We start from the raw sequence: 55802 nt of genomic DNA on the forward strand, positions 1-55802 counted from the left end.
ACCGGCCGCGACAGCCCCAACACGCGCCGCCTGGTGGTGGAGCACGGCGGCCTCCTGTACGACTCGGACTACTACGGCGACGACCTGCCCTTCTGGACCGAGGTGGAAGTCACCGGCGGCGAGAAGAAGCCGCACCTGGTGGTGCCGTACACGCTCGACTCCAACGACATGCGCTTTGCCACGCCGCAGGGCTTCAATACCGGCGAACAGTTCTTCCAGTACCTGAAGGATGCGTTCGACGTCTTGTATGAGGAAGGCGACCCGAGCGGCCAGGACAGCCCCAAGATGCTGTCGATCGGCATGCACTGCCGCCTGCTCGGCCGCCCGGGCCGCTTCCGCGCGCTGCAGCGCTTCCTCGACTATGTGCAGGGACACGACAAGGTGTGGATCTGCCGCCGTGTCGACATCGCCCGCCACTGGGCCGATACCCACCCCTACACCCCCCGGAACCAAGCATGAGCCAGACCTGCACCATCGCCCAACTCAACACCATGCCTGTCGCGGAGTTCGTGCAGGTGCTGGGCGGCATCTACGAACACTCGCCGTGGTTTGCCGAGACCGCAGCCGCGCAGCGGCCCTTCGCCGACGGCGCAGCGCTGGCGCAGGCACTGCGCAAGGCGGTCGATGAAGCGGGCGAGGCGGCCCAGCTCAAGCTGGTGCGCGCCCACCCGGAGCTGGCCGGCAAGGCCGCCGTGCGCGGCGAGCTGACCGCCGAATCCACGCGCGAACAAAGCGGCGCCGGCCTGAACCTGTGCACGCCCGAGGAGTTCGACCGCCTGCAGTCGCTCAACGCGGCCTACAACCAGAAGTTCGGCTTCCCGTTCATCCTGGCCGTGCGCGGCTACGACCGCCACGGGATCATCGCGGAGTTCGCGCGCCGACTGGAAAACACGCCGCAGCAAGAGTTGCAAACTTGCATCAACCAGATCCATCGCATTGCGCAGTTCCGGCTTGACGACTTAGTATCCGCCTGAGCAAAAAAGCGTCACCTGTATAACAAAAAACGCTGTACCCGATGCCGCCGGCACCCATGCACCACCCCTCATCGAGCCAAGCCAGGCGGCACGAATAAAAGCACCAAGACATTAGAAGAACCCGACAGGGACCCAGTACACAACGTTCCAAGCAGGATCAAAAACCACGGAGGTCTAACAATGCAGAAGCAGTACAAGCCGGCACTAAAGCTGGCGGCAGTAGCGGCTACCCTTTTTTCCGGTGCGGCCATGGCCCAGTCCAGCGTCACGCTGTACGGCCAGGCTGACATGTTCATCGGCGGCGTCAAGAGCCCGGGTTCGGGCGAGCGCGCATGGGTGGCCAACTCGGGCGGTATGCAGACGTCCTACTGGGGCATCAAGGGCACCGAAGACCTGGGCGGCGGCACCAAGGCCATCTTCGACCTGAACGGGTTCTTCCGCACGGACAGCGGCAACAGCGGCCGCTTCACCGGCGACTCGATGTTCAGCCGCAACGCGTACGTCGGCCTGCAGAATGACAAGCTGGGTACGTTGAAGCTGGGCCGCAACACCACCCCGTACTTCATCTCGACCATCCTGTTCAACCCGCTGGTCGACTCGTACGTGTTCTCGCCGACCATCTTCCACACCTACTTCGGTGCGGCCAGCAACGGCGTGGTGGATCCGGGCATCATCGGCGACTCGGGCTGGAGCAACTCGGTGCTGTACTCCACCCCGAACTTCGGCGGCCTGAGCGCGAACCTGATCTACTCGGCAGGCGAGAAGGCAGGTGCCGCGGGCCAGAACAAATGGGGCGGCAACCTGATGTACTTCAACGGGCCGTTCGCCGCGACCGTCGCGTTCCAGCAGGTCCGCTTCAACGCGGTTCCGGACGACCTGTCGGTAGCAGGCCTGAGCCGCCAGGACGCTGTGCTGGGCGGCATCACGTACGACTTCAAGGTGGTCAAGCTGTTCGCCCAGGGCCAGTACATCAAGACCAAGGCCAGCACGGCCGCCAGCGGCGACATCAAGCACACCAACGGTCAGGTCGGGGCCTCGGTGCCGGTCGGTGCCGGCAGCGTACTGGCGTCCTACGCCTATGGCAAGACCGAGAACGCGATCGGTGACTTCAAGCGCAACACGTTTGCCGTCGCCTACGACTACAACCTGTCCAAGCGCACCGACGTCTACGCCGCCTACTACTACGACAAGATCACCGGCATCGAGCACGGCGATACCTTCGGCGTGGGCATGCGTCACAAGTTCTGATGACGTAACCGCCTCACCGGCAGTCCTGGAGCCCGCCCTTCCGGCGGGCTTTTTCATTGCCGCGTTGACATCACACTGCGTCGAAATTAGGCGCCAGAATGCTGCGCCGCGCCATCCCATGCCGTCGGGCAGTATGGATCGGAAGCCGGTATTTCATAGGTGGATTCAATTGGAAGCGCTCTTTGACGCTTCCTAGATTGGTGATCCGGACCTCAAAAACGACATTGAGAGAGGTGATTCATGCGGCGATACCCGAAGACCCGTTCCGAACTGATGGCCATCCTGAACCAGTGCCTCGACAACAACCCCGAGTGCGGCGAATGCGAACTGCACGCGGTGCGAATGCACCAGCCTGACCATACCGGATGCAACTGGAGCGCCGAGGTCGATTTCCCGCAAGAATCCGTCGACAACCTGGGCACGCAGCTCGCCGCGGCCAAGTCGATCATTGTCGTGATGCGCGAGCAGTACAACGTGCTGCAATAGCCACCGATCCCGCAACGCGCCGTGCGCGCTTGCCGCGGGGCAGCATCAAAGAAAAAGCCGGGTCACCAGACCCGGCTTTTTGCATTGGCTCACGCCCGTCGGGACATCAGCGCACCGCGTTGCTCTCCGCCACGGCCACGGCCGTCATGTTGACGATGCGGCGCGTAGTGGCTTGCGGGTTCAGGATGTGCACCGGCTTGGCCGCGCCCAGCAGGATCGGGCCCACCGTGACGCCCTGACCGCCCGTGATCTTGAGCAGGTTGAAGGCGATATTGGCGGCGTCCAGCGTCGGCATCACCAGCAGGTTGGCGCTGCCGGCCAGCTTGGTCGACGGCAGGAAGTGGCGGCGCACGTCTTCGTCCAGGGCAGCGTCGCCCTGCATCTCGCCTTCCACTTCCAGGTGCGGAGCCACCTTGGCAAGGATCCCCGCGGCCTCGCGCATCTTGCGCGCCGACGGACGGGTAGAGGAGCCGAACATCGAGTGCGACATCAGCGCGACCTTGGGAACGAGGCCGAAACGCGCGATTTCCTCAGCGGCCAGTTGCGTGATCGCGGCCAGTTCATCGGCGGTGGGATCGTCGTTGACGAAGGTGTCGGTGATGAACAGCGTATGCTTTTCCAGCATCAGCGCGTTCATCGCGGCGAACACCTTGGCGCCCGGCGCCAGGCCGATCACGTCGCGCACGTGCTCGAGGTGTGCCTCGAAGCGGCCCACCGTGCCGCACAGCAGCGCATCGGCATCGCCCATATGCATCAGCATGGCGCCGATCAGCGTGTTGGAGCGGCGCAGTGCCACCTTGGCCATGTCCGGCGTCACGCCGTCGCGGCCGCGCAGCGCGTGGTAGGCCTCGTGGTAGGCGCGATAGCGCGGGTCTTCTTCCGGATTGACCAGATCGAAGTCCACCCCGGCCTTGAGGCGCAGGCCGGCCTTCTCGATGCGCATCTGGATCACGTGCGGGCGGCCGATCAGGGTGGGGCGGGCCAGCCCTTCGTCGACCACGGTCTGCACGGCACGCAGCACGCGCTCTTCCTCGCCCTCGGCGTAGGCAACGCGCTTGGGCGCAGCCTTGGCGGCCGAGAATACCGGCTTCATGATCAGGCCGGTGTGATAGACATAGGTGGACAGCTGCTGGCGATACGCCTCGAGATCCTTGATCGGGCGCGTGGCCACGCCGGATTCTTCCGCGGCCTTGGCCACCGCCGGCGCGATCTTCTCGATCAGGCGCTGGTCGAACGGCGTCGGGATGATGTAGTCCGGGCCGAACTTCAGCTCGCGGCCGCCGTAGGCGGCGGCAACGGCGTCGTTGAGTTCGGCCTCGGCCAGTTCGGCGATGGCCTTGACGCAGGCCAGCTTCATCGCTTCCGTGATCTTGGTCGCGCCGCAATCCAGCGCGCCGCGGAAGATGTACGGGAAGCACAGCACGTTGTTGACCTGGTTCGGGTAGTCCGAACGGCCAGTGGCGATGATGCAGTCCGGGCGCGCGGCCTTGGCCACTTCCGGGCGGATTTCCGGCTCGGGGTTGGCCAGCGCCAGGATGATGGGCTTGTCGGCCATGGTCTTGACCATCTCGGCGGTCAGCACGCCGGCGGTCGAGCAACCCAGGAAGACGTCGGCGTCCTTGACGATGTCAGCCAGCGTGCGCGCCGAGGTGTCCTGCGCGTAGCGCGCCTTGTTGGCTTCCATGTTGGCGTCGCGGCCAACATAGATCACGCCCTTGGAGTCCACCACCGAGATGTTCTCGCGCTTCACGCCGAGGCTGACCATGGTGTCCAGGCAGGCAATGGCAGCCGCGCCGGCGCCGGACACGGCCAGCTTCACCTTGGCCACGTCCTTGCCGACCACCTTCAGGCCATTGAGCAGCGCCGCGGTGGAAATGATGGCGGTGCCGTGCTGGTCGTCGTGGAAGACGGGGATGTTCATGCGCTCGCGCAGCTTCTGCTCGATGTAGAAGCACTCCGGCGCCTTGATGTCTTCCAGGTTCACGCCGCCCAGCGTGGGCTCGAGCGCGGCAACGATCTCGACGATCTTGTCCGGGTCGCGCGCGTCGAGCTCGATGTCGAACACATCGATGCCGGCGAACTTCTTGAACAGGCAGCCCTTGCCCTCCATCACCGGCTTGCCGGCCAGCGGGCCGATATCGCCCAGGCCCAGCACGGCGGTGCCGTTGGTGACCACGGCCACCAGGTTGGCGCGCGAGGTGTACTCGGCGGCAGTGGCGGGATCCTTGGCGATTTCCTCGCAGGCATAGGCCACGCCCGGCGAATAGGCCAGCGACAGGTCGCGCTGGTTGGACAGCGCCTTGGTCGCGGTTACCTGGATCTTTCCCTTGGTGGGGCTGCGGTGGTATTCCAGCGCGGCGAGGCGCAATTGCGCTTCAGGACTGTTCGGGGCATGTTGCGGTGCATCACCGCTATTCTTGCTGCTCATTGGCTCGTCCGGAAAATGGCCCGGACCGGAAGCGCCCCTCTCCCCGCCAAGATCCGGCTCAGCCCCGATCGAGAAATCTCAGGATACGGGCCGGCAGCGAAGGACAACGCCTGGCAGCGATACTGGCGATCCCGGCAGACAGGCCGGAAAAATCGAGCAACCATTCTAGCCCACGTGTCCGCGCAAAGTACCACCAGAGCCCGCCTGCAGGCCGCTTTTTGGGTGGATTATTCCAGTTAAACAGCTTTTACCATTGCGTATGCAATACAGGTGCAGACGCATGCCCGTGCATGCATCCGCACGCATCGCCTGGCCGGGACCGCGCGGCCGGCCCCGGCGGCCCTACTTTGCGTTCTTCTCGACCTCGAGCGTCACCCGGCGCGGACGGCCGCTCTCGGCCGGGAAGTCGGTAAAGGCGCTGCGGATCAGGTAGGGCATGACCGCAGGCAGGCTGCCGTTCTCGGTCTGGTTCTGCGCGGTGACCTGGTAGACCCGCTTGCCGCTGGCCGCATCCCTGAAATACACCCGCAGGCTGGAGAACGTCACCGAAATGTCGCGCACCACGGTCTGCGGCGGCCAGTAGCCCGGGCCCCATGGGCCCCACGGACCCCAGGGCCCGTACGGGCGGTAGTAGCCAGGCCCCCAGTACGGGCCCCACGGGCCGTACCACGGGTCCGGGTAGACGGTCTCGGCCACGCGCACGATGCCGGGCGCGGCATCGAAATCCATGCTGACGCGATAGCGCGCCTGTTTCGCCGGCACCTGCTCGAAGCCGATCCCCGCCAGCGCCGTGGCCAGCCACTGCTCATAGGTCTGGCGGTCCAGCTGCGCCGCCTGCTCGGCGCTGCGCTCGAAGCTGTAGGTGCGCGGCGCATCGTTCTGCCAGCCGGGCTGGCGGAACGCCGTGACATCGGTCACCACGGTGCTGGCGCACCCCGACAGCAGCAGCGCCGCCAGCAACGCCATCGCCCCCCAACACCCGCGCGGCCCCGGCCACGCGCCTGCCGCTCCTGCATTGCCGACACCGCCTGCGCGCTGCCACATAGTGCTACCTCGCTTTCCTCTGAATACCCACGTGTCTCTGAGACCACGCCGCCGGCGCGGAATTCCCCGCAGCATGCCGATGCCGTGCCGCGCCGGGCCGCGCCCCGACCCCTTGGCTACAATGAGGACTTCAGCGCCATGCTTCGCTGCCGCGCGCATGGCCCGCCCCCTTTCCTAACGGTCTTCCGAAGACAGGATCTTTCCATGCTGCGCACCGACACGCCCGTTACCGTCTATCGCAAAGACTATACCCCGCCGCCGTTCGCCATCGACCACGCCGAACTGGTGCTGGACCTCGATCCCCAGCGCACCTTGGTCACCAGCACGCTGCGCTTCGCGCGCCAGGCCGGCGCGCCCGACGCACCGCTGGTGCTGGCCGGCGAGGAACTCGAACTGATCGGCGTCAGCCTGGACGGCAAGCCGGTCGCCAACGCGACCCAGGATGCCGGCACGCTGACCATCCCCGGCCTGCCGGCGCAGGGCACGCTGGAGATCACCACCGCTTGCCAGCCCGCGGCCAATACCACGCTGTCGGGCCTGTATGTGTCCAACGGCAACTTCTTCACCCAGTGCGAAGCCGAGGGCTTCCGCCGCATCACCTACTTCCTGGACCGCCCCGACGTGATGGCGACCTACCGCGTCACGCTGCGCGCCGACCGCGCCGCCTATCCGGTGCTGCTGTCCAACGGCAACCTGGTGGGCCAGCGCGAACTGCCCGACGGCCGCCATGAAGCCGTATGGGAAGACCCGTTCCGCAAGCCGGCCTACCTGTTCGCGCTGGTCGCGGGCAAGCTCGAATGCATCGAGGAACGGATCCAGTCCGCCTCCGGCAAGGACAAGCTGCTGCAGGTCTGGGTCGAGGCGCGCGACCTCGACAAGACCCGCCACGCCATGGATTCGCTGATCCATTCGATCCGCTGGGACGAGCGCCGCTTCGGGCTGGAACTGGACCTGGACCGCTTCATGATCGTCGCCGTGGGCGACTTCAACATGGGCGCGATGGAGAACAAGGGCCTGAACATCTTCAACACCAAGTACGTGCTGGCCAACGCGCAGACCGCCACCGACACCGACTTCGCCAATATCGAGGCGGTGGTCGGCCACGAGTACTTCCACAACTGGACCGGCAACCGCGTGACCTGCCGCGACTGGTTCCAGCTTTCGCTCAAGGAAGGCCTGACGGTGTTCCGCGACCAGGAGTTCTCGGCCGACATGATGGGCTCGGAATCCGGCCGCGCGGTCAAGCGCATCGAGGACGTGCGCGTGCTGCGCCAGGTGCAGTTCCCCGAGGACGCCGGCCCGATGGCGCACCCGGTGCGCCCCGACAGCTACGAAGAGATCAACAACTTCTACACGGTCACCGTGTACGAGAAAGGCGCCGAAGTCGTGCGCATGTACCAGACCCTGCTCGGCCGCGACGGCTTCCGCAAGGGCATGGACCTGTACTTCCAGCGCCATGACGGCCAGGCTGTCACCTGCGACGACTTTCGCGCGGCCATGGCCGATGCCAACGGCCGCGACCTGACGCAGTTCGGCCTGTGGTACAGCCAGGCCGGCACCCCGGTGGTGACGGCGCGCACGGACTGGAACGGCGACGACGGCAGCCTGACCCTGACGCTGTCGCAGCGCTGCCCCAAGGTCGGCATCGAGACCCGCGCCGGCACGCCCGAGAAGCAGCCCTTCCATATCCCGTTCGCGCTCGGACTGCTTGGCGCAGACGGCAAGGACCTGCCGCTGCAGCTCGAAGGCGAAAGCACGCCCGGGGCGACCACGCGCGTGCTCGACTTCACGCAGGCCGAGCAGAGCTTCCGCTTCATCAACCTGCCGCGCGGCGCCAGTGCCCCGCTGCCCTCGCTGCTGCGCAACTTCTCGGCGCCGGTGATCGTCGATGCCGAGTACACCGACGCGCAGCTGACCTTCCAGCTGTCGCACGACAGCGATGCCTTCAACCGCTGGGAAGCCGGCCAGCGCCTGGCCACGCGCGCGCTGCTGCAGCTGGTGGCCGAGGTCCAGGCCGGGCGCGAGCTCAAGCTCGATCCCGCGCTGGTGCAGGCCATGCGCGCCGTGCTCACCGACGACACGCTCAACCCCGCCTTCCGCGAACAGGCGCTGGTGCTGCCCGCCGAGGCCTACCTGGCCGAGCGCATGGGCGTGGCCGATCCCGCCGCCATCCACCGCGCCCGCCAGTTCATGCGCGAAGGCCTGGCGCGCGCGCTGCAGGCCGACTGGCTCGCCGCCTACGAGGGCAACGCCACGCCGGGCGCCTACTCGCCCGATGCCACCTCCGCCGCCAGGCGCGCACTGCGCAACCTGGCGCTCGGCTACCTGGCCGACGGCGGCGATGCCGCAATGCAGGCGCTGGCCGAGCAGCAGTACCAGAACGCCGACAACATGACCGACCGCTTCGCCGCGCTGTCGGCGCTGGTCAACAGCTTCGCCCCCGGCCGCGAGCACGCGCTGGCGGACTTCTACGAGCGCTTCGAGGACGACCCGCTGGTGATCGACAAATGGTTCTCGCTGCAAGGCATGCAGCGCGGTGAAGTCGGCCCGCACGCCGGCAAGCGCACCATCGACACCGTGCTCGCGCTGATGGAGCACCCCGCCTTCAACCTGCGCAACCCCAACCGCGCGCGTTCGCTGATCTTCAGCTTCTGCTCCGGCAACCCGGCCCAGTTCCACGCCCAGGACGGCTCAGGCTACCGCTTCTGGGCCGACCAGGTGCTGGCGCTCGACGCCATCAACCCGCAAGTGGCGGCGCGCCTGGCGCGGGTGATGGACCGCTGGCAGAAGTACGAACTGGCGCTGCGCGACCGCATGCGCGCCGAACTGGAACGCGTCGCCGCCAGCAGCACGCTGTCGCGCGACGTGCGCGAGATCGTGGGCAAGGCGCTGGCCGCCTGAGCGGCGGGAACGACACAAGGAGGCCCGCCAACGCCCCCTTTGCCCGGCCAAGCGCGGCCGGGCATGTAGAATTGCGGCCATCCAAGGAGAACCAACCATGACTCGCATCAGCCTCACCCGCTACCTGGTCGAGGAGCAGCGCAAGCACAACACGATCCAGCCCGAACTGCGGCTGCTGATCGAAGTGGTCGCGCGCGCCTGCAAGGCCATTTCCAACGCTGTCAGCAAGGGCGCCCTCGCCGGCGTGCTGGGCTCGGCCGGCACCGGCAATGTCCAGGGCGAAACCCAGCAGAAGCTGGACGTGATCGCCAATGAAGTGCTGCTCGACGCCAACGAATGGGGCGGCCACCTCGCCGCGATGGCGTCGGAAGAAATGGAATCGTTCTACGAGATTCCCAACCGCTACCCGAAGGGCGAATACCTGCTGATGTTCGACCCGCTGGACGGCTCGTCGAACATTGACGTCAACGTCTCGATCGGCACCATCTTCTCGGTGCTGCACATGCCCAAGCCGGGCCAGACCGTGACCGAGGCCGACTTCATGCAGCCCGGCACCCACCAGGTCGCCGCCGGCTACGCTGTCTACGGCCCGCAGACCACCCTGGTGCTGACCGTCGGCAACGGCGTGCACATGTTCACGCTCGACCGCGAGGCAGGCAGCTTCGTGCTGACGCACTCCAATGTGACGATCCCGGACGACACCAAGGAATTCGCCATCAACATGTCGAACATGCGCCACTGGGCCCCGCCCGTGCGCCGCTATATCGACGAATGCCTGGCCGGCGAAGAAGGCCCGCGCGGCAAGAACTTCAACATGCGCTGGGTCGCCTCGATGGTCGCCGACGTGCACCGCATCCTGACCCGCGGCGGCGTCTTCATGTACCCGTGGGACAAGCGCGAGCCGGAAAAACCCGGCAAGCTGCGCCTGATGTACGAAGCCAACCCGATGGCCATGCTGGTTGAACAGGCCGGCGGCGCCGCCACCAACGGCCACCAGCGCATCATGGACGTGCAGCCCGAAAAACTGCACCAGCGCGTCTCCGTGATCCTGGGCTCCAAGAACGAAGTGGAACGCGTCACCCGCTACCACCTGGAAGCCGAAGACAAGGCCTGATTCCGGCCGAGCGGCAACAGGACGGGGCGCCCAGGTGGCGCCCCGTTTTCTTTTGGCCCCGGCCGGATGGCACGGGCGACACACAAGGGGTTCACAAGGCGGAAAAACGCTGCTACTATTGCGGGCTGTTCCAGTTCACCGGAACATGTTGCCGAAGTAGCTCAGTCGGTAGAGCAGCTCATTCGTAATGAGAAGGTCGGGGGTTCGATTCCTCTCTTCGGCACCACAGAATTCCAGGGCATCGCCCACACAAGCAAACCCGGACAGCATCACGCTCTCCGGGTTTTTTGTTGCCTGTGATCGGGCAAAGTCGGCGGTGGCAGCGGGCGCCCCAGCCGATGCGCCCACCAGTAACGGAAAGGATGGTCGAAATCGGGATAAAGCACCGGCTGGCTGAAGCAGCCGGCACGCTTCATCAGGAGGTAGGCAGCAACCATGGCCGCCCAAAAAACTAGCAGTTCCACGATAACGGCCACCCTTGGATTTACAGGTGGCTGTTTTCATTATAGGTAGCCGCCTACCCCAGGGGGACGATGGCGCACCCGTGCAAACCCTAGGGCTGTTCCCTCAATACACATCCGGAACGATCATCTCCATCGGCACCGGTTGCCGCACATAGTCCTCATGCCGTTCGCGCCCCGGCAGCACCACGCTGGGCGCCTCCACTTCCGCATAGGGCACCTGGCTCAGCAGGTGATGGATGCAGTTCAGCCGTGCGCGCTTCTTGTCGTCGGCCTGCACCACCCACCACGGCGCCTCGGCAATATGCGTGCGCTCGAGCATGATTTCCTTGGCCTTGGTGTAGTCCTCCCAGCGGCGCTGCGATTCCAGGTCCATCGGGCTCAGCTTCCACTGCTTGAGCGGATCGTGGATGCGGCTGAGGAAGCGCAGGCGCTGTTCGTCGTGCGTGATCGAGAACCAGTACTTGATCACCCGGATGCCGGAGCGCACCAGCATCCTTTCGAACTCGGGCACTGAGCGGAAGAACTCCTCGTACTGGTCGTCGGAGCAGAAGCCCATCACGCGCTCGACGCCGGCGCGGTTGTACCAGCTGCGGTCGAACAGCACGATCTCGCCGGCGGCGGGCAAGTGTGCCACGTAGCGCTGGAAGTACCACTGGGTGCGTTCGCGGTCGTTGGGCGCTGGCAGCGCCGCCACGCGGCAGACGCGCGGGTTCAGGCGCTGCGTGATGCGCTTGATCACGCCGCCCTTGCCGGCGGCGTCGCGTCCTTCGAAGATGATGACGATCTTGTGTCCGGTGGCTGCCACCCAGCTCTGCAGCCGCACCAGTTCGCCCTGCAGGCGGAACAGCTCGCGGAAATAGTGGCGGCGGCTGTCCTGCTCGGCCTCGTCGTCCAGGTGCACCGGATCGCCGAAGGCCTCGCTGGCTTCGCGGTCGTCCAGTTCCAGTTCGATCTCTTCGTCGTAGTAGTCGGCCACCTCGTTGTGGATGCGCCGCACCAACTCTGCTTCGCCCGGTCTCATCTGATCTGCTCTCCCTGTGGATACAACGCGGTCGCGCCGATACTCGCATGCCGGTATTGCAGCCGCGTGAAAGCGGGGCAGGCCACCCGCCCTGCCCCGCCTTCCTGCCTGTCCCTGCAGATTACGCCAGTTACGCCGCCGGATTGATGTTGTGGTTGTGGCGGAACAGGTTGCCCGGGTCATAGCGCCGCTTCACCTCGACCAGCCGGTCGTAGTTGGGCCCGTAGGCCGCGCCGATGCGGTCGGTTTCTTCCTGCGTCAGGAAGTTCACATAGACGCTGCCCAGCGCGAAGGGCGCTGCCGCGCGGAACACTTCACGGGCCCAGCTGATGCACTTGTCGTCGTCAGCGGGCGCGTCCCAGCGCCCGTGCAGGTTCATGATGAAGTTGGCATCGCGGCTGGCATAGGCGGTCGCATCGGGCGCGACGCGGTTGGTCTGCCCGCCCATGGCGCCGATAAAGACCTCGCATTGCGGCGAGGGCAGCTTGCCGATCTGTTCGATCAGCATCGTGATCAGGCCGTCGTCCAGCCCGGCGAAGTTGTGCGATTTCCAGTAGTTGCGAGCGCCCGGTGTCAGCAATGGATCGAAGGCCTGCTGCCATGCCGTGAGCGGCATCGGGCCGAGATGCTCGCCATAGGGCGTGCCGAGCTTGCGCAACGGCTCGACCAGTTCGGGGCCTTTGTCAGGCGGGCCGATATAGCAGATCGCCAGTGCCGCGACCGGCTTGCCGTGCGTCTCGGGCGGCAGGAACGGCAGCGGCGGCGCCTGGCGCAGCACCACCCAGACGGTCAGCTCGTCAGGCATCGACTTGAACAGTTCACGGTAGGCCGGCAACACCGCGGCGGCCTGTTCCAGCGGATAGACGATCAGCCCGCCATAGATCTCGGGGCCGACCGGGTGCAGCCGGAACTCGAACATCGTCACCACGCCGAAGTTGCCGCCGCCGCCGCGCAGCGCCCAGAACAGGTCGGCGTTCTCGTCGGCGCTGGCGCGCACCAGCTTGCCGTCGGCGGTCACGACCTGTGCCGATACCAGGTTGTCGACGGTGGTACCGAACTTGCGGCTGAGCCAGCCGAAGCCGCCGCCGAGCGTCAGCCCGGCCACGCCGGTGGTGGAGTTGATGCCCAGTGGCGTGGCGAGGCCAAAGGCCTGCGCCTCATGGTCGAAATCGCGCAGCGTGGCGCCGGGCTCCACATAGCCGCGTTGCGCGTGGGGATCGATGCGCACGGATTTCATCTGCGACAGATCCAGCACCATGCCGTCCTCGCAGATCGCCAGCCCGCCGATATTGTGGCCGCCGCCGCGTATCGACAGCAGCACGCCATGGTCGCGCGCGAAGTTGACCGCGGCGATCACGTCGGCAGCGCCCGCGGCCTGCACGATCAGTGGCGGACGGCGGTCGATCATCGCGTTCCAGATGCGGCGCGCTTCGTCGTAGCCGCTGTCGTCCGGCTGCAGCAGGCGCCCGCGCAGCTGCGCCTTGAGTGCCTCAATGTGTTCCTGCGATGGCTGGGCCATAGTGTGCCTCCCGATGCTGGTTGGAAACATCGGACGGCGCGCGGCGTCTGGGTGCAGGGAAATGGCCACGAGGACCGATGACTACATCATTTAAGGCAGTCACCGCTTGAATGTAAATGGGGCTCTGGCCCCACGCGCACAATCCCCATGGCAAGTGCCGCAACGCGTTCATGCCGCCCCGCCACCCTGCCGGCCTATCATGAATGAACAGCCGGGACGGCGCCCTCGCGCCGTCCGTCCGCACCATGAACACAGCCAGCCACCCTCCCCTGTTCCTGTGCGGCGACGTGATGACCGGGCGCGGCATCGACCAGATCCTCGCGCATCCGAGCCAGCCGCTGCTGCATGAATCGTATGTACATTCAGCGCTCGACTACGTGCGCCTGGCCGAGCATAAGGCCGGCCCGATCGCACGCCCCGCCGCGCCGGAATACCCCTGGGGCGATGCCCTGGCGGAACTGGAAAGCCGCGCTGCGCGGCCGCGCATCGTCAACCTGGAAACCGCCATCACCACCAGCGACGATGTCTGGCCCGGCAAGGCGGTGCACTATCGCATGCATCCGGGCAATGTCGCCTGCCTGCAGGCCGCCGGCATCGACTGCGCGGTGCTGGCCAACAACCATGTGATGGACTGGGGACGCGCGGGCCTGACGGATACGCTGGCAGCGCTGGACGGCGCGCATATCGCCCATGCCGGCGCCGGCCCCGACGAGGCAAGCGCGGCGCACGCCGCACTGCTGCCGCGGCCCGGCGGCGGCCGCGTGCTGGTGCTGGCCCTCGCCATGGAAAATGCCGGCACCCCCGCGGCCTGGCGCGCCAGCGCCGGACATTCCGGCGTGAACCTGCTGGAAGACTGGTCGGTGGCATCGCGCGAACGCATTGCCGCGCAGGTGCGCAAGTTCAGGCGTGCCGGCGACATCGTGGTGGTATCGATCCACTGGGGCCCGAACTGGGGCTACCACATCGACCCCGCGCAACGCTCCTTCGCCCGCGCGCTGGTAGAGGGCGGCGAAATCGACATCGTGCACGGGCATTCCTCGCATCATCCGCTCGGGATTGAGCTGCATGCCGGCAAGCCGATCCTGTACGGCTGCGGCGATTTCATCAACGACTACGAAGGCATCGGTGGCTACGACGAATACCGGCCGGACCTGGCGCTGATGGCCTTTGTCAGCTTCGATGCCGGCGGCAGCGCCGACCTGCGGCTGGTGCCGTTGCGGCGCAGCCATTTCCGTCTGGCCTACGCGCGCGAAGTGGATATGGCGTGGCTGCAGGCCATGTTTGAAGACGAGGGACGGGCACTCGGCACCCGGGTGGAGCGCAGCGGCTTGCATGAACTGCGTTTGCGGGCGGCATAAACCCCAGCCCATGAAAAAGCCCGCCGTTGCGGCGGGCTGCACGAAAGCCAATCGCCAGGCGTCAGTGGCGATGGATCATGTGATCAAACCATGTGCGCACTGACTGCTCCTGCTGCTGCAGCAGCGTCGGGTTCTTTTCCCGCAACATCCAGATGGCAAATGCGGCGCACGCAACGAGGGCGATCAGGACCAGCGCGGTAATCAAGGTCGCGGCCATAGCAACCTCCTTTGGGTAATGGTTGCACCTTCAGTGTAGTTCGCCTGGCAGCTGTCACGGAAAGCAGAAAGGCCAGCCTTGCTGGCTGGCCTTCCGGTTATTCCAGTGCCACGTGAGTTGGTTCCGTGTAACGCTTCCGCAGAGTGCTGATCCGCTTCTTCATTCACTGCCCGACTCTAGCTCTCTCGCCCATCCTGCGGCACCCCAGGACATAACTGCAGCATAGTACAAATCCCCGCGGATAACAGCGCGCGTTCAGTTGACGGCGATGCGGTCGTCGACCAGGCGGATCTGGCCGCCAGGCTTGTCTTCCATCACTTTGAGCACGCGGCTGCCTACCTGCAGCGTGACGCCGCCATGGATGCGGCGCGCGGCGTCGATCACGGCCTCGGCGGCCGGCTGCATCTGCTGCCCCAGTTCGGTCAAGCGTGCCTCCAGCTCGAACAGGTCACGCGACAGCTTGAACAGTGTCGCGCGCGCCTTCTCGCGCAGGTCGCCAACGGCCTTCTCGGGATGCTTGGCAAAGAAGTCCACCAGCTGTTTGACCTTGTTCTGCTCTGCCAGCATGCCGCGGCGCTCGGCTTCCAGCGCGGCGCGCTGTGCGTCGGCAAATGGATTCAGGCCGACCTGGATGCTGGTGGCGGTGCCGGCCGGTGCGCCCAGCACCGCGGCGCGCACCGCCAGCAAGGCACGGCTGCGGCCGCCGCTGATGCTGCCCTGCGCGCCGGTGCCGCCCACCACGATGCGCTCGCCGGCAGCAACATCGCTCTGCCGGATGCCGCTTTCGACGTTGACCTCGGTGCCGGCCTCGACCACGGCGTTTTCGATAAAGCGCGCCTTCACCGCGCCCTTGCAGCGCACGCTGGCGCGGCTGATGCCGCCTTCGGTGCGGCCGGTGTCGGCCTTGCCGATGATGCCGCCCTTGACGATGACATTGCCGCCGGCCTCGACATTGGCGGCTTCGATGGTGCCCTCGACCACCACGTCGCCGCTGACGTTGACCGACATACCGGTGCGGATGTCGCCCGACACGCGCAGCGTGCCGTCGAACGCCACGTTGCCTGAGTGCAGGTCGACCGATTCCACCTGCACCACGGGGCTGACCGAGATGCCGTGCACGCCCACCACCGGCGATCCTGCGATCACCGCGCGCAGCAGCTCCGCATCGTCGGCATCGGCGGCAGCGCCGGTCAGGCCTTCGGCAAAGGGCGGGTCATCGACCGGATCGGCGGCGACGGGCTTGCCAAATACGTCGACGCCGTCATTGCCGCGCACCGCCGGAACGCGCCGCATCAGCGGCGTGCCGGGGCTGACCAGCAGCAGGTTGCCCAGGTCGCGCAGGTCGACCTTGCCGGCCTCGTCGTCAGGCTGCGCCGGCTTGCGCGGTTCGAGCAGGTTGATGAAGCGCGCCGGCTCACCCTGGCGCGGCGCGACGCCGGCGGCAATGGTGCGCAGCTCGCAACGGCCTTCGGCCAGCGCGGCGTCCAGTGCCAGGGTCTGGATCGGCGCCACCACGCCGCGCGCCGCCGCGGCGCAGCGGATGTCCTCCGCGCCGACCGGACGGCCGCCTTCGGCTGGCAGCAGCGTCAGCCGCACGGCCAGGCCGTCGGCGGTGATGTCGAGCTCGAACGCGCCGTCGATCAGCGCACCGATGGTGGCATCGATCTCATGCTCGGCGCGCTGGCATTGCGCCAGGAACTGCGCCACCGCGCGCGCATCCAGCCGCGCCCCGGCCCAGCCCAGGCTGTCCAGGCATTGGCGCAGGCTGGCCTGGTCCGGCGGCAGCCTGCCTGGCTGCGGCGTGTAGCGCGCATGCACCTGCTCGCCTGGCTCGGCAAGCTCCAGGCGCAAACCCGACTCATGCGTCATGCGTCCCCTGAATCGTCTTGTGCAGCCGCGCGGCGGGTGCCGGCGCTCCGCTTGTTATCGATCCATAAACCAACGGCAGCAGCGCGGAGAACTTTAGCGCACACCTTGCCGCGTCGGCCGGGCTGCCATCGCCTTCGTGGAGAAGCCTGGGGGACGATCCGGACGATGTCCGGGCTATTTGACCGAGACCACCTCGATGGTGCCGGTCTGGCCGTTCTGCACGACCTCCTGCTTCATGACCAGGCCCATGTCGGGGCAGTACCAGTCCGTAACGCTGGCGCTCGCCGGCGGCACCGACACGGTGTGGCCCGCCACCGTGACCGGCGCCATGGTCGTGCTGCGCTCGTAGCGGACCGGCCAGCAGGATTTCTGGCCGAGGCGGGTGGGGATGGTCGCGCGCTTGCCGACGACCTTGCCGCCGATGGTGACCTTGGCGGACGGGATCCTGGCCTGGCCGGCGCTCTGGCCGGCGGCGGTCATCTGCAGGTCCATGCGCACCGTCTGCGATTCGCCCGGCAGCCGCTGTCCTTCCGCTTCAATGACGCCGCCATAGGCCAGGGTCCCGACCGCGCTGCTGTCGAGCATGCCCGATGCCGTGCCGGCGGCGCTCTTGCCCTCGACCTTGCCCGGCGCGCCGCCGCGCGAGATGGACAGGCGGTCTTCGATCACCGCCATGGTGTAGTCCAGCCGCGTCTCGTTGCCCGAGCCGGCCGCGGCCACATTCGACACGACGCTGATATTGGCATTGCACTGGCCCTTGCCCGACTTGCGCACGCCGGACACGGACATGGTCGCCGTGCCCGGCGCACCGCCCTGCATGGTCATGCGGATCTCGCCGCCGTCATGCATCCACGGCGCATCGCAAACGCCGGCCGCTGCGGCTGCCGGCAGCAGCAGCGCAGCGAAGGCCACGCTTGCGCCAAGCGCCGTGCGGCGGTCCAGGGATTGCCGCGCGCTAGCGCGGTCGGAATTCTTCGGCATCTGTCGCCTCTCCATTGGTCAGTTCAGCAAAGCACCGGCAGTCAGTCCTTGCATTGCGGCATGTCGCGGAAGCTGTCGCGCACCGTCGCACAGGACTGCGCCAGGCCATCCTTGTCGGAGACGCCGGCCCAGCGCGTGCGGATCGATTCCAGCTCGCCGGGCAGCCCGTCGCGCAGGGTCTGGGCGGCCGCGGCCTGCCCCGACTTGTCGAGCTTGGCCGCCATGTTCTCGGTGCAGGCGCGCTGCGCGGCCTCGGCTTCCTGGCAGGCCTTCGGCAAGGCATCGCTGGCCGCTACGGAACGCCCTTCTTCCTTGCCACAGCCGGCAACGGCCAGCGCCAGCATGACCGGCAGGCAGGCACGCGGAATCCAGTACGACATCATGACTTCTCCTTTTTCTTCACCGCGGAGGCGGGGGGTTCTGATACGAGACAATGGCAAGGCCGCCGTGCTGCGCCGGCGACGCCGGCTGGCGCAAGGGCGCCGCGGCGCTGCCGTCCTGGCCGCCGCGCAAGCGCGCATAGCGGCCCAGCACCTGCGGCACGTAGGCCTGGGTCTCGGCAAACGGAGGGATGCGCGACCCGTGGCGCAGCACCGCGCCTTCGCCCGCGTTGTAGGCGGCCAGGGCCAGGCTGGTGTCGCCGTTGAAGCGCGACAGCAGGCCGCCCAGGTAGGACGCACCGGCCTGCAGGTTCTGGGCCGGGTCATAGGCATCTGTCACGCCCAGCATGCGAGCCGTGGCCGGCATCAGCTGCGTCAGGCCGATGGCGCCCTTGTCGGAGGTGGCTTGCGGGTTCCAGCCCGACTCCACCTCCACCATGGCCATCAGCAGATGCGGGTCCACCGCCGCGGCCTGCGCCGCGCGGTGCGCGAGGGCAACCAGCTCAGAGGGTGGGGACTTGGCGCTGACGACCGCGGCCTTTGCCGCCGCCAGCGTTGGCAGCCCGATAAACGCCCGCGCTGGCAATGCCGCGGGCGCCGCGGTGGACGCCAGCCGTGCCGGCGCGGCGCTGCGCGACGTGAGGAAGGTCACGCCGCTGCCGCGGTCGGCATGCATCACGATCTCGGCGCCGGCCGGCACCGCGCCCGCCACCAGCATTGCCGCCACCACACCGCGCGCCGGCGCGGCCACGAGCGCAGGCATCACTGCTTGGCCAGCTCCACGCGGCGGTTCTGCGCGCGGCCGAACGGCGTGTCGTTGGGCATCAGCGGATGGGTGGCGCCATAGCCCTTGGCATCGAGCCGGTCGGCGGGCACGCCGGCGCTTTCCAGATAGCGCCTGACGGCGGCGGCGCGGCGCTCGGACAGCGGCTGGTTGCGCGCGTCGCCGCCGGTGCTGTCGGTATGCCCCTCGACGCGCAGGCGCCAGTCGGGGTGCGCCAGCACCGCCTTGGCGGCACGGTCCAGCAGCGGCCGGGCCGCCGCGCTCAGCACGTCGGAATCGGTTTCGAAGTTGACGCCGTAGAGCTGCACGCGGCCCGCGCCTTCCAGCGCCTGGCCGATGGGATCGGGGGCGGCCTCGGCCTTCGGGAAGCACGGCGGCGCCTTGTCCGCCAGGCGCCAGCCGCCGGCCTCGCGCACGCTGTCGAAGGTGCGGGCATCGCCCTTCACCAGCGCCGCGTAGGCATGGCTGCCGTCGGGGCTGAAGGCCATGGCGCCCTTCTCAGGCGCGCCCTCGGTGGTGCGCCGGAAGGCCAGCAGGGCGCCGTTTTCCAGCCCGCCGGAAATCGTTCCCAGCACCTGCGTGATCTTCATCTGCTTGTTGCTGTAGTCGCCTTCCACGTAACAGCCTTCCACCGCGGCGCCGTCCTGGTGCAGCAGCACGTAGCCGGACGAACCGAATTCCACCGGAAACTGGTAGATGCCGCCCACCTGGCGCACCTTGTCGGCCGCGGCCTCGGGCTTGCCGTAGGCCATGAACTGCTGCAGGCCGATCTGGCCCTCGTCCTGGTCGCCCGGCCAGCGGTTGCCGGTAAGCGTCAGGCGCAGGGCCCCGGCCTTGACGGGCTGGGCCAGCGGCACGCGGGTATCGTAGCCGTCCTGCCCCGGCAGGTCCGCATCGTAGATCACGGTCCAGGGGCCTTGCGTGCCGCCGGCCGAGGCTTCGACGCGGGCATGGCGCGCATTGCTGCGCGCCCCGGCATCGGACAGGCCGCGGAAGCGCAGCACGTCGACGGACGAGGCCTGCGCCAGCGCAATCACCAGCTCCTGCCGGCTGCCGTTGCGCATAAAGCCGGCATGGTCCGGAATCTCATTGAGCAGCGGATACCACGAGCGGTCTTCCTTGTCGCGGTTGACCACGAACGCGCCCGACCACAGCCCGGCAACGTTGGTTTGCGCGGGCGTTGCCGGCGCCGATGCCACGGGCTGCGCCGATGCCGCTGCAGGCGCGGGCTGCGCATCGCCTTGCGCAGCGGCGCTGTCAGCAGGCTTCTTCTTGCAGCCCGCCAAGGCCAGCAGGGCCACGACGCCCAGGCCAATGGCGGCCTTGCGGGTCGTCAGTCCAAACGTCATTCCCTTCAAGGTACTTCCCCTTCTTCTTTTTGTGATGCCGGCCTGTCCGGTACGCGCCTCAATGCGGGGCGCGCATCAGCATGTCGATCTTCTGCAGCCGCACGCGGACTTCGCGCTCCAGCGGCACCAGTGTTTCCGGGCTGGCTCCGGCCTTGCTGGCGCGCGCGTAGTTCGCGATCGCCTCGTTCATGCCGCGCTGCTCTTCGGCCAGCGCACGCTTGACCAGCTCGCGCTCATCGCTGGCCGCCACGCTCGGAATCGCCGCCTGCGCGGCCCCCGCGACGGCGGCCTGCGCCAGGTCGGGCGCGTTGCCGCGTGCGGACGGTGCCGCTGCCTGGGGCGCGGAAGCCGCCGGAGCCCGCGCTGCCGACGCCGGCACGGCGCCGCTCACCGCCGGCGGCGCACGCCGCGTGGTGATGATCTGCACGCCTTCGGAGCGAGAAACCTCCATCGCCGCCAGCGCCGGTTGCGGCACGAACCCGAGGTTACACAACAACAGCAACGCCAAACAACCCCGCTTCGGCAATTTTGTCGACCTTGTCGATTCTGGCATCGGTGTCTTCGGGCATATCCCGGCAAATTTTCACAAATACTTACAAAAACGGCGACTGCAGATGCGTCAGTTGCCGCGATACGGCGATTGCATCCGCACGATCGCCTCGGACTCGAGCGGGATGCGCCATTCCGACGCCAGCGTGGCCCGTCCGGTGCAGAAATTGGGCGTGGTCGGGACCTCCATGCCGCGGTACGAACCGGTCGCAACAAAATTCCGGATGCCGTTGACCAGCGAGTAGATGGTGCGGTCGGCAAACGGCACGAACATTTCGTAGCAGTACGTGACCCGGATCTTCAGCAGGTTGGCGTCCTGGATATTGACGCCAGAGGACGGCCCCGCGCTGGTGGCGCGGTACATCAGGCTGTCGTTGGGGATCTCCCGCGTGGTCTTGCCGGCGTAGTAGCCGCTTCGCCCGAAATCCTGCAGCGCCGCCGGCGTCGGGTTCAGCACGTCGATCCTGGCCTGGGTGCGGGCCTCGAACTGGGCCTTGGCATAGCCGGTGGCATGCGCGGTACGGTCGGCGGAGCGCACGAACAGCGGCGTCAGCCCCAGCGCCAGCCCCTTGCGCATGCTGGCCAGCCGGCCGTGGTCGACGGCGCCTTCGCGCGCGGCCTGCAAGGCGGCGTGGTCTAGCGTGGCCTTGGCCTGGTACAGCAGCCCGAACTGGATCACGCCCAGGCACAGCAGCAGCAGCGCCGGCGCGATGATCAGGAATTCCACCGCGGACTGTCCCCGTGCCCCGCGCCGCGCCGCGTGCTTTTGCTGGTGCGTCATGGCCCCTCCTCCCGCAGTTCCAGGTTCTGGCCCGGCGCAATCCCCAATGCCGCCGCGCGCCCCGCGCCGAGCTCAAGCGTCTGGCGCGCGCGCCAGTGGGCACGCACGCGCAGGCGTCCCACGCACGGGTGCACCGCCAGCACGCGCTGCCGCTTGTCGAGAAACACCACGTCGATCGCCATGCGCATGCCAAAGGTGTGGACTGCGCCGCAGGGGGACAGCAGCAAGGCTTCGTCCGGTGCCATCGAATCGCGGCTGAGCAGCCCCGTCATGCGTTCGCGCGCAGTGGCCGCCACCGACACGCGCACGCCGGTGTCGAGCGTGCTGTGGCCGGCCCGCAGGTAGAGGCGCGCCTGCCTCACAGCAGCCCTTCCTGCATAAACTTCATCACGATCGGGAAGCCAAGCACGATAAAGGTGACCGGGAAGATAAACACCACCAGCGGAAAGATCAGCTTGACCGGCGCTTCCATGGCCTGCTTCTCCGCGCGCTGGAAGCGCTCGGTGCGCCGCTGCTCCGACTGGAAGCGCAGCGTGGCGGCCAGCCCCGAGCCCATGCGCTCCGCCTGGATCACGGCACCGACGAAATTGGTGACCTCCTTCACGCGCAGGCGGTCATCCATGCGGCGCAGCGCATCGGCGCGGCTCAGGCCCGACTTCAGGTCGCGCAGCACGTGCTCGAACTCGCGCCGCAGCGGGCCCTCAGGCCCCTTCTCCACCGCCTGCAGCAGGGCGCCGTTGATGTTCAGGCCGGCCTCTACGCTCAGTGTCAGGAAATCCAGAAACACCGGCAGGTGGCGCGTGACCTGCAGCAGGTTGCGCTTGCGCACGTCGCGTAGCCAGATGCGCGGATAGAAGAAGCCCAGCGCGCTGGCGGCAAGCAACAGCAGCGGCGAGAACACGCCCAGCCCCAGCATGGCTATGCCCGCCAGCAGGCAGAACGCCAGCGCCGAAACGATCGACAGCGACAGGAACTGGCGCGCCGTCATCAGGAACGACATGCCCGTCAGGCGCAGTTGCTCGTCCACCGCGGCGCGCAGCGACTTCGGCGTGATCCAGACGAGATGGTGGTCGAAGAAGCGCACCACCGGCCAGACCGCGCGCAGCGACGGCGGCAACGGGTCGAGGTAGTCGCGCGCCTCGTCGGGAACGGCCACGGTGAGGCGGCGCATGGCCATGGTGGTGGCGGCGAGCACGCCGACCAGGCCGGCGGCAAGGGCGAAGGCAACAACAAGCATCATGGTCGGCCCCGGTCAGACATCGATATGGGTGATCTTGCTGATCGCCTTGTAGCCAAGCAGCTCCATCACCGCGATCACGGACAGCGTGCCCCAGCCGATCGGCGAACTGAACAGCGGTGCCATCGCCACCGGCTCCATGTGGTTCAGCACCACGATCAGGAACAGCGGCAAGCCCGTCATCACCAGGCCCTGCATCTTGCCCTGCGCGGTCAGCGCGCGGATCTTGCCTTCCATCTGATGCTTCTCGCGCAGCGTGCGCGCCACCGACTCCAGCGTCTCGGCCAGGTTGCCGCCCACCTCGCGCGAGATCGTGATGGCCGCGGTCACCATCAGGAAGTCGGGCACTGGAATGCGTTTTTCCATATTGCGCAGCGCGTCCATCAGGTCCACGCCAAGCCGGACTTCGCGCATCAGCAGGTCGAACTCCTGCGAGATCGGCGGGCGCGACTCCGCCACCACGCTTTCCAGCGCCATCGGGAAGCTGGCGCCGGCGCGCAGCGCGCTCGACATCATCAGCAGCGCGTCGGGCATCTGGTCTTCGATGGCCATCAGGCGCTTGCGCTGCATCTTCTTCACCAGCGCGCGCGGCAGCAGCAGGCTCACCGGAATGCTGAGCATCGCGAAGAACACGTTCTGCGATACCAGCCAGGTCAGCAGCGGCAGCGCGAACACCGCCACCACCGAGATGCCGGCCACCTGCCGCATATTGATGAAGATAAAGAGATCGGCCAGCGAGGCCTCGACCTCGGTCGCCAGCGTCTGCGTATGCCGCACGAACCAGCGCTTGCCCTGCGACAGCACGGCCCACGCAATCAGCACGGTCATCAGGAAGGCGCCGCACAGCACCAGGGCAAGGTTCATATTGCCTCCTTACTCGTCGCGGGCGGTGAAGATGCCCGTATTGACCTGGATGCCGCGCCGGATCAGATCCTGGTAGAAATCCGGGATATACGAGGTCGCGACATAGCGCCCCTTGACCTTGCCGTCGGCACCGTAGCCTTCCTCGCGGAACATGAACACGTCCTGCAGCTGCACCACGCCCGTTTCCATGCCGCTGACCTCGGTGATATGCGTCACGCGCCGCGAACCGCAGGAGAAGCGCGTCTGCTGCACGATCACGTCGACCGCCGAGCAGACCTGTTCGCGAATGGCCTGCACCGGCAGGTCCAGCCCCGCCATCAGCGTCATCACCTCAAGACGCGACAGGCAGTCCCGCGGCGAGTTGGCGTGGGCCGTGGTCAGCGAGCCGTCATGGCCGGTATTCATGGCCTGCAGCATGTCCAGCGCTTCCCCGCCCCGACATTCGCCGACGACGATGCGGTCCGGGCGCATGCGCAGGCAGTTCTTGACCAGGTCGCGGATCGTCACCGCGCCCTTGCCTTCCATATTGGGCGGCCGCGCCTCCAGCGACACCAGGTTGGGCTGCGACAGCTGCAGCTCGGCCGCATCCTCGACCGTGACGATGCGTTCGTCATCCGGGATGAAGCTGGACAGCACGTTCAGCAGCGTGGTCTTGCCTGAGCCCGTGCCGCCGGAGATCACGATATTGGCGCGCCGCTCCACGGCGGTGCGCAGGAACTCCAGCATCTCGGGCGACAGCGAGCCGAAGCCGACCAGGTCTTCGCCCCTGAGCTTCTTGCGCGAGAACTTCCGGATGGTGATGTTCGGCCCCTTGAGGGCGAGCGGCGGGATCACCGCGTTCACGCGCGAGCCATCGGGCAGGCGCGCATCGACCATCGGCGAGCTTTCATCGATGCGCCGTCCCAGCGGCGCGACGATGCGCTCGATGGCGCCCAGCACGGCGCGGTCGTCGGTAAAGATCACCGGCGAACGCGTCAGCCTGCCGGCGCGCTCGACAAAGATCTCGTCATGGCAGTTGACCATGATTTCCGAGACCGCGTCATCGTCCAGCAGCTCTTCGAGCGGACCCAGCCCGATCACTTCGTCAAAGACGCTCTGCTTGAGCGCGTCCAGCGGGATCTCCTGGCTGCGGAACACGCTCTCCTTGAGGATGTCGTCGAGCAGCGAGCCGACCAGTTCGCATAGCTCGTCCTCGGCCATGCGCGCGACGTTGACGCGGCGCAGGTCGAGCGCAGCGATCAGGCGCTGGTGCGCCTGCTTGCGCAGTTCCACGCCGCGCGGCGAGTTGATGGGTGCGCGCAAGGCCTCGTCGAGCGGCGCCACCGGCGCAGGTTTGGCGGCCACCGGCGCTGGCTTCGGCGCAGGTGCCGGCGGCCTGGGTGCGGGCACCGCTTCGCGCGGCACCGGCACGCTTGCCTGGGGCGATGGCGACAGGGTCACCGCCTCCCGCGGCGGCGACGGAGGCGGCACAGGCATGGGCACCGGCACCACCGGTTGAGGCGCCGCGGCATCCTGTGGTGGTTGGGCGTGGTGCTGCTGCGGCGATGGCTGCGCCGCCACGCCCGCTCCCGCTCGCCCCGGCTCGGCCACGACGGACAGCACGAAGCCGCCGATCTCGATCTGGTCGGCCGCCGCCAGCGGGCCATAGCGCGTGACCGGGTCGCCATTGATCAGCGTCGAGGCAATGCCGCCCTGATCCTCGATATACCAGCCGCCGTTGTGTCCTTCGATGCGGGCGTGGACCTTGCCGATCAGCAGGCCCTTGAGGACGATGTCGCAGCCGGGATCCTTGCCGATGGTACAGCCCGGCCCCTTCACATGGATCACCTCGGCGCTGCCATTGCGCTGCTGCAGGCGGATATTGAGCATGGCCGGATCAGCCTCCGTTCATCGGATCGACGCCGGGCGGGGGCAGCGGCGGCCGCTTCTGCTCCATCACTTCCTGCTCACGCACGGCATTCGCAGCGGGCAGCGGGCTTGGCTCGCCGAAGCGGTGGCGGTAGTTGGCATCGACATCCGCGCCACGCTGCAGCAGCGCGGCGTTCTCCGGGCTGGCCGGGTCATAGACGACCGGGGTGACAAAGATCACCAGGTCGCTCTTGTTGTTGCGGAATTCGTCGGAACGGAACAATCGCCCGAGGATAGGGATGCTGCCCAGCAGCGGCACCTTGTCGACGGCCTTGGATGCGTCGGCATTGACCAGCCCCGAGATCGCCAGCGTTTCGCCCGCGCGGATCGAGGTCTCGGAGGTGGTGCGGCGCGTCAGGAAGGCCGGGAAGCCGCCGAACGATACCGACGGGTCGATCTGGCTGATCTCGGTTTCCAGCGTGGTCGAGATGACATTGTCGACGTTCACCGCCGGGCGGATGTTGAGCTTGATGCCGTACGGCTTGTAGTCGACGTCGGTGGTGCCGAACGCGCCGGCCTTGGGAATCGGCACTTCGCCGCCGGCCAGGAAGGTGGCCAGCCCGCCGCTCTTGCTGTTGAGCTCCGGCGCGGCGAGCACGTAGGCATCGCCATCGGAAATGGCCAGGTTGATGCGCGAGAAGATGGTCGTGGCAATGCCGAGATAGAAGCCGCTGGCGGCGCCGGCCACCTGGCTCGGGGTATCGGTGAAGGTGGCCGCATCGGTGGACGGCAGCGTGCGATAGCGCCCGGTGTGCACCGGATTGCCCGCGAACGCGATCTGCGGGCCGTTGAAGCTCTGCTGCCAGGCAATGCCAAGCTTCTCCATGCCGCGCCGGGTGATCTCCATGATGTGCACCTTGAAGTGCACGGTCTTCTTCAGCGCATCGCCCTCGTCGGCGCGCACCAGGTTGACCACGCTGTCCAGGCCCGAGGTGGCGGTCTTGATCAGCGGCACCATCTGCGGATCGACGATGCCCGACAGCACCACGCTGGGACCGACCACCTCGATCTTCAGGCCGCGCACGCTGCCCAGCGACGCCCGCAGGCGCTGGGCCACGTCGGCGGTATCGGCCGGCGCCACGCGCAGCTTGCCCTGCAGCGCCACGCCGCGCTCGTTCCAGACGATCAGGCTGGTGGTGCCGATCTCCTCGGCCAGCAGCAGCAGGCGGCCGTCGACCACGGTGCTGCTGACCAGCGCGCCATTGCCGATGGCCACGCGCTTGATGGTGCCCGGCACCTCGAGCGCGCGCACCTCGCCCTTGAACAGCTCGATCGCACCAAAGCGCGCCGGCAGCTCGTACGACGGCGGCTGCGCGCCTGTGCGGGCCGCGGTGGTCACGGGCTCGGCGGCCCAGGCTCCCGAGGCCAACGCTGCTGCCGCCAGTGCTGCCATACCCCCGCGCACCGCATGGCGCGCCCCCTTACCCGTTTTCCCGTCCGGTGCTCCGTGTACCGTGACCGCCTGCAGGCGCCCGGCGATGCCGCCGCGCTGCGCGAAAGACCCATCCATTGCGTGTTCCGTCAGTTGGTGTTCTGGATAATCCGATGTCGTGCACCGCCGCGCTCAACGCGAGGCCGGCCGGCCCGCCATGGCGTTGGCGGCATTGGCAACGGCGCCCTGCTGGGCCTGGGCGATGCCGCCCGCGGAACCGCCCATGGACCCGCCATTGGCCAGCGCCGAAGAAATGGCGTTGCCGATGTCCTGCGCGGTAGGCAGCTTGGAGATCATGTTGGCGCCCGCGGAACGGCCACCGACGATGTATTCGATGGCCGCTTCGTCGCCACCGGCGAAGAGCGCGTGCTCGCTGACCGCGATCTGCGGGGTCGCGGTCTTGTCGGCCGCATTGCGCAGCACCGCGCGCAGGCTGCCGACCTTCTGCGCCAGCGCCAGCCGCGCCGCCTGTTCGGGCGACACCATCAGCGTGAGGCTGTCGTAATCCGGGTTGGTGTCCACGCCCTCCGCGCCTTCCGCGGCCTGCGCCGCCATGGCTTCGCCATAGTCGCGCGGGCGCACGTCCTGGCCGGTGGCCAGCACCAGCATGTCCGACATCAGCAGCCGCGCGGTCTGCTTGTCGGTGCCTGCCGCAGTGGGCGAGGTGGAGCTGATCAGGAACAGGTCGACATGGTTGCCAGGCTTGAGCATCTTGGCCGTCGAGTTGACCATGTCGACCTCGATGGTGAAGGCGCGCTTGCCGGGCTTGAGCAGGTCGGAGAAATCGCGCGACTGCAGCGCTTCAACGTCGGCACGCCGCACCGGCTGGCCCTGCCGCACCTGGCGCACCAGGCGCAGGTTCGCCACCTTGTCGAAGCTGCTCGCCAGGATCATGTCTTCGTAGACCAGGTCGGCCGGAATCTCCCGTGCCGCGAAGCCATTGCCGTCGATCACCGTGCCCGGCGCGGCGTTGCGCACCGGCACCATGACAGCCACGCGGCGGCCCTCGTTCAGTTGCGCGGCCAGCTGCTCTTTCAGTGCCGCTTCGCGCCCGCTCAGGAAGCGGTAGATCCACAGTGTCAGCAGGCCGGCGACCAGCACGGCGATGACGAGGACGACCCAGGGATTCCCGATGATTGAATGAATCTTGATTTTCTTCAGCATGAATGTGCTTGCAGTAGCCAGACGCCGCCCGCTGGCGGTGCGTCAGGGAAGTGACAGGGAAAAGCTGTATGCCTGAAAGAAGGACCTGAACGCCGCGGCCAGCATGCTGATGACCGAGTTGTCGCCGCCGGCGACCAGCACGGCAACGACCAGCAGCGTGATGACGATGTATTCGAACGCGGCCTGCCCGCGCTGGCGCCTGCTACGGATTGCCATCGCGCTACTCCGGCCGCGCCACGGTGATCACCGCGTCGGTCTGGCCGGCGCGGTCGACAAAGGTGGCATCCATGCGTTCCTGCTGCCGCTGCATGGCCAGCGTGAGGCCCTCGATGCGGCCCGAACCGTCGGCCACGGGCGCGGGCATCTGCACCACCGAACTCCAGCCCTGCGCCGCCAGCCGCTCGGCGGCGCGCTGCCGCGCCGCCTGCGCGTTGCCGGGCAGCCGGACCACCAGGGTGCGCCCGCGCTGGCCGCGGTCCGTGCTCTGGACATCCGACAGGACCTTGGCGCCGGGCGGCAGGCCCAGGTCGCCCAGCCCGGTGCCGGACGCCACCGGCGCCAGCTTGCTGACCGAGAAGATGCCCGCCACATGCCCGCCCGGCGCGGGCCTGGGCTCCAGCGACAGCACATAGTGGCAAAGCCCGTCGATCGCGCTCAGCACGTACTGGCCGCCGGCCCGCTGCCCGCGCGCCGGCACGCCTTCGCGCGTCCAGTACTGGCGCCACGCGTCCGAGACCGCTTCGGCGGTGCCGGCGAACTCCATCGTCAGCACCCGCGTGGGCAGGCCGTTGACCACCATGTCGGTGCCGACCGCATGCGCCCTGGCAGGCGCAACCGGCTGCCGCGTGCAGTCCGTCGCGGTCGCTGCCGCCGCGGACCAGGCGAGCGCGGCCGGCAGCAGCGCGGCCAGGCAGCGCATCAGCACGCCATGCATGCAGGCTTTCATCTCAGCGGCTCCCCAGGCGGTCGGCGGGGACCACGTCGGGCTGGATGCGGCCCAGGTCCAGTTTCAGGATTTCCGGCCCGAAGGCGGCCAGCCCGACGGTCAGCGCGGTGTCGATCACGCCGCCCTTGCTGGTGGGCACCGCTTCCTTGATCACGGCGAGCGTGCCGTTGCGCCCCTCGGGCGTCCAGGCGTTGGTCAGCAGCACGGTGTGGTCCTGCATGCCGAAGCCGGTCCAGCCCGGCCACAGCGCGCGCAGGGCCGCGTTGTCGCCGGCGACGGACAACCCCACCTCGGCCCGGTAGAGGTTGCGCGTGGCCAGGTCGAAGCCGGCACTGACCGCGTTGGCCGCACCCATGGCAGCCGTGATCGGCTTGAGCGTGGCTGCCGGGGTTTCGTCGACGCCGCTGCCCAGGGTCACGTCGGCATAGTTGCGCAGCATGTCGACGCCGGCATGGTCCTTCCACATCGGCGCCATGCCGCCGGGCAGGCGGCGCGCGGTGCGGTCGCTCGACGCCAGCGCGGCCTGGTCGTGCCCCAGCACGCGCTGCACGAATTCGCTGCGGATCTCTTCGTCGCCCTTGCTGGCGAAGCTGCCGTGCGACGCGCGCCAGCCCGGGTCGACGGTCCAGACCGTGCGCTCCCAGCCGGCATAGCGCGAGGCCATCAGCGCCTTGTTGCGCACGTCGCTGAACTTGCCCAGCATCGCCATGCCGAGAAACAGCACGCCGAGCACCGTCATCGCGGCGATCACGAATTCGATCATTGCCTGTCCGGCTGCCCGGTTCGGCCTGGCTGGCCTGCGCATGCGCATGTCCGCTCCCTCAGTTGCCCTGTGCCGCGATCGCGGCAACGCGTTCGAGATCGCTGGTCTGCGTCAGCGATGCCTGCCAGTACGGATTGAAGAGGCTCGGGTATTCGATGCGCGAATCGGCGCGCCGCCACCCCGCCGCGCTGCGCAGCGCACCCGCCATGCCGCCGCTGTCGGTCGGGCGGATAAAGTACGCGCTGCCGCTGGCCAGCGCGCGCATCATGCCGCCGGCCATGCGCCCGTCCAGCGTCAGGCGATCTCCGCCCGGCAGCACGCGCGAACTGGTGACGACTGAAGTGTCCTGGCGCTGCGCCTCGATCGTGATCGAGGGCGCGCGGTTGAAATCGTCCACGGGCCCGGTGCCAGGCTTGGGCTGGTTGCTCAGGTCGGCGTACTCCTGCAGCCCCGCGGGCTTGTTGTGCAGGGTCTTGCCCGGGCCCGACGAGTACTGCATCTGCGCGGCGATCAGCGTCAGCGGGTTCAGCAGCGAACCGCCGAAGTTGCTGTAGCCGCCATAGCCGGAGCGGCCCGAATAGCGCCCGCCCGGGCCATTGGCCGCGCCGCCGCGCCCGACACTGGACACCGTGGGAATCGCAAACCCGACCGGGCCGGCCGGCGTGGCCCAGACACAGGCAAGCGTGCCGTTGGCCTGCGAGGCATCGAGTGCTTCCCAGCCCTTCTTGTCGCGGCGCAGATGCGTGCCGCCATCATGCGTGACGACGGTCACCATGATGGCCACCACCGCGCCCTTGCAGCCCTTGTAGGCAGTGGGGACCGCCGTCGGCGAGCGCGGCGAGCCGCGGTCCTTCAAAAAGCCGTCGAGCGTGGTGCCGTCGGTGGTGACGTCGGCAAAGCGGTCCTTGCCGGTGGCCGAACCCTGCTTGGGATTCTGCGGATCAGTCACGGTGGTGAACTTGGTCCAGCGGGCCAGCTGAACGCCATAGCGCGGGCCAAAGAAGTAGCCGGAACTGACCGTCGAATCCGGCTGGTTGCGCTTGGCGACTTCGTCGGTCACCAGCGGTACCGCGGCGATGGTGCCCGCGTGGTAGGCGCGCTGCGCCATGCTGAGCGCGGCGATGATGTCATCAAGCCCGGTCACCAGCGGCGGCAGCAGCGTGTTCAGGGCGGATCGCACCGGCGTGATCGCGGCCTTGCCCAGTTGCTTGGGCGTGGTCCACAGCAACTGCCCGTCGGAGAAGATCTTGACCAGCGTGTCGATCCAGGTGTTTTCCGTGTAGGTGCCCTTCAGCTCGTCGATCCACGACTTAAGGCTCACGGCCTGGGCCACGGCCACCTGGTTGGCCACCATCGCGCGGTTCGCGTAGGCGGCAAAGTTGTAGTCGCGCGCCTGCAGCACCGCGGCGCTATAGGCCGCTGCGTCCGCCGTGTTCTGCAGCTTGGTCTTGGCGCTGGTCAGCTGGCTCGCGTTGAAGGCGAGATACAGGGCCAGCCCGCCGATGGCGAGGAACACCAGCGCGAAGGCGAGTGCCTGACCGCGCTGGCCGGGACGGCTGCGTCGATGCGCAAGACCTGTTTTGCCCATGTTCCGGGATCGCGAGTGCTGGAGCGCAGCGAGCAACTGGCGGCGATGCCGCTTAGTTGTTCTTGCCCGTGTCGTTGCCGACGTTGTAGTTGTTCAGCCCCTTGCCCTGGTTGGCCTTGGAGCTGGCATCGTCCGCGGCGCTGCCGGCTTGCTTGATGGCCTGCTTGGATGCCGAGTTCTTGCCGGCCATTTCCTGGGCGAGGCCCGCGGTCTGGTTGCGGATGGTCTGGCCGAACATGGCATAGACGCCGATCGCGGACACGGCGATCAGTGCCACGATGATGATGTATTCGGTCATGCCCTGACCTTGCTGACGCGCCTTGCGGCGCAGATTTGCGAATGTCATAACGACTCCTTCCATCGGAATGCACAGAAACGGTTGCGCCATATGAAAGGCGCCTCATATGGAAGCCATATGTAAAGGAAAACACTGATGCGAACGGTTATCCGGCAGCAGCGGCGTGCATGCTATCAAAAGGTTCCTTAGGGCCGAAGAGGAATAATTTCAATATTTTTAATAGCGTTGAAATAACCCTACCAGGGACTCCCCCGAATGTAACAAAAAGTAATCCTTCACAATGGGCGGAGGTTATACGAACTATTCTCGGAACCGGCACATTGCCAGCAATGGGGTGCTGTTGAGCGTTGATTTACGGATGACAAGCCGCGCCACGGGCGGCAGGCCGCATGCGGCCTGCCTGCTGGACTTCAAGGCGAACCGGGGCAGTCATACCGCCCCTGCCAGCTGCCCGCGGCATAAAATAAAGAAGCAAAAAAATGGCAGAACTGGATATAAAGAATGCAGTGGAAATACTGGGGGCGTTAGCACAGGAAAATCGGCTCAGGATATTTTTACTGCTCGCCGATTCCGGACCGGAAGGAATACCGGCAGGTATTATCTCCGCATCTTCCGATTTAACTCCCTCTTCCGTAACATTCCATTTGAAGGAATTGGTCAGGACGGGGTTGGTTAAAAGCCGCCAGCAAGGGCGGTTCATGATTTACTCCGCCACCACCGACGGCATTTCCTCAGTCCTCGCATTTCTTGGCGGGAAATGCGCTTCCCTGCAGTAGAGGGCACTGTTCCGGCGGCGCGCCGCGCCGCCGGACGTCCCGCCGCGCGGGCCTGCGCCGCCAGCCCGGCACCTCATCCCGACAATCCCGTCTGCCAAATTTGCGTATTTCGAATTCATGACACAAATCGTGTCAATTATGTTGTTTCAGGATCATTGCCGATTTCGGAATTCAGCCTTGATCCAGATGCGACACGCCGCCGCTGGTGGCCAAGGCAGGCGGTTTCTGACCATTTGCCGCGCTTTCGCCGGAGCCGAGCGGCAGACGCCCGGAGAAACGCAGGCATCCCGTGACGGTAACAATGCAGCATTTTTAATACTTTTACCATTTATCCGACAGCAGCTCGCAAGCTCGATCGAGCCCGCCGAGAGTCCGTGCCGGCGATGCGAAAGCGCCAACCACACCGCGCCCCGCACCGGTGAGGCCAGCGTCACTCGGGGACCAAGCGGGACTTTTCGGTAAACTGTCGGCATTCCGGGACGCGCCGCGTCCCGCAGCCTGCGCAGTCCCCCTCATGTCAAATACCCACGAAATCCGCCCCGGCCAGTCCATCGAACTGCTCAAGGAACTCCATATCCTGACGCGCGACGGCAAGATGAATCAGGACAGCCGGCGCAAGCTCAAGCAGGTCTACCACCTGTTCCAGTTCATCGAACCGCTGCTGCAGGAGGTCAAGGCCGAGCGCGGCCGCGTCACGCTGGTGGACCACGGCGCCGGCAAGTCGTACCTGGGCTTTATCCTCTACGACCTGTTCTTCAAGGCGCTGCAGGACGACTCACACATCTTCGGCATCGAAACCCGTGAAGAACTGGTGAAGACCTCGCAGGCGCTGGCTGCGCGGCTGGGCTTTGCTGGGATGTCGTTCCTGAACCTGTCGGTGGCGGATTCGATCACCTCGCCGCAGCTGCCGCCCACCGTCGACGTCGTCACCGCGCTGCATGCGTGCAATACCGCGACCGACGACGCGATCCGCTTTGCGCTGGCCAAGCAGGCCCGCCATATCGTGCTGGTGCCGTGCTGCCAGGCCGAGGTGGCCAGCGTGCTGCGCAAGCACAAGGGCAAGCTGCTGGCGGGTAATCCGCTGACGGAAATCTGGCGCCACCCGCTGCACACGCGCGAGTTCGGCAGCCAGGTGACCAATGTGCTGCGCTGCCTGCAGCTGGAGGCGCATGGCTACCAGGTCAGCGTGACCGAGCTGGTGGGCTGGGAACACTCGATGAAGAACGAGCTGATCATCGCGCAGTACAAGGACCTGCCGCGCCGCCGCCCGGCCGAGCGGCTGGAAGAGGTGCTGGAAAGACTGGGGCTGGAAGAGATGCGCGAGCGCTTCTTCACCGCGCCGGTGTCGGCTGCGTAATCAGCCTTTGCCGGGCTCGTCCTCGCCCGCCATCCAGCGCTGCCAGCCCTCGTGGCCCAGGCGGCGCATGGTGGCCTGGTTGCGCTCGTAGATATCCGCCGCATCCGGGAACGCCGCCGCCGCGCGGGCGATGGAGTCCTCGCGCAGCAGGTGCAGGATCGGATACGGGGCGCGGTTGGTGTAGTTCTCGATATCGTCCGGCTCGGTCCCGGCAAACTGGTACTGCGGATGGAAGCTGGCGATCTGCAGCGTGCCTTCCAGCCCGAGGCTGCCGAGCAGGCGCTCGGCAAAATACAGCAGGTCGTTGAAGTCGAGAAAATCGGCCACGGCATCCGGCAGGATCAGCAGCGTGGTGTCGATCTGGTCGGGGTCGGCGTCTGCCAGCAGGCGCAGTTCGCGCTCCAGGTCGTCCATCACGTCCGGCGCTTCGGTGACGGTGCTGACCGCGTAGCGCACCTGCTCCTTCACATACACGCTCTTGGCGAACGGGCACAGGTTGAGCCCGATCACGGCGCGCTCCAGCCAGTGGCGGGTGGCGGCGATGACGGTGTCTGCGGAGTGAGTGGCGGAGGTCATGATGGCGATGCGCGGCAAAGCGTCATTCTAGCGCTGCCGCAGGCTCTATAATCCGCGGCGGAAACACCCCGCCCCCTGCCGAGCCTCCTGATGCCCTCTTCCGCCACTTCCTCCCCTTCCCAAGCCAGCGTCGACGTTGCCGTCATCGGCGGCGGTCCGGCCGGCCTGATGGCGGCCGAAGTGCTGGCGGCGCAAGGTGCCAGCGTGGCCGTCTACGACGCGATGCCGTCGGTCGGGCGCAAGTTTTTGATGGCCGGCAAGGGCGGCATGAACCTGACCCACGCGGAGCCGGAGCCGGCCTTCCTCGGCCGCTATGGCGCCCGCACCGCACAGATCGCGCCGATGCTGGCGGGCTTCGGCCCGCAGGCCCTGCGCGACTGGGTGCACGGGCTTGGCATCGAGACCTTCGTCGGCAGTTCCGGCCGCGTCTTTCCGACCGACATGAAGGCCGCGCCGATGCTGCGCGCGTGGCTGCACCGCCTGCGCGAGTCCGGCGTGCAGTTCCATATGCGTCACCGCTGGCTGGGCTGGGACGAGGGCGCGCAGCATGCGCTGCGCTTTGCCACGCCGCACGGTGAAACGGTCGTGCAGGCACGCGCGGTGGTGCTGGCGCTGGGCGGTGCCAGCTGGGCAAGGCTGGGATCGGATGGTGCGTGGGTGCCGCGGCTGGCCGAGCGCGGCGTCGGGATTGCGCCGCTGCGGCCTGCCAACTGCGGTTTCGATGTGGCGTGGAGCGAAGCGTTTGCGGCGCGCTTTGCCGGCGAGCCGGTCAAGCCAGTAGCCATCGCCCTGACCGACCGCGACGGGCAAGCGCACTACCGCCAGGGCGAGTTCGTCATCAGCGCGACCGGCATCGAAGGCAGCCTGGTCTACGCGCTGTCCGCGCCGATCCGCGACCGCATCGAGGCCGATGGCGGCGCCACCATCCACCTGGACCTGCTGCCGGCGCATAGCGCCGAACATGTCAGCGCGCAGGTAACGCATCCGCGCGGCGCGCGCTCGCTGTCGAGCCACCTGCAAAGCCGGCTCGGCCTCACCGGCGTCAAGGCCGGACTGCTGCGCGAATGCCTGTCGAAGGAAGCGATGCACGATGCCGGCACGCTGGCCGCATCGATCAAGGCGCTGCCGCTGCGGCTGCTGCGCCCGCGGCCCATCGACGAAGTGATCAGCAGCGCCGGTGGCGTGCGCTTCGAGGCGATGGATGAAGGGTTGATGCTGCGCGCGCTGCCGGGCGTGTTCTGCGCCGGCGAGATGCTGGACTGGGAGGCACCCACCGGCGGCTACCTGCTGACGGCGTGCTTTGCCAGCGGGCGCACCGCGGCGCTCGGCGCCGCGGCTTACCTGCAGCAGGCTTAGGCGGCCTTGCCGCCGACGATGCTGAGCGCCACCGCCTCGGCCACTTCGATGCCGTCGATCGCCGCGGAGTAGATGCCGCCGGCATAACCCGCGCCTTCGCCCGCCGGGTACAGGCCCTTCACATTGATGCTCTGGTAGTCATCGTTGTTGCGGCGGATGCGCAGCGGCGACGAGGTGCGCGTCTCCACCCCGGTCAGCACGGCATCATGCAGGGCAAAGCCAGGCAGCTTCTTGTCGATCTCGGGAATGCCCTCGCGGATCGCCGCGATCACGTAGTCAGGCAGCGACGTGCTCAGGTCGGTCGGCGTCACGCCGGGCTTGTACGAGGGCTCGACCGAACCCAGCGACGTCGACGGCCGTCCCGCGATGAAATCGCCCACCAGCTGGCCCGGCGCGCAGTAGTTGCTGCCGCCCAGCTCGAACGCGCGCTCTTCCCACTTGCGCTGGAATTCGATGCCGGCGAGCGGGCCGCCGGGATAGTCCTCGGGCGTGATGCCGACCACGATGCCGGCATTGGCGTTGCGCTCGGCGCGCTTGTACTGGCTCATGCCGTTGGTCACCACTCGGCCCGGCTCTGACGCAGCCGCCACCACCGTGCCGCCCGGGCACATGCAGAAGCTGTACACCGACCGCCCGTTGCTGCAGTGATGCACGACCTTGTAATCGGCCGCGCCCAGCAGCTTGTTGCCGGCGAACTTGCCGAAGCGGCTGCGGTTGATCAGCCCCTGCGGATGCTCGATGCGGAAACCCAGCGAGAACGGCTTGGCCTCCATGAACACGCCGCGCCTGTGCAGCATCTCGAAGGTGTCGCGCGCGCTGTGGCCGACCGCCATGATGACGTGGTCGGCTTCCAGGTATTCGCCGCTGGACAGCTTCAGGCCGCGCACCTGGCCGTTGTCGATGTCGATATCGTCGACGCGCGTCTCGAAGCGGATCTCGCCGCCCAGTTCGATGATCTCGGCGCGCATCTTCTCGACCATGCTGACCAGCCGGAAGGTACCGATGTGCGGGCGCGCCTTGTACAGGATGTCCTCCGGCGCGCCGGCGCGCACGAACTCGTTGAGCACCTTGCGGCCATAGTGCTTGGGGTCCTTGATCTGGCTGTACAGCTTGCCGTCCGAGAACGTGCCCGCGCCGCCTTCCCCGAACTGCACGTTCGATTCCGGATTGAGCACGCTTTTGCGCCACAGGCCGAAGGTGTCCCTGGTGCGCTCGCGCACTTCCTTGCCGCGCTCCAGGATGATCGGGCGGAAGCCCGACTGCGCCAGGATCAGGCCGGCCAGCAGGCCGCACGGGCCCATGCCGATCACCACCGGGCGCGGATGCGAGCTGCCCGCCTGCGCGCGCGCGACGAAGTGGTACGCCATGTCGGGCGTCACGCTCCAGTTCGGCTTGCCGGCCATGCGTTTGATTGCCGCGGCCTCGTCGCCGACCTCGATATCGATGATGTAGGTGAGCTTGATATCCGAGCGCTTGCGCGCATCGTGGGCACGGCGGAACACGGTATAGCCGATCAGGGCGTCTCCCTTGACGCCGATCTGCGCGGCGCTGGTGCGCACGGCGGCGTCCAGGTCGCTTTCGGTATGGTCGAGCGGGAGTTTGACTTCACTTAGACGTAGCATGGGGAACCCGAGAACTGCGGCCGGGGGGTTGGGCACACCAATGTGCCAGGCCGGCCGGAGCGCAATTTTATAGGCTTTCGGGCGCGGAGTCGGGAATCTGGCGGGATTCGGGCTGGCGGGCCGGGCCGGTGCGGCGCCAGGACAACGCCAGCCAGGCTTGCAGCCGGGGCAGCCAGCCCGGCGGGTCAGTGATCGACAATGCGCCGGCGCGGCTTGCCGACAGCGTCAGCCAGCCGCGCGCGGGCACGGTCCACGTATCGCCCGCGCGCAGGCGCCGCCGCGGTACGTAGCAGGTCTCGGCCAGCCATTGGGGCGGCCCGGCCAGCTCCAGTTCACCCGCGCCGGCATGCAGCACGGTGCCCGCCGCCACGCGCAGGCGCAGGCACTGGCCGGCCAGAAGCGGCACCACGGTTGATGTGTCGTTGAGATCGCTTTGCATGGCAGGACTCCGGTAACAGGCACAGGACTCCAGCCTATCGACCTGATCTCAGCCGCGGCAGGCACACCGCGGAACCGCCTGGACCGGAACAGCCATGCGAATCCAGCCCTGTTACGATACAGTCGCCCCGCTTCTGTATCTGTACTGATGCGGCCAACCGCGCCACGATGGCCCCAATGGAATCCGCCCCGCTCTACCGCCAGGTTGCCGGCCACTACCGCCGCGCCATCGAATCCGGAACGCTCGCCGCCGGTGACCGCATGCCGTCGGTGCGCGCGCTGATGGCGCTGCACAGTGTGAGCCTGTCCACCGCGCTGCAGGCATGCAGGCAGCTCGAGAGCGACGGCTTGCTGGAAGCGCGGCCGCGCTCGGGTTATTTCGTCGCGGCACCGCTGCGTTCGCCGCTGGCGGCGCTGGCCGAGCCGGCCGCGGCCTTGCCTGATCCGGCGCAGTATGTCGGCATCCACCAGCGCATTTCCGGCTTGCTGGCGCGTGGCCAGCACCAGCATGTGCATACCAACCTGGGCGGCGCCTATTGCGCGCCGTCACTGTATCCGACCGAGGCGCTGCGCAGCGCCGCGACCCGTGCGCTGCGCCGGCATCCGATGCTGTTCGGCGAAGCGGTCGAGCCCGAGGGCTACCAGCCGCTGCGCTCCGCGCTGGCGCGCCAGGCGTTGCGGGCGCGCGTGCAGCTCGCGCCGGAAGAAATCGTCATCACCAACGGCTGCACCGAGGCGCTCAACCTCGCGCTGCGCGCGGTGGCGGGGCCGGGCGACGTGATCGCGGTGGAATCGCCGACCTACTACGGCCTGCTGCAGATCCTGGAAAGCCTGGGCATGCGCGCGCTGGAGATCCCGTGCAGCCCCCAGACCGGCATCTCGCTGGAGGCGCTGGAGCTGGCCGCGCAGCACTACGACAACATCCGTGCGGTGGCGGTGGTGCCCAACCTGCAGAACCCGCTCGGCTGCATCATGCCGGACGCGCACAAGGCGCGGCTGGTGCAGTGGTGCGAAGCGCGCGGCATCGCGCTGATCGAGGACGACTGCTTCTCGGCCACCGCCGACAGCGATGCGCCGCCGGCCGCGGCCAAGGCCTGGGATGGCAGCGGCAACGTGATCCACTGCGCTTCGCTGCACAAGGTGCTGGCGCCCGGCATGCGCCTGGGCTGGATCGCCGCCGGCAAATGGCAGGCGCGCGTGGAAATGCTCAAGTTCGGCCTGTCGCGGCCCAACGAGATGCTGTCGCAGATGGCGGCCGCCGACTTCCTGGCTTCCGGCGCGCACGACCGCCACCTGCGCCGGCTGCGCACCCGGCTGTGCGCGCAGCGCGAATGGTTCGCGCAGGCCATCGCCGCAAGCTTTCCCGCCGGCACGCGGCTGGGGTCCCCGCGCGGCGGCATGCACCTGTGGGTGGAACTGCCCGCCCAGATATCGTCCGAGGCGGTGTTCGACCAGGCGCTGCAGGCCGGCATCCGCGTGATGCCGGGCGTGATGTTCTCCAACGCCGGCCGCTTCGACCACTGCCTGCGCGTCAACTGCGGCACGCCGCGCTCGGCGCAGATCGAGCGGGCGCTGGGCACGCTGGCCGCCATCGTGCAGCGGCTGGCGGGCTAGCCCTGGCGCCTGCCTGCAATATCCCTCCCCTTTTGCCTGCGCCTCGCCTATGCTAATGCGCTGGTGCGCAGGGGCGGCCCGGCTGGTCTCCGGGGGCGAAGACCGACCACGGGGCGCCGTGCACCACGGGAAAAAGAAAAAGGAGAAAAGCCTTGAGCAGTGCATCCGCGGCAACGTCCGTCGGCAAGAGTGCCGGCAACCCTGCCGGCAACAACCTGGACGACTATCAAACCCTGTTCCAACTGGCACCTGTCTCGCTGTGGCTGGAAGACTTCAGCGCCGTGCGCGAGTATTTTGCGCAACTGCGCAAGGAAGGTGTCACCGACCTGCGCGCCCACCTGCGCGCGGACCCGCGGCAAGCGGCGCAGTGCTCGGCGCTGATCCGCGTGATCGACGTGAACCGGCGCACGCTGGAGCTGTTCCGAGCAGCCGATCTCGACGACCTGGTGGCCAACCTCGACACAGTCTTCCGCGACGACATGCTCGACCAGCATGTCGAGGAGCTCGGCCAGTTGTGGGACGGCGGCAATCGCTTCGCCAGCCAGACCGTCAACTACGCGCTGGATGGCGAGCGGCTCGATATCCAGCTGGAGGCCACGGTGTTGCCGGGCCACGAAGATACCTGGGAGCGCGTGCTGTTGTCGATCAGGGACATCACCCCGCGCATGCGCACCGAGCGTGAACTGCGCCGCAGCGAGCAGTATGCGCTGGGACTGTTCGAGCATTCGCCGGTGTCGCTGTGGGTAGAGGACTTCAGCGCGGTCAAGGTGCTGCTCGATGAAGTGCGCGGCGCCGGCATCACCGACTTCCGCACCTTCCTCAACGTGCATCCGGACTTTGTCTCACGCTGCATGCAGGAGATCCGAGTGCTCGACGTCAACCAGCAGACGCTGCAGATGTTCGGCGCGGACAGCAAGCAGGCCCTGCTGTCGCGGCTGGGCGATGTGTTCCGCGACGACATGCGCATCCATTTTGCCGAGCAGCTGATCGACCTCTGGCACGAGAAGCTGTGGCAGCAGCGCGAAGTCATCAACTACGCGCTCGATGGCCGCGCCGTGGACGTCTTCATGCAGTGGTCGGTATTCCCCGGGCGGGAAGCGGACTGGGACCAGGTGCTGGTGTCGCTGACCGATATCACGGCGCGCAAGAAGGCAGAAGCCTATGTCGAGTTCCTGGGCAAGCACGACGTGCTGACCAAGCTCTACAACCGCGCCTACTATGAGGACGAGCTGGCGCGGCTGGGCCGCAAGGGCCCGTGGCCGGTCAGCGTGGTGGCGGTGGACCTGAACGGCCTCAAGGTGGTCAACGACCAGTTCGGCCATGCCGACGGTGACGGGCTGCTGCGCCGCACCGGCGAGGTGTTGAAGAAGGCGGTGGGCGAGCAGGCCTGCGTGGCGCGTATCGGCGGCGACGAGTTCATGATCCTGCTGCCCGGGCGCGACGAGCGCGGCGCCGCCACGGTGGTCGAGCAGATCGGCAAGGTGGTGGAGCTGAACAACCAGTTCTACCCGGGCACACGCCTGAGCCTTTCCATCGGCCACGCCACCTGTCTGCAGGGCGACCGGCTGAATGAGGTCGTCAAGCTGGCCGACAGCCGCATGTATCAAGCCAAGCGCGACTACTACACCACGCTGGCCAACGAACGCCGCCGCGATTGAAGCCTGGCGGCTCAGCCCGGCGTGCATTCGCCGCGCATCAGCGCCCACTCCTCGCATTGCTTGCCTGACGGGAAGATGCAGATGCCGGACTGGCCGGCCGGGGTCGACACGATCTGCAGCTTGCCGCCGCGCTGCGTGCAGTTGACGGAGGCGGGGTTGGGCTTGCCGATTGTCTGGGCGCTCCCCGGGCGCTCTGCCGGGGTGTTGCTGCAAGCGGCCGCGCCAACGACAGCGAAGGCCAGCAACACTGCAATACGGGTGCGCATCGGGATCTCCGCGAGCAAAAGAAACGGGCCCATTGTTTGCTCCCCTCTCCCGCCTGCGGGAGAGGGGAGCAAACCGCCGGATTTTGCTTCTTACAGGAAGACGATCAGCCCCACGCCCAGCACGATCAGGCCGAACTTGGTGACGTAGTAAAGCTGGCGGTTCCAGGCCTTGAAGCGGCGGCGATACTGGCCGCCCAGCCAGACAAAGCGGAACAGCCGGTTGATCATGCCGGTCTGGTCGTGCTCGTCATTGGGCGAGCTGGCCGCGGTCATGACCTTGCGGCCCATCCAGTGGTTGAACTTCGCAGCCCAGCCGTAGCGCATCGGGCGCTCGATATCGCAGAACAGGATCAGCCGGTTGGCATCGCTGCGGTTCTCGGCCCAGTGCAGGTAGGTTTCGTCGAAGACCACGCCCTCACCGTCGCGCCAGCTGTGGCGCTCGCCGTCGACCTCGATAAAGCAGCGGTCGTCGTTCGGCGTGGCCAGGCCCAGGTGGTAGCGCAGCGAGCCGGCGAACGGGTCGCGGTGCGGGTTGAGCTTGCCGCCCGGCGGCAGCTCGGCAAACATCGCCGCCTTCACCGTGGGCAGCTCGCGCAGCAGCGCCACGGTCTTGGGGCAGAGCTGCTCGGCCGACGGGTGCTGGGCCTCGTACCACTTCAGGTAGAAGCGCTTCCAGCCGTACTTGAAGAAGGAATTGAAGCCGGCGTCGTCGTTCTTGTCCGCTGCCTTGATCTTGCGCATCGCGGTCAGCGCCAGCCCTTCGTCGCGGATCTCGGGCCAGGCGGCGCGCAGCTTTTCCAGGTCGGGGAAATTGTCGACCGGGATGTACGGCGTGCGGGGCACGCCCGAGAACGCATACATGAAGCAGTTGATCGGGGCCACCAGGGCCGAATGGTCCAGCAGCTGGCGCCAGATGCGCAGGCGCACCTTGCCGCGGAAGTGCACATACAGCACGGCACCGAGGTAGCCCGCGACGATAATCCACTTGATCACCGAAATCCTCCTGGTCAGCCGCCTCCGCCGCGTGTCAGTCACAGCGCGGACCGGCTGGGTGAAAACGCGTATTTTAGCGAAACGGCAGAGCCGCCGCAGCTTGAGACGATTGCGGCACATGGCCCGCGGTGCGGGCCGGGAAGTCAGGCTGGCGCGTTCAGGCCCCGCCGCGCGACTGCCGCGCGATGCGCTCGATCAGCGCCTGGGCGTCGTCGGGCAGGCCCTGCAGCCTCAGCAAGCGCGCGTTCAGCACCAGGTTTTCCAGCACCAGCTTGGCTGTCGAGGCCCACATCGTGGCCAGCAGCGCTTCCACCGGCAGGCCGGACGCCTCCATCTCGCTGGAGCGCTCGGCGATCAGCCGGCACGCCAGCCGGCGCAGCGCGGCGTCGTCGAACGGCAGGTCGGCGTAGTCGATGGGGTCTTCCTTCTCGACTTCCGTCATCAGTTGCAGCAGGGTGTCTTCTGTCATGGGCAGACTCCTGGCCAGGCAAGGCGCGTGGGCTACACGCGGAAATCAGCAGCCATGTCGGCATCGGTGCGCGCCTCGAGGCGCCCCGAACGGCACGCGGCGACAAACTGATCGTAGTCGCGCTCGACCTGGTCAGCATAGCCATTGGCATAGCCTACCATCGCCTCGGCCATGCGGTCGCTGCGGCCCAGGTAGCCGCTGACCTCGGCGGCCAGTCCGCTGGCCTTGGCGTGCGCCCGCGCCAGCACCCAGCCACACAGCGAGGCATAGCGGCCGAGCAGCTCGCCGTCCATCAGCTCGATCTGTGCCGACAGCTTCATGTCGCGCAGCTGCCGCAGATAGAAGTGCCGCCCGAACGGCCCCTTGGTCCAGCCGAGGAACAGGTCGCTCGCGGCCTGCATCAGCCGCTGGCCCTCGACCACGCGGCGGCCCTCGTGCGCGGTCGGCGCGCTCTTGAAGTAACGCGCCACCACCGACCTGGTGGCCTCCTTGACCTGCAGGAACAGCGGCTTGTCATGCTGGTCCACCAGCAGCTGCACCAGGCAGCGCTTGCCCACGCTGCCCACCCCGACCACCTTGAAGGCCAGGTCATGGCGCGTGAAATGGCCGAGCAGCCGGCGCCGGTCGGCAGCCAGCGTGGACAGGTAGTCCTGGTAGGCCTGGTCCAGCGCCAGGTCCGCGTCGCTGGCGGCCAGCCAGTCGTCGCCCGGCCCGAACAGCGTCTGCTCGCCGCGCACGTGGAAGATCGCCGGCGGCGCATCGAGTATCGACCAGCGGTCGCCGATGCGCTCGGCCAGCTTGGGCAGCAGCGACTCGTGGGTGCGGTCGGCGGCGCGCTCCATGCCGCGCCGGATGCGCTTCTGGACTTCGGGCAAGGTGTCTTCTTCAAGCAGCCGCTCGAAGGTAATGCGGTCGTACCAGGTGTCGAGCATGCCCATTTCGCCATAGGCGAGCATGCGGCGCTGGTAGCTGCCCACCGCCTCGCGCACCATGTCTTCGGCCACAGCGGACTTGTGCCGCAGGTGGCGTGCCGCCACCACGAAGCTTGCGCACAGGCGCTTGAGGTCCCATTCCCACGGACCGGGACTGGTTTCGTCGAAATCGTTGAGGTCGAACAGCAGCGCGCGCTCGGGCGTGGCAAAGCCGCCGAAGTTGGCCAGGTGGCAGTCGCCGCAGATCTGCATATGCAGGCCGGAATCCGCGGTGCCGGCCAGGTCGTGGGCCTGGAGGATGGCGCTGCCGCGGTAGAACGCGAACGGCGACTGGATCATGCGGCCGTAGCGCAGCGGCACCAGCCGCTCAACCCGGCCCTGGCTGCTGATTTCCAGCAGTTCGACGGGGTCGCGGTCGACGTTGCCGATGGCCTCGTGCGCACCGCGCGGCACCTGCTGGCGGGCGGCCCTGCCGCGCTCGCGCCGGGCCTCGACAGTACCCTTGGCCACGGCTTGCCCGCCCTCCTGACGTGTCGCCACCATGCCCCCAATGCCGGCGCCGCCGGCGGTTGCCATTTGTGCAGCATCTGCAACAGAAACTAATGCACTGCGCCGCGGCTTGTCAATCGGCAGGCCACGGCGCGGGTCAGGCTGGGGTCGGGCGGATGTGCGCCGTGGCTCAGAGCGCAGGCGGCTGGCGACGGAAACCGACGCCGAAGCGGTTCCATGCATTGATGGCCGAGATCAGCAGCGTCAGGTCGGCCATTTCCTTTTCCGAGAATTGCTCTCGCAAGTCCTGGTAGTCCGCATCCGGCGCCTGGCTTTGCGGCAGCAGCGTCAGCGCCTCGGTCCACGCCAGCGCGGCGCGCTCGCGCGGGGTGAACCAGCTCACTTCACGCCAGGCCGGCAGCAGGTTCAGGCGGCGCTCGCTTTCGCCATGCTTGCGCGCATCGGTGATGTGCATGTCCAGGCAGAACGCGCAACCGTTGATCTGCGAGGCGCGGATCTTCACCAGTTCCTTGAGCGTGGTCTCCAGCGAGCAGCGTGCCAGATAGACCTCCAGGCCAATCATTGCCTTGTAGGCGTCAGGGGCCACGTCTTGCCAGTTCATCCGTTCTTCCATGATCGATCTCCGCTTTGACAGGTTGGATTCGGCGGGCACTGGTGTCGCGCCCGTTGGGATGAAAGATAGACCCATCGATTGGCCCCGCACACTGCCAATTTCCGGCAGAATCAGTAGACCAATCCTGACCGACGCGTACCTTATGGAACTGCATCTCGCCCTGGACCAAGCCAGCGACCTGACCGCGCAGATCGTCCACCAGATCCGCGACGCGATCCAGGGCGGCCGGCTCGAGGCCGGCGCACGCATGCCGCCTACGCGCCTGCTTGGCACCCAGCTGGGCGTGGCGCGCAAGACGGTGACCACGGCGTATGAACGGCTGGTGGCCGAAGGCTGGCTGCACGCGCGCGTCGGCGACGGCACCTATGTGGCCGAGGGGCTGGCCCGCCCGGCCATGCGCATGGCGGCGGCGCCGGTGCTGCCGCCTGCCGTGCAGCGCTGGATGGCGGTGCCGACGCCGTTCCTGGACTCAGGCGGCGGCGCGCGCTATGGGTTCCAGCCGGGGCAGGCCGATACCACGCGCTTTCCGCATGAAGCCTGGTCGCGCTGCGTGCGCGCGGCGCTGGCCGCCGAGCGCCAGCGCCCGCCCGGCGTCGCCGATCCGGCCGGTGAGATGGTGCTGCGCCAGGCCATTGCCCGCCATATCGCCTTCACGCGTGGCGTGCAGAGCATGCCGACCGACATCCTGGTCACGGGCGGCGCGCAACAGGGCATCGACCTGCTGGCCCGGCTGCTGCTCGGGCCCGGCGCCGTGGTGGCGATGGAGGATCCCGGCTATCCGATGGCGCGTTCGTTGTTCCAGGGGCTGGGCGCACGGGTGGTGCCAGTGCCGGTCGATGGTGAAGGGCTGGTGGTGGAGGCGCTGCCGAACGATGCCACGCTGGTCTATGTCACGCCATCGCACCAGTCGCCGCTGGGCGTGCCGATGAGCCTGGCGCGGCGCCAGGCGCTGCTGGACTGGGCGGCACTCCGCCACGCGGTGATCCTGGAAGACGACTACGACAGCGAATTCCGCTACGGCGGCCAGGCGCTGGACGCACTGCAGACGCTGGACCGGCATGGCCGCGTGGTCTACCTCGGCACGTTCTCGAAGACGCTGGTGGCCAACCTGCGCTGCGGCTACCTGGTGGTGCCGCCCTGGTTGATGCCGGCCGCGCGCAAGGTCAAGCACCTGATGGACTGGTACACGCCGACGCTGATCCAGCAGGCGCTGGCGCGCTTCCTGTCCGAGGGTCACCTGCTGCGCCATATCCGGCGTTCGCACGCGCGCCACGCCCAGCGCCGCGCCCGCCTGCTGGCGCGGCTGCACGGCGACCTGTCGCCGTGGCTGGAGCCGCTGCCGGCAATGGCGGGCTTCCACCTGGCGGCGCGGCTGCGCGTGCCGGTGGCGTCCGAGGCACTGGTCTCGACTGCGCGCCTGGCCGGCCTGGCACTTGCCACGCTCGATCCCTGCTATGCCACGCCCCCTGCTACCTGCGCGGGGCTGCTGCTGGGCTTCGGCGCCATCGACCTGCTGGATATCGATCCTGCCCTGGACCGGCTGGCAATGGTACTCTCTGCACTGGTACCTGAGCCGGCGCACGCCACGTGATGCGGGCCGCACAGGAGCGATACCAGGTGACGCATGCCACGCGCATGCCATCACAGCGACATGGCGCCGCTGTCATGCTGGTATTTCGCAAACCGACGTGAACAAACCGGAAGCGTGCGGGTCTCATTCGCACTTTCCACACAACCAGAGTCGCGTTCATGACCAAGCGTTTGTTGTCCGCCATGCGTCAGTACGCATGGTTTGCCGGGGTGAAGCACCATGTCGTGCAGGGCGTCGAAGCCCTGGCGGAACTGCTCAAGTCCCCTTCCGCCGCGGCGCGCGCCGTCGCGGCCATCGTTGCCGAAACCGAGCACGGCGTACAGGTCTGGGTCTCGTACTTCGGCAAGCCGCTGGATCCGCACACCAACTACGTGCTGTGGCCCAACCGCGCGCTGCGCCCGGCGCGGCGGCGCATCCAGCCCTCTCCGATCGAACTGTTGCAGATGCAGCGACGGCGCGACGGATAGCCGCGCCTGCCTGCTGGCTGACGGGATGCAGCGCTCTTGCGAGGGCGCCGCCGGAGTTCAGGAGTCCGCCCAGCGGCGCAGCAGGTTGTGATAGACCCCGGTCAGGCCGATCACCGATTCATGCGCCTGGCCGAGTTCCTGCGCCACCTGGCGGATACGCGCGTCCAGCTCGAACAGCAGCGCGCGCTGGCCATCGTCGCGCACCATGCTCTGGATCCAGAAGAACGATGACACCCGCGCCCCGCGCGTGACCGGCGTCACGTGGTGGATGCTGGTGGCCGGGTACAGCACCATATGCCCGGCCGGCAGCTTCACGCGCTGCTGGCCGTAGGTGTCCTCGATCACCAGTTCGCCGCCGTCGTATTCGTCTGGCTCGGTCAGGAACAGCGTCGCCGACAGGTCGCAGCGGATACGGAAGCTGGTGCCGCGCAGGTAGCGGATCGCGTTGTCGACATGGTTGGCAAAGGTATGCCCGCCCTCATAGCGGTTGAACAGCGGCGGATAGACCTTCAGCGGCAGCGCCGCCGAGAAGAACAGCGCGTTGTTGCCGAGCGCGTCCTGGATCAGGTCGCCCACCTGGCGCGCCGCCGGCGAGCCCTCCGGCAACTGCAGGTTGCGCTTGGCCAGCGCCGACTGGTAGCCCGAGGTCTCATTGCCGTCGGCCCACGCCGCCGCGTCGATGACCTGCCGGACTTGCGCCACCTGGGCCTTGGACAGTACGTCGGGAATCTGCAGCATCATGATGGCAAATGTCGGAATGAATCGGGCAAGTGCACTTTGTATGGGAAGCGCGGCAGGGACCCGAACAAGAATCATTATCGTTTGATCCTGTGCAGGCGGCGGCTTCACTACAATGGGTTCTGTATCCCCGTCACCGACAAGGAGCCGACATGTCCGAACCGCTACACGATGAAGCGCTGGTCAATCTCTATCTGGAACGCATCTCGGCTCTCTCGGTGAGCGCCTTCGATGGTGCCGATGTCAGCGGCGAACTCGATGCGGTGATGCGCGAAGCGGTAACCAAGTGCCAGGCCGCGGGCGGGCCGCAGGCGCAAGGAACACTGACGGTGCTGGCCACGCGGCTGCGTGAGCATGCCGACGCCGCGGAGCGTGAAGACCAGCCGCTGGTGCGCGATACCTTCAGGCGTGCGGCGGAACTGGTGCGCACCTAGTGGTGCCAGCGCACGAACGCTGCAAGGCATGCCTTTGGGTTGCGCGGAATGACATCGGAGCAGTGAGTGAGTCAGGCCGGACGGCCTTGAGAACAACGCCTTGAAGGACTGCGGCGAATGCCGCTGGATACTGATATAAGGCGTTGGTTGCGGGGGCAGGACTTGAACCTGCGACCTTCGGGTTATGAGCCCGACGAGCTGCCAACTGCTCCACCCCGCGTCTGAAGGAGACGGATTATGGGCGATTCATCCGCGCATGGCAAGCGCTATTTTGCCGTGCGCATGAAATCGTTCGCTCGTGCCTCGCGCCATCATGCAATGCGCCTGACTTTGCCGTCCGGTTCGTGCGTTGCAAGCAAGGCTTCGACATAGCGATTGACGTGTTCGAGCGCCTCGAGCTTGGTGTCGAACTGCTGGTTGGGAAACGGGTTGTGCCGCCTCGCGAGAATCTGACCGTCGGTGCGGCGCATGATCTCGATCAGGATGGCCCACTTGGACCTGGGCAGCGCAATCACTTCATAGACGATCTTGTAGCCTGCATATTCCGGCATGGCGGGGGGCACTCCGTTCTGCTGCAATGGCGAGCGAGACTTCGCTCGCTTCATTTCCAGCGTAGGAGTGCCGCGCAGGATCAAGAATGATCCGCGTCAATAGCAATAGATCACGGCATGATATAAGCCGTTGCGCCAACCACAATGACGCGCAACCCTTATTCGGCGGGCCCGAGCAGTCGGTCCACCAGGGCATAGCCCGCGCCGAAGGCAGCCACCTCCGCCGCATGGCGCGTGGCGAACTGCTGCGGGCCGCTGGCAAGCAACTCGGTATCGCCCGCGTCGGCCGGGTCGGCGCCTTCCTGCGACACGCGGACTTCATAGCCCCAACGGCCGATGCTGTCCTGCCCGTGCGGCGATACCAGGACATAGACATCCATGCCGCGGTACTCTTCAACGCGCCACTCTGCGTTTTCCATGCGCTCAGCTCCCAGGGTCGAGGTTGTGCCTGATTCGAGCCTAGGAGGCCGCACGCGCGACCGCAAGGCGTGACGCAGCAATCGCAGGTTTGCGTGGGTGCAGACGGAAAGCGGGAACGGTAGCCGCGGCGCGCAAGTCGAACGGCACGACGGCGAAAGGACGGAAACGAAAAAGGGCTTCCGTTTCCGGAAGCCCTCTTCTTTCTGCATAGGTGGCGCGGCTGGCAGGATTCGAACCCACGACCCCTTGGTTCGTAGCCAAGTACTCTATCCAACTGAGCTACAGCCGCACGCGAGAAAAAGATTATAACCCAGTTTTTATTTTTGGGAAGCCCCTTCGCAACTTTTTTGTGATCTTTCTTTGGAAGGGGTGCAGCAGATGCCCGCCGGCGAGGTTCGCCTGTGGCGTTTTCCTATAATGACAGACCCAAGAAGTGATCCGGAACATGAACAAGGCATTTGTCAAAGAGTCGTCCGGCGACGAGGACGACGACCTCCCCGAAGGCGCAACGCCGCTACCTCCCGGCACCAAGAACTACATCACCGCCGAAGGCTACAACCGCCTGCGCAATGAGCTGATGCAGCTGATCGACGTCGACCGGCCCGATGTAGTGCAGATCGTGTCGTGGGCGGCCTCCAATGGCGACCGCTCGGAGAATGGCGACTATCTCTACGGCAAGAAGCGCCTGCGCGAGATCGACCGCCGCATCCGCTTCCTGACGCGCCGCCTCGACAAGGCGGAAGTGGTCGACCCGTCGCTGCAGGGCGACAACGACCAGATCTTCTTCGGCGCCACCGTCACCTACGCCAATCGTGCCGGCGAAGAAACCACCATCACCATCGTCGGCATGGATGAAGTCGACCTGGACAGCAACCACGTGAGCTGGATCTCGCCGATCGCCAAGGCGCTGATCAAGGCGCGCGAGGGCGACACCGTGGCGCTGCGCACGCCGGCCGGGGTCGAGCAGATCGATATTCTGGAAGTCCGCTACCCGTCGCGGAAACAATAGCCTGGAGTGGAGGCCGTTTTAGGACGGCCCTGGCTAGGCGTGCGGCCGCAGCCAGTACAAGTAGCACGGCAAGGCCGCACAACGACGCCAGGGCCGTCCTAGAACGGCCTCCTAGCCGTCGTTGCGGTCGCGGAATATCCGGATGACGTCCGGGTTGCGGCGCAGCCCGCGCATCACGTTGGCCAGGTGCAGGCGGTTCTGCACCTGGATGATGAACTGCATATAGGTGGCTTCCTGGTGGCCGGCGTCCTGCTGCTCCATGGCCACGTGCGCGACGTTGGCGTCGGCGGCGGTCAGGTCGGCAGCCACGCGCGCAACGATGCCCTTGACGTTGCGCACCATCACCTTGATCGACACGTCGAAGGCGCGCGTGGTCTTCTTGGCCCACATCACGTCGATCCAGTGCTCCGGATCCTTGCTGTGCAGGCGCTTGGCGATCTTGCAGTCCTGCACGTGGATCTGCAGCCCTTCGCCCTTGCCCAGGTAGCCAACGATGGAGTCGCCCGGGATCGGGCGGCAGCACGCCGAGAAGATCATCGACATGCCTTCGTCGCCGGTGATCGGCACCGCGGGCGCTTCTTCGCCGGCGAAGGTCTGCACCGCCGCCAGCAGCGCGCTGTCGACATCGCCGGACAGCTCCTGGAGCAGGATCTCCATGCGCTTGGCCACCACCGCCGGCACGCGCCGGCCCAGTGCCAGGTCGGCAAAGATGTCATCGCGCTGCTTGTTGCCGGTCCACTGCACCATGCGGTCCCACACCGACTGCGGCACCGCCTTGAGCTCGAAGCCGAGCTGGCGCGCCGACTGTTCCAGCAGGCGCTCGCCGAGCTGGATGGCTTCGTCGAGCTTGGTGGTCTTCAGGTAGTGGCGGATCGCCGCGCGCGCCTTGCCGGTGCGCACGAACGACAGCCACGCCGGATTGGGCTTGGAGTACGGCGCCGTCACCACCTCGACGATATCGCCGCTCTTGAGCTCGGTGCGCAGCGGCAACATCTCGTTGTTGATCTTGACCGCGACGCACTGGTTGCCCAGGTCGCTGTGCACCGCGTAGGCAAAGTCCAGCGCGGTGGCGCCGCGCGGCAGCGCGCGGATATGGCCCTTGGGCGTGAACACGTAGACCGCATCCGGGAACAGGTCGATCTTGACGTGCTCGAGGAATTCCTGCGAATCGCCGGTCTGGCTCTGGATATCGAGCAGCGACTGCAGCCACTGGTGCGCCTGCTGCTGGATATCGTTGGCGTGATCGGCCTGGTGCTTGTACATCCAGTGCGCGGCCACGCCGGCCTCGGCGATCTGGTGCATGTCGCGCGTGCGGATCTGGAACTCCACCGGCGTGCCGAACGGACCCACCAGCGTGGTGTGCAGCGACTGGTAGCCGTTGATCTTGGGGATGGCGATGTAGTCCTTGAACTTGCCGGGCATGGGCTTGTACAGCCCATGCAGCGCGCCCATCGCCATGTAGCAGTGCATCTGCGTTTCCACCACCACGCGGAAACCATATACGTCCAGCACCTGCGAGAACGACAGCTGCTTGTCGTGCATCTTGCGGTAGATGCTGTAGAGCGTTTTCTCGCGCCCGGACAGTTCGGCCACGATGCCGGCGTCGGCCAGCCCCTTCTGCGCGGCTTCCAGGATACGCTTGACCACCTCGCGGCGGTTGCCGCGCGCGGCCTTGACGGCTTTTTCCAGCGTGGCGTAGCGGAACGGCGAGCCGACCTTGAAGGACAGCTCCTGCAGCTCGCGGTAGATCGTGTTGAGACCGAGACGGTGCGCGATCGGCGCATAGATCTCCATGGTCTCCAGCGCGATGCGGCGGCGCTTCTCCGGCGGGACGAAGTCGAGCGTGCGCATGTTGTGCGTACGGTCGGCCAGCTTCACCAGGATCACGCGCACGTCGCGCGCCATCGCCAGCAGCATCTTGCGGAAGCTCTCCGCCTGCGCCTGCTCGCGGCTCTGGAATTCGAGCTTGTCCAATTTGGTCAGGCCATCGACCAGTTCGGCGACCTTGGGGCCGAATTTCTCGACCAGCTCGCTCTTGGTGATGCCCTGGTCTTCCATCACGTCGTGCAGCAGCGCCGCCATGATGGACTGCACATCCAGCTTCCAGTCCGCGCACAGCTCGGCCACCGCCACCGGATGGGTGATGTAGGGCTCACCGCTCTGGCGGTACTGGCCCAGGTGGGCTTCGTCGGAAAACTGGAAGGCCTCGCGCACGCGCGCCAGGTCGGGCGCCTTCAGGTACGCGAGTTTCTCCATCAGCCGGGTGATGGAGATGACCTGCTGGCGCGGCGGCACCGCCGGCTGCGAGGTCGGGCCGAAGAAGTGCCGGTATGACTGCGCCAGCACTGCGTCGATAAACAGGCTGTCAGCCGCCGGCGCCACATCCTGCATCGCGGCCAGCTCGTCCTGCAGCGCCGCGCCCCTGGACTTGCCCGGCGCCAGCGCGGGCGCGACGGCACGCTCGCCGACGACATCGTCGCCGAGCGGATCGGGAAGATTGGGAGCGCCGGTGCGCGCGTTCACGGAGGGCTGGCCCGGAATGGTGCGCTTAGGCGCCGTAGGCGGGGCCGCATCGCCAAGCGCCGGCGCCACGGCAGTCGGCGACGGCTGGGAGGGAGGCTTGGAGGGCGAATGCGGCGAAGGCATGGCGGCGGCCCCTGGAATCCGGCTGGATACGTGCTGGCACGATGCGAGGATAAGCCATGGGCCGCCTGACCAATCAGGTCGGGACCTTCTTCAGCATCTCGATGCCGACCTGGCCCGACGCGATCTCGCGCAGTGCCACCACGGTCGGCTTGTCCTTTGCTTCGACTTTGGGCGTGTGGCCCTGCACCAGCTGACGGGCACGATACGTGGCCGCCAGCGCGAGCTCGAAGCGATTCGGAATGTGTTTCAGACAATCTTCGACGGTAATACGCGCCATATCAAATCCACCTTGGGACAAAACCTTACGTTGGGTTGCTATTTTACAGCACGCGGCGGAAAACGCCGGCGGCGCCCCGCGCGGCTGTCATCGGCAGGCATCGGCTCAGTGGATGCCCAGCTCGATAAACAGCTCCGTATGCCGTGCTTTCTGCGAGGAAAACCGCAGCCGCGTGGCGCTGATCACGTTGCGCAACTGCTCCAGAGCATCGTCGAAGACCTCATTGATGATGACGTAGTCCGACTCCGAGGCGTGGGCCATTTCACTGCCCGCCGCCAGCAGCCGGCGCACGATCACATTGGGCTCGTCCTGGCCGCGTTTTTTCAGGCGCTCTTCCAGCGCCGTCAGCGACGGCGGCAGGATGAAGATCTCGACCGCGTTGGAAAAGCGCTGGTGCACCTGCTGCGCGCCCTGCCAGTCGATTTCCAGCAGCACGTCGTTGCCCTGCGCCATCTGCTGCTCGATCCACACGCGCGAGGTCGCGTAGTAGTTGCCGTGGACCTCGGCCCATTCCAGGAAGTCGCCGCGGTCGCGCGCGGCGCGGAACGCGTCGACCGTGACGAAGTGGTACTCGCGCCCGTCCTGCTCGCCCGGGCGCGGGGCGCGTGTGGTGTGCGAGATCGACAGGCGGATGGCCGGGTCCTGCGACAGCAACTTGTTGACCAGCGTCGACTTGCCGGCTCCTGACGGCGCCACCACCATGAAGAGGTTGCCGGGGTAGACGGTATCGATGGCAGTGTGTGGCGCGGATTGAGGCGTTGGGCTCATGATGATTCTTTGGTGATTCCTTGGGGCTGTCTTTATTCGAGATTCTGGACCTGTTCGCGCATCTGCTCGATCAGCAGCTTGAGCTCCATCGAGGCATCGGCCAGTTCCTTGGCGGCGGCCTTGGAGCCAAGCGTGTTGGCCTCGCGGTTGAGCTCCTGCATCATGAAGTCCAGGCGCTTGCCGGCCTGGCCGCCCTTCTTCAGGATATGCCGGGTCTCGTTCAGGTGCGCCTGCAGCCGCGACAGCTCTTCGGCGATGTCGATGCGGATGCCGTAGACGGTGGCTTCCTGGCGGATGCGCTCGGCGATCTCGTCGCGGCTCATCGACGGCATGCCGGTGGGCGCGGCCAGGTTGAAGGCTTCCTGCAGGCGCTCGGTCAGCTTTTCCTGGTGGTGCGCGATCAGCTGCGGGATGGTCGGCGTCAGGCGCTCGACGATCGCCAGCATGGCGTCGATGCGCTCCATCAGCGTCGCCTTGAGCGCGTCGCCTTCGCGGCGGCGGGCTTCCAGCAGCTGGTCCAGCGCCTCGCGCGCGGCGCCCAGCACCGCCTCGCGCAGTGCCTCCTGCGACAGTTCCGGCTCGACCAGCACGCCCGGCCAGCGCAGGATCTCGCCCATGCGCAGGGTGCCGGCGCTGGCGAAGGTGGCGGCGACGGTGGTTTCCAGCGCGCGGATCTGCGCCAGCAGCCCCTCATTGAGGGCCAGGGTGGCGCCGCCGGTGTCGGTGCGCTGCAGGTTGATGCGGCACTCCAGCTTGCCGCGCGACAGCTCCGCCATCAGCATCTCGCGCAGGGCCGGCTCGAACGCGCGGCACTCTTCCGGGGCCCGGAACAACAGGTCGAGGAAACGCGAATTGACAGTGCGGAATTCCACCGAAACGGACGCGGAGCGCCCGCTGGGCTCGCCTTGCGCGTTGGTCAATGGCGCCTGGCGCGTCGCCAGGCCATAGCCTGTCATGCTGTGGATCATTGGATGTTCTCGTGAATGGCGGCGGCCCCGGGCTGCTGGCGACCGGCGGGTCCCGCCTCGAGCGCCCCGTACGGGATTCCGGGGAGCTCTCAATACGTTGAAAGGAGGGCAACAATGCCCTTATTTGTGTTCTTTACAAGTGACCGATTAGCCCGGACAATCCGGAGGCAAATCAGGTCCCTATTCCCATGACAGAGCCAAAGGGCACGACACAACCGAAGAGTGCACCGCTGCCCGTCGGCACGCTGTTGTCCAACTATCGTATTGTAAAGAAGTTGGCCAGCGGGGGGTTCAGTTTCGTCTACCTGGCCACCGACGATACCGGCGCACCGGTTGCCATCAAGGAATACCTGCCGGCGTCGCTGGCGCGGCGCAACCCGGGCGAACTGATCCCCGTGGTGCCCGAGGAAAACGCCGCCGCGTTCCGGCTGGGCCTGAAGTACTTCTTTGAAGAGGGCCGCTCGCTGGCCCGCATCTCCCATCCCAGCGTGGTGCGCGTGGTGAATTTCTTCCGCGAGAACTCCACCGTCTACATGGTGATGAACTACGAGCTCGGCAAGACGCTGCAGGAGCACGTGCTGGCCGCCCGGCAGCAAGGCGGCCCCAAGGTGCTGCGCGAGCATTTCATGCGCAAGGTCTTCCACGACCTGATGAGCGGCCTGCGCGAGGTCCATATCCACAAGCTGCTGCACCTGGACATCAAGCCCGGCAACATCTACCTGCGCGAGGACGAATCCCCGATCCTGCTGGATTTTGGCGCCGCGCGGCAGACCCTGACGATGGAAGCGGCCCGCTTCCAGCCGATGTACACCCCCGGCTTTGCCGCGCCCGAGCTCTATGGCAAGCATTCCGACCTGGGCCCGTGGACCGATGTCTACAGCCTGGGCGCCACGCTCTATGCCTGCATGGCCGGCATGCCGCCGCAGGAAGCCAACCAGCGCGAAAAGGAAGACCGCATGGGCGATGCCCTGGCGCGGCTGCGCAGCAGCTACACCAACGGGCTGGTGGACCTGGTCGAATGGTGCCTGCGGCTGACGCCGGCCGAGCGCCCGCAGAGCGTGTTCCGGCTGCAGAAGGAGTTGCGCG

Annotated in this window: 54 protein-coding genes, 3 tRNA genes and 1 pseudogene (1 of these 58 running past the window's edge); 18 read left to right on the plus strand and 40 right to left on the minus strand. The window is 66.9% G+C overall.

Going from position 1 to position 55802, the window contains the following annotated elements; translation table 11 throughout:
• From AC3WQZ_RS23725 to AC3WQZ_RS23740, 4 genes and pseudogenes are all read left to right on the plus strand, one after another.
• Positions 1-459 (plus strand): annotated as a pseudogene (locus AC3WQZ_RS23725) (allantoinase); the annotation flags it as partial.
• Positions 456-974 (plus strand): 2-oxo-4-hydroxy-4-carboxy-5-ureidoimidazoline decarboxylase, encoded by a 519-nt coding sequence (uraD, locus tag AC3WQZ_RS23730; protein ID WP_010809176.1) that lies wholly within the window; start codon positions 456-458, stop codon positions 972-974. The pseudogene AC3WQZ_RS23725 and the gene uraD, both read left to right, overlap by 4 nt.
• Positions 975-1154: 180 nt before the next feature.
• Positions 1155-2222 (plus strand): porin, encoded by a 1068-nt coding sequence (locus tag AC3WQZ_RS23735; protein ID WP_011614837.1) that lies wholly within the window; start codon positions 1155-1157, stop codon positions 2220-2222.
• A gap of 240 nt (positions 2223-2462) precedes the next feature.
• Positions 2463-2708: a hypothetical protein gene (locus tag AC3WQZ_RS23740; RefSeq protein ID WP_010809178.1), complete on the plus strand. Its 246-nt coding sequence runs from the start codon at positions 2463-2465 to the stop codon at positions 2706-2708.
• A 106-nt stretch (positions 2709-2814) separates the two neighbouring features.
• On the opposite strand, the gene AC3WQZ_RS23745 is transcribed toward AC3WQZ_RS23740, so the two are convergent.
• Together AC3WQZ_RS23745 and AC3WQZ_RS23750 are read right to left on the minus strand one after the other, a co-directional pair.
• The gene (locus tag AC3WQZ_RS23745; RefSeq protein ID WP_010809179.1) at positions 2815-5136 is read right to left on the minus strand and encodes an NADP-dependent malic enzyme; all 2322 of its coding nucleotides are present in this window, start codon (positions 5134-5136) and stop codon (positions 2815-2817) included.
• A 342-nt stretch (positions 5137-5478) separates the two neighbouring features.
• Positions 5479-6102 carry a DUF4136 domain-containing protein gene (locus AC3WQZ_RS23750; RefSeq protein WP_010809180.1) on the minus strand — a complete coding sequence of 208 codons (624 nt, stop codon included), beginning with the start codon at positions 6100-6102 and terminating at the stop codon, positions 5479-5481.
• A 282-nt stretch (positions 6103-6384) separates the two neighbouring features.
• Here AC3WQZ_RS23750 and pepN point away from each other — a divergent pair, with 282 nt between their 5' ends.
• From pepN to AC3WQZ_RS23765, 3 genes are all read left to right on the plus strand, one after another.
• Positions 6385-9081 (plus strand): aminopeptidase N, encoded by a 2697-nt coding sequence (gene pepN, locus AC3WQZ_RS23755; protein ID WP_492301376.1) that lies wholly within the window; start codon positions 6385-6387, stop codon positions 9079-9081.
• Positions 9082-9178: 97 nt separating this feature from the next.
• Positions 9179-10195: a class 1 fructose-bisphosphatase gene (locus AC3WQZ_RS23760; protein ID WP_011614834.1), complete on the plus strand. Its 1017-nt coding sequence runs from the start codon at positions 9179-9181 to the stop codon at positions 10193-10195.
• 150 nt (positions 10196-10345) lie between these two features.
• A tRNA-Thr gene (locus AC3WQZ_RS23765) sits at positions 10346-10421 on the plus strand.
• A 341-nt stretch (positions 10422-10762) separates the two neighbouring features.
• Here the strand turns inward: AC3WQZ_RS23765 and ppk2 are convergent.
• Positions 10763-11680 carry a polyphosphate kinase 2 gene (ppk2, locus tag AC3WQZ_RS23770; RefSeq protein ID WP_492301378.1) on the minus strand — a complete coding sequence of 306 codons (918 nt, stop codon included), beginning with the start codon at positions 11678-11680 and terminating at the stop codon, positions 10763-10765.
• A gap of 130 nt (positions 11681-11810) precedes the next feature.
• The gene (locus AC3WQZ_RS23775) at positions 11811-13199 is read right to left on the minus strand and encodes an FAD-binding oxidoreductase (RefSeq protein WP_010809184.1); all 1389 of its coding nucleotides are present in this window, start codon (positions 13197-13199) and stop codon (positions 11811-11813) included.
• A 245-nt stretch (positions 13200-13444) separates the two neighbouring features.
• On the opposite strand from AC3WQZ_RS23775, the gene AC3WQZ_RS23780 reads away from it, so the two are divergent.
• Positions 13445-14557 carry a CapA family protein gene (locus tag AC3WQZ_RS23780; RefSeq protein WP_167686574.1) on the plus strand — a complete coding sequence of 371 codons (1113 nt, stop codon included), beginning with the start codon at positions 13445-13447 and terminating at the stop codon, positions 14555-14557.
• A 61-nt stretch (positions 14558-14618) separates the two neighbouring features.
• Here the strand turns inward: AC3WQZ_RS23780 and AC3WQZ_RS23785 are convergent, their stop codons facing one another.
• The 19 genes from AC3WQZ_RS23785 to AC3WQZ_RS23875 form a co-directional block, all read right to left on the minus strand.
• Positions 14619-14774 carry a hypothetical protein gene (locus tag AC3WQZ_RS23785; protein WP_010809186.1) on the minus strand — a complete coding sequence of 52 codons (156 nt, stop codon included), beginning with the start codon at positions 14772-14774 and terminating at the stop codon, positions 14619-14621.
• A gap of 255 nt (positions 14775-15029) precedes the next feature.
• Positions 15030-16643, minus strand: a complete 1614-nt coding sequence (locus tag AC3WQZ_RS23790; RefSeq protein ID WP_010809187.1) for a flagellar assembly protein A — start codon at positions 16641-16643, stop codon at positions 15030-15032.
• Positions 16644-16817: 174 nt separating this feature from the next.
• The gene (locus AC3WQZ_RS23795; RefSeq protein WP_011614832.1) at positions 16818-17624 is read right to left on the minus strand and encodes a hypothetical protein; all 807 of its coding nucleotides are present in this window, start codon (positions 17622-17624) and stop codon (positions 16818-16820) included.
• 41 nt (positions 17625-17665) lie between these two features.
• Positions 17666-18007, minus strand: coding sequence for a hypothetical protein (locus AC3WQZ_RS23800; protein WP_010809189.1), 342 nt, complete (start codon positions 18005-18007; stop codon positions 17666-17668).
• Between the two features lie 16 nt (positions 18008-18023).
• Positions 18024-18767: a lytic transglycosylase domain-containing protein gene (locus AC3WQZ_RS23805; protein WP_010809190.1), complete on the minus strand. Its 744-nt coding sequence runs from the start codon at positions 18765-18767 to the stop codon at positions 18024-18026.
• Positions 18767-20137 carry an OmpA family protein gene (locus AC3WQZ_RS23810; RefSeq protein WP_439669013.1) on the minus strand — a complete coding sequence of 457 codons (1371 nt, stop codon included), beginning with the start codon at positions 20135-20137 and terminating at the stop codon, positions 18767-18769. Before AC3WQZ_RS23810 ends, AC3WQZ_RS23805 begins: the two co-directional genes overlap by 1 nt.
• 58 nt (positions 20138-20195) lie before the next feature.
• Positions 20196-20588, minus strand: a complete 393-nt coding sequence (locus AC3WQZ_RS23815) for a hypothetical protein (protein WP_439668649.1) — start codon at positions 20586-20588, stop codon at positions 20196-20198.
• 168 nt (positions 20589-20756) lie between these two features.
• On the minus strand, positions 20757-21467 hold the full coding sequence (locus AC3WQZ_RS23820; protein WP_010809193.1) for a TadE family protein: 711 nt from the start codon (positions 21465-21467) through the stop codon (positions 20757-20759).
• Entirely contained in the window at positions 21464-21829 is a 366-nt protein-coding gene (locus tag AC3WQZ_RS23825) for a DUF192 domain-containing protein (RefSeq protein ID WP_010809194.1), read from the minus strand. The genes AC3WQZ_RS23820 and AC3WQZ_RS23825 overlap by 4 nt, the downstream gene beginning before the upstream one ends.
• On the minus strand, positions 21826-22707 hold the full coding sequence (locus tag AC3WQZ_RS23830) for a type II secretion system F family protein (RefSeq protein WP_010809195.1): 882 nt from the start codon (positions 22705-22707) through the stop codon (positions 21826-21828). The genes AC3WQZ_RS23825 and AC3WQZ_RS23830 overlap by 4 nt, the downstream gene beginning before the upstream one ends.
• A gap of 12 nt (positions 22708-22719) precedes the next feature.
• The gene (locus AC3WQZ_RS23835) at positions 22720-23568 is read right to left on the minus strand and encodes a type II secretion system F family protein (RefSeq protein WP_011614826.1); all 849 of its coding nucleotides are present in this window, start codon (positions 23566-23568) and stop codon (positions 22720-22722) included.
• 9 nt (positions 23569-23577) lie between these two features.
• Complete coding sequence (locus tag AC3WQZ_RS23840; RefSeq protein ID WP_010809197.1) at positions 23578-25437, minus strand: TadA family conjugal transfer-associated ATPase; 1860 nt, start codon at positions 25435-25437, stop codon at positions 23578-23580.
• Between the two features lie 7 nt (positions 25438-25444).
• Complete coding sequence (locus AC3WQZ_RS23845) at positions 25445-26986, minus strand: type II and III secretion system protein family protein (RefSeq protein WP_010809198.1); 1542 nt, start codon at positions 26984-26986, stop codon at positions 25445-25447.
• 54 nt (positions 26987-27040) lie between these two features.
• Positions 27041-28072 (minus strand): Flp pilus assembly protein CpaB, encoded by a 1032-nt coding sequence (gene cpaB, locus AC3WQZ_RS23850; RefSeq protein WP_058696948.1) that lies wholly within the window; start codon positions 28070-28072, stop codon positions 27041-27043.
• A 42-nt stretch (positions 28073-28114) separates the two neighbouring features.
• Positions 28115-28288 carry a hypothetical protein gene (locus AC3WQZ_RS23855; RefSeq protein WP_010809200.1) on the minus strand — a complete coding sequence of 58 codons (174 nt, stop codon included), beginning with the start codon at positions 28286-28288 and terminating at the stop codon, positions 28115-28117.
• Positions 28289-28292: 4 nt separating this feature from the next.
• Entirely contained in the window at positions 28293-29018 is a 726-nt protein-coding gene (locus AC3WQZ_RS23860) for a hypothetical protein (RefSeq protein ID WP_011614822.1), read from the minus strand.
• Position 29019: 1 nt separating this feature from the next.
• Positions 29020-29781: a hypothetical protein gene (locus AC3WQZ_RS23865; protein WP_010809202.1), complete on the minus strand. Its 762-nt coding sequence runs from the start codon at positions 29779-29781 to the stop codon at positions 29020-29022.
• Positions 29782-29839: 58 nt separating this feature from the next.
• Positions 29840-31369 carry a pilus assembly protein TadG-related protein gene (locus AC3WQZ_RS23870; protein ID WP_011614820.1) on the minus strand — a complete coding sequence of 510 codons (1530 nt, stop codon included), beginning with the start codon at positions 31367-31369 and terminating at the stop codon, positions 29840-29842.
• Between the two features lie 52 nt (positions 31370-31421).
• The gene (locus AC3WQZ_RS23875; RefSeq protein WP_010809204.1) at positions 31422-31715 is read right to left on the minus strand and encodes a Flp family type IVb pilin; all 294 of its coding nucleotides are present in this window, start codon (positions 31713-31715) and stop codon (positions 31422-31424) included.
• Between the two features lie 431 nt (positions 31716-32146).
• On the opposite strand from AC3WQZ_RS23875, the gene AC3WQZ_RS23880 reads away from it, so the two are divergent.
• Complete coding sequence (locus AC3WQZ_RS23880) at positions 32147-32443, plus strand: ArsR/SmtB family transcription factor (RefSeq protein ID WP_010809205.1); 297 nt, start codon at positions 32147-32149, stop codon at positions 32441-32443.
• A 514-nt stretch (positions 32444-32957) separates the two neighbouring features.
• Positions 32958-33800, plus strand: a complete 843-nt coding sequence (locus tag AC3WQZ_RS23885) for a class I SAM-dependent methyltransferase (protein ID WP_011614818.1) — start codon at positions 32958-32960, stop codon at positions 33798-33800.
• On the opposite strand, the gene AC3WQZ_RS23890 is transcribed toward AC3WQZ_RS23885, so the two are convergent.
• Positions 33801-34376 (minus strand): DUF1415 domain-containing protein, encoded by a 576-nt coding sequence (locus tag AC3WQZ_RS23890; protein WP_011614817.1) that lies wholly within the window; start codon positions 34374-34376, stop codon positions 33801-33803.
• Between the two features lie 90 nt (positions 34377-34466).
• On the opposite strand from AC3WQZ_RS23890, the gene AC3WQZ_RS23895 reads away from it, so the two are divergent.
• The gene (locus tag AC3WQZ_RS23895) at positions 34467-35732 is read left to right on the plus strand and encodes a TIGR03862 family flavoprotein (protein WP_439668647.1); all 1266 of its coding nucleotides are present in this window, start codon (positions 34467-34469) and stop codon (positions 35730-35732) included.
• On the opposite strand, the gene AC3WQZ_RS23900 is transcribed toward AC3WQZ_RS23895, so the two are convergent.
• Both AC3WQZ_RS23900 and AC3WQZ_RS23905 read right to left on the minus strand, forming a co-directional pair.
• Entirely contained in the window at positions 35729-37354 is a 1626-nt protein-coding gene (locus AC3WQZ_RS23900) for an NAD(P)/FAD-dependent oxidoreductase (protein ID WP_010809209.1), read from the minus strand. The two genes, AC3WQZ_RS23895 and AC3WQZ_RS23900, sit on opposite strands and share 4 nt — an antisense overlap.
• A 67-nt stretch (positions 37355-37421) precedes the next feature.
• Positions 37422-37793, minus strand: a complete 372-nt coding sequence (locus tag AC3WQZ_RS23905) for a hypothetical protein (protein ID WP_010809210.1) — start codon at positions 37791-37793, stop codon at positions 37422-37424.
• Positions 37794-37969: 176 nt separating this feature from the next.
• Here AC3WQZ_RS23905 and AC3WQZ_RS23910 point away from each other — a divergent pair, with 176 nt between their 5' ends.
• Both AC3WQZ_RS23910 and AC3WQZ_RS23915 read left to right on the plus strand, forming a co-directional pair.
• Positions 37970-39406, plus strand: a complete 1437-nt coding sequence (locus tag AC3WQZ_RS23910; protein WP_010809211.1) for an aminotransferase-like domain-containing protein — start codon at positions 37970-37972, stop codon at positions 39404-39406.
• Between the two features lie 152 nt (positions 39407-39558).
• On the plus strand, positions 39559-41064 hold the full coding sequence (locus tag AC3WQZ_RS23915; protein ID WP_439668646.1) for a sensor domain-containing diguanylate cyclase: 1506 nt from the start codon (positions 39559-39561) through the stop codon (positions 41062-41064).
• Positions 41065-41075: 11 nt separating this feature from the next.
• On the opposite strand, the gene AC3WQZ_RS23920 is transcribed toward AC3WQZ_RS23915, so the two are convergent.
• From AC3WQZ_RS23920 to AC3WQZ_RS23940, 5 genes are all read right to left on the minus strand, one after another.
• On the minus strand, positions 41076-41330 hold the full coding sequence (locus tag AC3WQZ_RS23920) for a putative hemolysin (protein ID WP_041687227.1): 255 nt from the start codon (positions 41328-41330) through the stop codon (positions 41076-41078).
• 90 nt (positions 41331-41420) lie between these two features.
• The gene (lpxO, locus tag AC3WQZ_RS23925; protein WP_010809214.1) at positions 41421-42323 is read right to left on the minus strand and encodes a lipid A hydroxylase LpxO; all 903 of its coding nucleotides are present in this window, start codon (positions 42321-42323) and stop codon (positions 41421-41423) included.
• Positions 42324-42480: 157 nt separating this feature from the next.
• Positions 42481-42792 carry a hypothetical protein gene (locus tag AC3WQZ_RS23930; RefSeq protein ID WP_010809215.1) on the minus strand — a complete coding sequence of 104 codons (312 nt, stop codon included), beginning with the start codon at positions 42790-42792 and terminating at the stop codon, positions 42481-42483.
• Between the two features lie 32 nt (positions 42793-42824).
• The gene (locus AC3WQZ_RS23935) at positions 42825-44267 is read right to left on the minus strand and encodes a DUF2252 domain-containing protein (RefSeq protein WP_052181627.1); all 1443 of its coding nucleotides are present in this window, start codon (positions 44265-44267) and stop codon (positions 42825-42827) included.
• 136 nt (positions 44268-44403) lie between these two features.
• Entirely contained in the window at positions 44404-44847 is a 444-nt protein-coding gene (locus tag AC3WQZ_RS23940) for a carboxymuconolactone decarboxylase family protein (RefSeq protein ID WP_010809217.1), read from the minus strand.
• A 142-nt stretch (positions 44848-44989) separates the two neighbouring features.
• Between AC3WQZ_RS23940 and pdxR the strand changes: the two genes are divergently transcribed.
• Entirely contained in the window at positions 44990-46438 is a 1449-nt protein-coding gene (pdxR, locus tag AC3WQZ_RS23945) for a MocR-like pyridoxine biosynthesis transcription factor PdxR (protein ID WP_058696954.1), read from the plus strand.
• A gap of 158 nt (positions 46439-46596) precedes the next feature.
• On the plus strand, positions 46597-46905 hold the full coding sequence (locus AC3WQZ_RS23950) for a hypothetical protein (RefSeq protein ID WP_010809219.1): 309 nt from the start codon (positions 46597-46599) through the stop codon (positions 46903-46905).
• A 57-nt stretch (positions 46906-46962) separates the two neighbouring features.
• Here AC3WQZ_RS23950 and AC3WQZ_RS23955 read toward each other — a convergent pair whose 3' ends face one another.
• Positions 46963-47646: a Fe2+-dependent dioxygenase gene (locus tag AC3WQZ_RS23955; protein ID WP_058696955.1), complete on the minus strand. Its 684-nt coding sequence runs from the start codon at positions 47644-47646 to the stop codon at positions 46963-46965.
• Between the two features lie 149 nt (positions 47647-47795).
• Here AC3WQZ_RS23955 and AC3WQZ_RS23960 point away from each other — a divergent pair, with 149 nt between their 5' ends.
• Positions 47796-48077, plus strand: a complete 282-nt coding sequence (locus tag AC3WQZ_RS23960; protein WP_035819589.1) for a hypothetical protein — start codon at positions 47796-47798, stop codon at positions 48075-48077.
• 144 nt (positions 48078-48221) lie between these two features.
• Here AC3WQZ_RS23960 and AC3WQZ_RS23965 read toward each other — a convergent pair.
• The 4 genes from AC3WQZ_RS23965 to AC3WQZ_RS23980 all read right to left on the minus strand — a co-directional run bounded on the left by AC3WQZ_RS23965 (position 48222) and on the right by AC3WQZ_RS23980 (position 49337).
• A tRNA-Met gene (locus tag AC3WQZ_RS23965) sits at positions 48222-48297 on the minus strand.
• Positions 48298-48388: 91 nt separating this feature from the next.
• A complete protein-coding gene (locus AC3WQZ_RS23970) occupies positions 48389-48712 on the minus strand; it encodes a hypothetical protein (protein ID WP_492301381.1) in 324 nt (107 codons plus the stop codon).
• A 74-nt stretch (positions 48713-48786) separates the two neighbouring features.
• Positions 48787-49047, minus strand: coding sequence for a hypothetical protein (locus AC3WQZ_RS23975; RefSeq protein WP_010809222.1), 261 nt, complete (start codon positions 49045-49047; stop codon positions 48787-48789).
• A 213-nt stretch (positions 49048-49260) separates the two neighbouring features.
• A tRNA-Arg gene (locus tag AC3WQZ_RS23980) sits at positions 49261-49337 on the minus strand.
• A 156-nt stretch (positions 49338-49493) separates the two neighbouring features.
• On the opposite strand from AC3WQZ_RS23980, the gene greB reads away from it, so the two are divergent.
• Positions 49494-50057: a transcription elongation factor GreB gene (gene greB, locus AC3WQZ_RS23985; RefSeq protein WP_010809223.1), complete on the plus strand. Its 564-nt coding sequence runs from the start codon at positions 49494-49496 to the stop codon at positions 50055-50057.
• Between the two features lie 111 nt (positions 50058-50168).
• Here the strand turns inward: greB and AC3WQZ_RS23990 are convergent, their stop codons facing one another.
• From AC3WQZ_RS23990 to AC3WQZ_RS24005, 4 genes are all read right to left on the minus strand, one after another.
• Positions 50169-52580: a RelA/SpoT family protein gene (locus AC3WQZ_RS23990; RefSeq protein WP_492301383.1), complete on the minus strand. Its 2412-nt coding sequence runs from the start codon at positions 52578-52580 to the stop codon at positions 50169-50171.
• Positions 52581-52776: 196 nt separating this feature from the next.
• Entirely contained in the window at positions 52777-52980 is a 204-nt protein-coding gene (gene rpoZ / locus AC3WQZ_RS23995; protein WP_006578656.1) for a DNA-directed RNA polymerase subunit omega, read from the minus strand.
• 105 nt (positions 52981-53085) lie between these two features.
• Entirely contained in the window at positions 53086-53748 is a 663-nt protein-coding gene (gmk, locus tag AC3WQZ_RS24000; RefSeq protein WP_010809225.1) for a guanylate kinase, read from the minus strand.
• Between the two features lie 32 nt (positions 53749-53780).
• Positions 53781-54716 carry a YicC/YloC family endoribonuclease gene (locus tag AC3WQZ_RS24005; RefSeq protein ID WP_010809226.1) on the minus strand — a complete coding sequence of 312 codons (936 nt, stop codon included), beginning with the start codon at positions 54714-54716 and terminating at the stop codon, positions 53781-53783.
• Between the two features lie 188 nt (positions 54717-54904).
• Between AC3WQZ_RS24005 and AC3WQZ_RS24010 the strand changes: the two genes are divergently transcribed.
• On the plus strand, positions 54905-55802 hold the 5' portion of the coding sequence (locus AC3WQZ_RS24010) for a serine/threonine protein kinase (RefSeq protein ID WP_011614808.1). It continues 149 nt past the right edge of the window; 898 of the gene's 1047 nt are visible here — the first part of the coding sequence; its start codon is at positions 54905-54907; its stop codon lies off the right edge, out of view.

The sequence above is a fragment of the Cupriavidus sp. FW305-26 genome, assembly GCF_058787975.1.

Coding starts and splice junctions, on each gene's coding strand:
- AC3WQZ_RS23885 (WP_011614818.1), top strand. CDS start 32,958: ATGTCAAATACCCACGAAATCCGCCCCGGCCAGTCCATCGAACTGCTC.
- gmk (WP_010809225.1), bottom strand. CDS start 53,748: ATGAGCCCAACGCCTCAATCCGCGCCACACACTGCCATCGATACCGTC.
- greB (WP_010809223.1), top strand. CDS start 49,494: ATGAACAAGGCATTTGTCAAAGAGTCGTCCGGCGACGAGGACGACGAC.
- AC3WQZ_RS23840 (WP_010809197.1), bottom strand. CDS start 25,437: ATGCTCAATATCCGCCTGCAGCAGCGCAATGGCAGCGCCGAGGTGATC.
- AC3WQZ_RS23780 (WP_167686574.1), top strand. CDS start 13,445: ATGAACACAGCCAGCCACCCTCCCCTGTTCCTGTGCGGCGACGTGATG.
- AC3WQZ_RS23870 (WP_011614820.1), bottom strand. CDS start 31,369: ATGGGCAAAACAGGTCTTGCGCATCGACGCAGCCGTCCCGGCCAGCGC.
- AC3WQZ_RS23910 (WP_010809211.1), top strand. CDS start 37,970: ATGGAATCCGCCCCGCTCTACCGCCAGGTTGCCGGCCACTACCGCCGC.
- AC3WQZ_RS23950 (WP_010809219.1), top strand. CDS start 46,597: ATGACCAAGCGTTTGTTGTCCGCCATGCGTCAGTACGCATGGTTTGCC.
- rpoZ (WP_006578656.1), bottom strand. CDS start 52,980: ATGGCGCGTATTACCGTCGAAGATTGTCTGAAACACATTCCGAATCGC.
- AC3WQZ_RS23900 (WP_010809209.1), bottom strand. CDS start 37,354: ATGCTACGTCTAAGTGAAGTCAAACTCCCGCTCGACCATACCGAAAGC.
- AC3WQZ_RS23895 (WP_439668647.1), top strand. CDS start 34,467: ATGCCCTCTTCCGCCACTTCCTCCCCTTCCCAAGCCAGCGTCGACGTT.
- AC3WQZ_RS23880 (WP_010809205.1), top strand. CDS start 32,147: ATGGCAGAACTGGATATAAAGAATGCAGTGGAAATACTGGGGGCGTTA.
- AC3WQZ_RS23740 (WP_010809178.1), top strand. CDS start 2,463: ATGCGGCGATACCCGAAGACCCGTTCCGAACTGATGGCCATCCTGAAC.
- AC3WQZ_RS23760 (WP_011614834.1), top strand. CDS start 9,179: ATGACTCGCATCAGCCTCACCCGCTACCTGGTCGAGGAGCAGCGCAAG.
- AC3WQZ_RS23820 (WP_010809193.1), bottom strand. CDS start 21,467: ATGACGCACCAGCAAAAGCACGCGGCGCGGCGCGGGGCACGGGGACAG.
- ppk2 (WP_492301378.1), bottom strand. CDS start 11,680: ATGAGACCGGGCGAAGCAGAGTTGGTGCGGCGCATCCACAACGAGGTG.
- AC3WQZ_RS23890 (WP_011614817.1), bottom strand. CDS start 34,376: ATGACCTCCGCCACTCACTCCGCAGACACCGTCATCGCCGCCACCCGC.
- AC3WQZ_RS23830 (WP_010809195.1), bottom strand. CDS start 22,707: ATGATGCTTGTTGTTGCCTTCGCCCTTGCCGCCGGCCTGGTCGGCGTG.
- AC3WQZ_RS23930 (WP_010809215.1), bottom strand. CDS start 42,792: ATGACAGAAGACACCCTGCTGCAACTGATGACGGAAGTCGAGAAGGAA.
- AC3WQZ_RS23810 (WP_439669013.1), bottom strand. CDS start 20,137: ATGACGTTTGGACTGACGACCCGCAAGGCCGCCATTGGCCTGGGCGTC.
- AC3WQZ_RS23920 (WP_041687227.1), bottom strand. CDS start 41,330: ATGCGCACCCGTATTGCAGTGTTGCTGGCCTTCGCTGTCGTTGGCGCG.
- pdxR (WP_058696954.1), top strand. CDS start 44,990: ATGGAACTGCATCTCGCCCTGGACCAAGCCAGCGACCTGACCGCGCAG.
- AC3WQZ_RS23975 (WP_010809222.1), bottom strand. CDS start 49,047: ATGGAAAACGCAGAGTGGCGCGTTGAAGAGTACCGCGGCATGGATGTC.
- AC3WQZ_RS23855 (WP_010809200.1), bottom strand. CDS start 28,288: ATGGCAATCCGTAGCAGGCGCCAGCGCGGGCAGGCCGCGTTCGAATAC.
- AC3WQZ_RS23775 (WP_010809184.1), bottom strand. CDS start 13,199: ATGGCCCAGCCATCGCAGGAACACATTGAGGCACTCAAGGCGCAGCTG.
- AC3WQZ_RS23955 (WP_058696955.1), bottom strand. CDS start 47,646: ATGATGCTGCAGATTCCCGACGTACTGTCCAAGGCCCAGGTGGCGCAA.
- pepN (WP_492301376.1), top strand. CDS start 6,385: ATGCTGCGCACCGACACGCCCGTTACCGTCTATCGCAAAGACTATACC.
- AC3WQZ_RS23935 (WP_052181627.1), bottom strand. CDS start 44,267: ATGGTGGCGACACGTCAGGAGGGCGGGCAAGCCGTGGCCAAGGGTACT.
- AC3WQZ_RS23845 (WP_010809198.1), bottom strand. CDS start 26,986: ATGGATGGGTCTTTCGCGCAGCGCGGCGGCATCGCCGGGCGCCTGCAG.
- uraD (WP_010809176.1), top strand. CDS start 456: ATGAGCCAGACCTGCACCATCGCCCAACTCAACACCATGCCTGTCGCG.
- AC3WQZ_RS23795 (WP_011614832.1), bottom strand. CDS start 17,624: ATGCCGAAGAATTCCGACCGCGCTAGCGCGCGGCAATCCCTGGACCGC.
- AC3WQZ_RS23960 (WP_035819589.1), top strand. CDS start 47,796: ATGTCCGAACCGCTACACGATGAAGCGCTGGTCAATCTCTATCTGGAA.
- AC3WQZ_RS23790 (WP_010809187.1), bottom strand. CDS start 16,643: ATGACGCATGAGTCGGGTTTGCGCCTGGAGCTTGCCGAGCCAGGCGAG.
- cpaB (WP_058696948.1), bottom strand. CDS start 28,072: ATGCTGAAGAAAATCAAGATTCATTCAATCATCGGGAATCCCTGGGTC.
- AC3WQZ_RS23905 (WP_010809210.1), bottom strand. CDS start 37,793: ATGCAAAGCGATCTCAACGACACATCAACCGTGGTGCCGCTTCTGGCC.
- AC3WQZ_RS23745 (WP_010809179.1), bottom strand. CDS start 5,136: ATGAGCAGCAAGAATAGCGGTGATGCACCGCAACATGCCCCGAACAGT.
- AC3WQZ_RS23860 (WP_011614822.1), bottom strand. CDS start 29,018: ATGAAAGCCTGCATGCATGGCGTGCTGATGCGCTGCCTGGCCGCGCTG.
- AC3WQZ_RS23800 (WP_010809189.1), bottom strand. CDS start 18,007: ATGATGTCGTACTGGATTCCGCGTGCCTGCCTGCCGGTCATGCTGGCG.
- AC3WQZ_RS23815 (WP_439668649.1), bottom strand. CDS start 20,588: ATGGAGGTTTCTCGCTCCGAAGGCGTGCAGATCATCACCACGCGGCGT.
- AC3WQZ_RS23835 (WP_011614826.1), bottom strand. CDS start 23,568: ATGAACCTTGCCCTGGTGCTGTGCGGCGCCTTCCTGATGACCGTGCTG.
- AC3WQZ_RS23785 (WP_010809186.1), bottom strand. CDS start 14,774: ATGGCCGCGACCTTGATTACCGCGCTGGTCCTGATCGCCCTCGTTGCG.
- AC3WQZ_RS23735 (WP_011614837.1), top strand. CDS start 1,155: ATGCAGAAGCAGTACAAGCCGGCACTAAAGCTGGCGGCAGTAGCGGCT.
- AC3WQZ_RS24005 (WP_010809226.1), bottom strand. CDS start 54,716: ATGATCCACAGCATGACAGGCTATGGCCTGGCGACGCGCCAGGCGCCA.
- AC3WQZ_RS23875 (WP_010809204.1), bottom strand. CDS start 31,715: ATGACATTCGCAAATCTGCGCCGCAAGGCGCGTCAGCAAGGTCAGGGC.
- AC3WQZ_RS23865 (WP_010809202.1), bottom strand. CDS start 29,781: ATGATCGAATTCGTGATCGCCGCGATGACGGTGCTCGGCGTGCTGTTT.
- AC3WQZ_RS23940 (WP_010809217.1), bottom strand. CDS start 44,847: ATGGAAGAACGGATGAACTGGCAAGACGTGGCCCCTGACGCCTACAAG.
- AC3WQZ_RS23750 (WP_010809180.1), bottom strand. CDS start 6,102: ATGGCGTTGCTGGCGGCGCTGCTGCTGTCGGGGTGCGCCAGCACCGTG.
- AC3WQZ_RS23805 (WP_010809190.1), bottom strand. CDS start 18,767: ATGCCTGCGCTCGTGGCCGCGCCGGCGCGCGGTGTGGTGGCGGCAATG.